We start from the raw sequence: 57,671 nt of genomic DNA, 5'->3' as shown, positions 1-57,671 counted from the left end.
GGTTCACCCCTGGCAGAAATGGTGACCCTGCCGCTGTATATGGATGTGCCCGAAGACACTGAGATCTATACGCCCATGAGTTCACGCATCGTTCATCTGGTCGTGATTGATGTCCTGGCTGTCGGGGTCGCCAAGATGCGTGGTCCGCGCTTGATGGAGCATCTTCAGGCCGTCAAGCGAAGCCTGCAGGGCCTGCGTCTGCCCGACCGTCTGCGTTAATCAGTTTCTTGTCGAACCCTCTGCCGACTCAGCCTGAGCCTGGGCTTCCAGAAGTTCATTGAGTCGGGCTGCCGGTAGTGGGCGACTGATCACATAGCCCTGGGCGTAATCACAATTCAGACGCTTCAGGGCTTCCAGCTGTTCTTCTTCCTCCACCCCTTCGGCTACGACCTGCATGCCCAGGCCATGGCCCAGAGCAATGATCGCACGGGTCAGAGTGCCTTCAGTGGTTTGGGCGCTGTCTGACATCAGGAAACTGCGATCGATTTTAAGTATGTCGAGCGGGAAGTGCTGCAGGTAGCTGAGAGAAGAATAACCGGTGCCAAAATCATCGATAGCCAGGGAAATACCGCGTGCACGCAGGTTTTGCATTTCCAGGGTGGCGGCTTCAGCATCTTCCATTAGCGTACTTTCAGTGAGTTCCAGCTGCAGTAGGCGCGCCGGGAGATCGAATTCTTCCAGTAGGTCACTGACTTCACTGACCAGATGGCCGCTTTCGACCTGCTGGGCAGCAATGTTGACGGCAATCTGGATGGCAAAGCCTTTTTGGTACCATTCCGATGCTTGGCGGCAAGAGGCCCGTAAAACGGCACTTCCCAACTCATTAATCAATCCACTGCGTTCGGCCAGAGGAATGAAAACTCCAGGCGGGATGCGACCCTGTTCGGGGTGTTGCCAGCGAGCCAGGGCTTCAGCACTGGTGATGCGGTTGGTGTGCAGATCCAGCTTGGGCTGAAAGTGTACGCTGATTTCATCGTTTTCCAGAGCCTTGCGTAGGTCCTGTTCCAGCCGCAGTTGTTCCAGACTGCTTTGACGAATGTCTTCATTGTAGACTTGAAGACGGTTGCCGCCGGTACTCTTGGCTCGCAGGCGGGCCTGGTCGGCCTGATTGATCAGAACCTGGAGTTCATGGGTGTGTTCCGGATAGCAGCTGAGACCACCACTGATGGTGATTCGCAATTCCTGGCGGTCAATATAGAAAGGATGGTGGAGGTGCTCCCTCAGCTCTTCACAGACTAACAGGGCCTGGTGTTCATCCGCTTCCAGAAGCAGAGCAAACTCATTACCCCCGGTGCGGGCAAGAATTTCGGCATCGGCTAGAAACTGGGTAATGCGTTCAGCGACCTTGCGCAGGAGTTGATCCCCGGCATGATGGCCCAGAGAGTTGTTATAAGCCTTGAAGCGGTCGATATCGAAAACCAGTAAAGCCAGGCTTTTGCCCTGGATGCGTGCGGAAGCCAGGCTTTGGTGGAGGCGATCATAAAACTGACTGCGATTGGCCAGTCCGGTGAGTTCATCATACTCTGCCAGGTAAGTCAGGCGCGCTTCGACCTCCTTCTTCTGGGTCAGGTCAGAGAAAATACCGATGGTATAAGGCTCCTGTTTGAAGCCACTGACGACGCGGATCACCCTCAGCCATTGTGGATAGCTCTCACCGTTAAGTCGCTGCTGGCTCAGTTCTCCTTCCCAGCGCCCCTCATTTTTTAGGCTGCGGGAAATGCCCTTGTAAAGCTTGTGGTAGTTGGCAAAGCAGGGGAGCTCCCAGAAATTGCCTTCTATGACCTCATGGCGTGAATAGCCGGTGATATCGACAAAGGCCTGGTTAACAAAGATGACCCGGCTTTCCGAATCAACGATGTAAGTGGCTTCACCCGAGGCCTCAAAAGCTTTCCAGGCCAGCTGCAGGTAGTCATCCTTCTCTTGTTCTTCTGTGATATCTCTGCGGGTTCCCAGCATCCGCTGGGCCTTGCCGGTGATTTCATGACGTTCTACTACTTCGCCATGGTCTTCCAGCCATCGCCAACTTCCACTGCGGTGGCGGATGCGGAAGCGGCATTGGTAGTGCTCGGTTTTCCCCTTGAGTGCGGCTACCAGTGTGCGGCGCATCTGTGGGTAATCATCGGGATGAACCAAAGGCTTGAGATGCCCCATGAAGTGAGGGATTTCATTCTCGGCATAACCGAAAATCTCTTCAAAATGGGAGTGATAGATGGAGTCACTGTCCAGATCCCAGTCCCACAGTCCCAGCCGACTGGCTTCTATGGCTTGGCTGATCCGCTTGCGTTGATCTTCCAGTTCCTGGCTGGTTTTCTGGTGCTGGCGCATTTCATCCTCAAGATCCAGGGTGCGGGCTTTAACCTCCTGTTCCAGGTTAGCCTGCTGTCCCTGTAGTTGTTGATTGAGTGATAGGATTTGCTGATGGCCCGCATGCAGATGAGTCAGTAGCTGGCGGTTGCGCCAGGCATTGGCGAGCAGAGCCAAAAGGGGAGCCAGTAGCAAAATAGGGGGTAGTGATTGATGACTGTAGAGGGATACCGCTAAAAGGGTCACCACACCGGGTAGGGCAAAGAGCAGAGCCGCGCTAATAAAATGGACGTAGATACTGGTCGTTAAAATGAGGGTAGCAAACCAGAGGGTGAAGGTCAGACCGATAGCCAGGGGGGCTGCTGGTACCAGGGGGAGTGACCAGCCCAAAAGTACGGCCCACCAGAAACCGATCAGCAGAGCACCCAGCCGCAAGAAGGCCAGATGTCTGGAGGCCTGATTTTTCTGTTCACGGATGGCCAGGTGGCGGGCTTTTCCGCCCGCCAACAGCAGGGCCATGCCGGCCCACCAGGCAGCCAGCCAGTTGCTTCCGGGCAAAACTGGCCATAAAAAGGGGAGGGCTAAGCTGGCTGCCAGCAAGGAAAGTCGGTAAAAAAGATCGGCGTCCTTGTACGAAGAAGCCAGGCGCTCCGCCATAAAATCTTGTTGTTTGTCCATTTTGGCTTGGGTCTGAGCTTTATTGTCAGTTGTAATTATCTTTGACTCCAACCCGATATATAACAGACTGGGAAGAGGCTGGCTATCCAGACTATGTTACTATTTTATTCTTGGTTTCTATCCTTTTTACCTGAGAATTTAGGCCTGACTCATGCCCTCATTGCTTGACTCTCCCCTGCTGCAAGACCTGAATGCTGCCCAGGTCGAGGTGGTCGCAGCGCCTCCCATCGATCTACTGGTTCTGGCCGGAGCCGGTAGTGGCAAGACCCGGGTGCTGGTGCAACGAATCGCCTGGTTGATCCGCAATGAGGGTTTTTCTCCCTATGAGATTCTGGCGGTTACCTTTACCAACAAAGCGGCCAAGGAGATGCGTCTGCGTCTGGAAACCCTGTTGGGCATGAGTCTTCGCTCCATGTGGGTGGGGACTTTTCACGGCCTGTCCCACCGCCTTTTACGAACTCACTGGCGCGAAGCCGGGCTGCCTGAATTTTTCCAGATTCTGGATGCTGATGATCAGTTGCGCCTGATCAAGCGTCTGCAAAAAGATCTGGGTGTGGACAGTGAAAGATACCCACCCAAGCAATTGCAGGCCTTTATCAACAGCCACAAGGAAGAAGGCCTGCGAGCTGCCCATGTGCTGCCGCGGGGTGATTTTGAGCGCAAGATGCAAGAGCTTTACCAGGTTTATGAAGAGCTCTGTCAGCGTCAGGGCCTGGTGGACTTTGCCGAACTCCTGCTGAGGGCCCTGGAAGTCTTGAGGGACACCCCGGCCTTGCTCAAACACTACCGTGATCGCTTTGCTCATCTGCTGGTGGATGAGTTTCAGGATACCAATGGTCTTCAGTATGCCTGGCTCCGGCTTTTGCGGGGCCCGGAAGGTCGTATCATGGCTGTGGGGGATGACGACCAGTCCATCTATGGCTGGCGCGGTGCCAAAATTGAGAACATCCAGAACTTTACCCGTGACTTCCCCGATGCCCAGCTATTGCGCCTGGAGCAGAATTACCGTTCCACTTCGACGATTCTGGAAGCGGCCAACGCCCTGATTAAAAATAATGCCGGTCGCCTGGGTAAATCCTTGTGGACTGATGGCAAGCAGGGGGAACCCATCCGCGTCTATGCGGCCTTCAATGAACAGGATGAGGCGCGTTTTATTGTCGATATTATCCAGCAGCATGTGAAAGATGGCGGAATGCGTAGCGATTGTGCGCTTCTCTACCGTTCGAACGCGCAATCGCGCACGCTGGAAGAAGCTCTTTTGCGCCAGGGCGTACCCTACAAGGTCTATGGTGGCCAGCGCTTCTACGAGCGCCTGGAAATCAAGAATGCCCTGGGTTATTTGCGTTTACTGGTTAACCGCCAGGATGATGCCGCTTTTGAACGCGTTATCAACACGCCCACCCGCGGTATCGGCACCACCACCCTGGAAAAATTGCGAGCCTATGCCCGGGATGAAGGTGTGGGGCTTTGGGATGCTGTCCAGGAGATGCTGGCCAAGTCCCTGATCAAGGGTCGAGGGGCCAGTAACCTCCACCAGTTCCTGGAATTGATTGAAAGCCTGGACGAAGAAACGCTGAGCCTGACTCTCCACGATACCGTGGATACCGTGATTGAAAAATCCGGTCTGCTGGATTTTCATGCGCGTGAAAAAGGTGAAAAGGGCCAGGCTCGCGTGGAAAACCTGAAAGAACTGATTTCTGCCGTTCAGCAATATGAGCCCCTATTACCACTGGAAGACCAGGAGGAGCAGGAAACGGTCAATCTTGAGGGCCGTGAAGCCCTGGCCGTGTTCCTGACTGAAGCCAGTCTGGATGCCGGTGACAATCAGGCGGATGAAAACCAGGATGCCGTTCAGTTGATGACCCTGCATACCGCCAAGGGTTTGGAATTTCCGCTGGTCTTTCTGGCGGGCATGGAAGAAGGACTCTTTCCCCACCAGATGGCCATGGATGAAGGTGAAGATCGTCTGGAAGAAGAGCGGCGGCTTTGCTATGTGGGCATTACTCGCGCCATGCAAACACTTTATATGACTTTTGCCGAAAATCGCCGCATGTACGGCCGTGATCTCTTCTGCCGCCCCTCGCGTTTTCTGACCGAATTGCCCAGAGAACTGCTTGAAGAAGTTCGCTTAAGGGCTGCCGTCAGTCGCCCTATGCAGACACCTTCCAGTCGGCCCCGGCCCCGCGTAGGTGGTGCTTCGGGTAATCCTCTGGAAGCCCCGGTCACCAATGAAGGCGCTGCCTTGAGAATTGGCCAGCGGGTGGCCCACAAGAAATTCGGTGAAGGCGTGATTCTGCATTGTGAAGGTCAGGGGGATAGAGCCCGGCTCCTGATCAACTTTGATAGTGCCGGGGAAAAATGGCTGGTTTTGGGCTTTGCGCCTCTGACCCCACTGGATTAAAGCAGGAGGCAGCGGGCGCTTTGCTGTAAAAACGGCCCGAGATGCCCCAGCTTAATCCTCCAGACGCGCCAATAGCTGTTCAGCCGGTTCAGGTTTGCCATAAAAATACCCCTGATGCAGGTAGCAGCCCAGGGAATAGAGAAAGTCTCTTTGCTCCTGAGTTTCTACCCCTTCAGCCACCACGGATAGCTTGAGGTGATGGGCGACAGCCATCATTGTCTCCACCAGCAGAGCATCGCTGGAATCCTGGGGTAAATCCTGAACAAAAGAACGGTCGATTTTCAGTTCATTGATGGGCAGGCGCTTCAGGTAAGACAAGGAGGAGTAGCCAGTGCCGAAATCATCAATGGAGAAACTGATGCCCAGTTGTTGCAGTTCCAGCATCCGCCGTGACGACTGCTTAAAGTCGGTAATTAACAGGCCTTCTGTGACCTCCAGGGTCAGTTGCCTGGGATCTGCGCCGGTCATTTCCAGTAGTTGGCGCACCCGTTCGACAAAACCCTGGCTGCGGAACTGGCGTGGACTGATATTCACGGCAAAGGATAATTGGGGGTGCTGAGGCATCAGTTGCAGGGTTTGCTTGAGTACCCATTCGCCCAGTGGCAGAATCAGGCCGGTGTCCTCCGCCAGAGGAATAAAGGCATCCGGGGGAATAATACCTTTTTCCGGATGCAGCCAACGCACCAGGGATTCGCTGCCATACACCCGTCCTTCTTGATTGGTTTTAGGCTGCAGGTATAGCTGGAATTGCTCCAGTTCCAATGCCTTGCGCAGCTCACCTTCCAGCTCAAAACGATTTTCAGCTTGGGCCTGCATGCTGGGTTCAAACAGGCGCCAGGTGCTGCGCCCGGCTTCCTTGGCTGCATAGAGGGCAATATCCGCTTCTTTGAGAAGGCGATCAAAGCTGGACTTTTTGGTGCTGAAAAAGGCGGCTCCCAGGCTACTGCTTAACAGGAATTCACCTTGACCGGGTAGGTTCAAGGGTTGGGCCAGGCTGCTCTGGAAGCTATCAAGACGCTCCTGCAGACGCTGCCGTGCTTGTTCCTCGCCATCCTGGCGGTCTTCGGTGAGCAGCAGAACAAATTCATCCCCACCAAAACGAGCCAGGGCTTCAGGCTCTCTGAGCAGTTGTTGAAGGCGTGTCGAAAGCTGAATCAGTAGATCATCACCAACCTGGTGGCCGCGAGCATCATTGATATTCTTGAAATGATCCAGATCGATAATGACCAGGGCGGCAACCGTGTCACCCTGTGCCAGGTGTTCTTGGATCTGGATGAATTTTTCCTGGAAAAGATAGCGGTTAGGCAGATTGGTCAGGGGGTCATAATAAGCCAAGAATTTGATTCGCTGTTCACTTTCATGACGCTCAGTAATGTCGCGACTGACACCCAGCACGCCGATAAATTCTTCCTGGTTGTTGATCAAAGGCGCCTTGAGCTTATCCAGGAGGCGATCCTGACCATCGGGGAAACGAGTCCATTCTTCAGAATGAACGATCTGGTGATTGGCCAGAACCTGGGTATCGGTTTGGTAAAAGGCTTTGGCTTGTTGGCTCGTGAACAGCTGATGGTCAGAGGTGCCGATAATGGCTTCGGGTTTCTTGCCGACAAATTCGGCAAACTGCTTGTTGCATCCCAGATACTGGCCTTCACGGTTCTTGAAGAAGATCATGTCGGGAATGGAATTGAGCAGGCCCTCCAGAATCGTGGTCTTCTCCTGAAGTTTGTGTTCAGCCTTGCGGCGATTGAGGATGTTCCAGATCAGCAGGCCGATGACGGTCAGCTGCGCCACCAGAGCCAACCAAAGCAGTTGAAAGTTACTCGCCTGGGAATCCACCAGGGCCTGGTAGCGTTCTTCGGCCAGTTCTTCCAGGCGGTCCTTGTATTCAAGAATGCTGGATTCGGCAACTTGTTTGCCTGTGATGTCGAGGATGACCGAAAACAGCAGGGTTTCCCCATCGTCGGTTTGCATGGGCCAGGAGTGAACTTCTACAGTTCGTATATCACCACTGGCCAGACGATGGGGGAAAATAAAGTAGTTACGATTTTGCTGGCGGGCCTCGGCACGTTCCTTGGCAACGTCTTCGGCATCCAGGGCATTGATCTCCTGGATGCTCATTCCCGTCAGTTCGGGGATAGCATAGCCGTAAAAATTGGCTGCTGCGGGGTTGGCATGACGAATTCGGCCGGTTTCCGGATCTATAACCAGCATGGGAGTCCCATACTCTTCAAAGAAGCGTTCGGGCAACTGGGCAGCGAGGGATTGACCGATGGCCTGGGTCAGAATAAAGCCTGCCAGTCCCAGGATGGTAATAGCCAGAAATAATTTGAGTTTCACACCTGCTCTCTTGTTGTTGTTCAGCCGCCAGCTAACTTGACTTTAAAACCCTTGTCTTCCAGTAGCTGGCGTAGCAATTGACGCTGGTCGCCCTGAATTTCAATCACCCGGTCTTTGAGGGCTCCCCCGGTACCACAGCGTTTCTTCAGACTGGCGGCCAGTTGTTTTAATTCGTCCTTGGGCAGAGGGACGCCGGTAATGGTTGTCACGCCCTTGCCCTTACGCCCCGAGGTTTCGCGGCGGATGCGAACGATACCATCGAGCTCCTGCAGATGCTCAGTATCGGCCAGCTCGTCACAGCGGCACGCATTTTTTGATTCCTGGCAGGCAGGACAGATATCGCCCTGCTCGGTAGAATAGACCAGACGACGGAGTTGGTCTTGCATTGATGCCATTCAACGACTCCTGAAAAATAACATATATTTGGTAGGTTTAATCTGCTTTCTATCAAATTATTAATGAGAATAACGCCTTGAGGAAGAAGATGCGACATCTGCTGATAGGGATACTGACCTCCAGTCTCCTTTTAATCAACACACTGGCGGGCATGCTGCCCATGCTGCTGTTAGCCCTGCTGAAATTTGTGATTCCGGTCAGAGCGGTTCGTGACCGCCTGTTTGAAGCGGTACGCTGGATTGCCAGCACCTGGGCAACGATTAATGTCTGGATTTTTCGCTACCTGACACCCACCTATTGGGATATTCGCGGTCAGCAGCAACTGAGCCGGGATAAATCCATTCTGGTGATCAGCAACCATCAAACCTGGGTCGATATTCCCGCCTTGATCGCAGCTATTCACGGCAAGGCACCTTTCTTTACCTTCTTTCTCAAGCGCGACCTGATTTATGTGCCTTTCCTGGGGTTAGCCTGGTGGGCGTTGGAATACCCGTTCATGCGGCGCTATACCAAAGAACAGCTGGCCAAGAACCCTCGCTTGCGGGGTAAGGACCTGGAGATTACGCGCAAGGCTTGTGATCGTTTGCAGGGACGAGCCGTTTCCCTGGTTAATTATCTGGAAGGCACACGTTTTACACCTGCTAAGCAGGAGCGTCAAAACTCACCCTATCGTTATCTTCTGAAACCCAAGTCAGGCGGTGTTGCCTTTACGCTCAAGGCCATGGGCAAGCAGCTGGATAGCCTGCTGGATGTCACTCTGGTCTACCCTGGCGATAAGCCGCCAACTTTTTGGGAGCTTCTCAGTGGTCAGGTTGGCCGGGTGATTATCGATCTGGAACAACAGCCACTGCCAGCCAGAATGTGTGAGGGGGATTACCAGGAGGATCGTGAATTTCGTAAGGAATTCCATGCCTGGATTGGTGATATCTGGGCTCACAAAGATGCCAAGATTGCACAATTAAAACAGGAGTTGGAAGCTTCGCAGTCAGATTCATGACAGCAGCGACGATTACTGCTAATTTAATGCCTGATTAACGCAGGGTTTATGGAGAGGTCTATGGATGATAGGAGAAAGGATGACATGCATTATCAGGTTTTAGGTGACCCTCTGCTTGCTGCGCTTGCCAAGAAGATCCGTCACGCCTTGGTAATTACCGATGCAGAAAAGCGCATCATCTATGTGAACCCTGCTTATCAGGCCCTGACCGGGGTAGCGGTGGCCGATGCACTGGGAAGGACGGCCGACCTCAATCATTCCGGTCGCTACAAACCGGACTTTTACCGCAAAATCTGGAAAAGTCTGGAAGAACAGGGCATCTGGGAAGGCGAGGTCTGGGATTACCACCCGGATGGAACGGCCTATCTGCAGCATCTAAGTGTTGAGGCCATCAAGGATGGCGAGGGGCGCATTCAGAATTATTTTGCACTTTTCAGTGACCTTTCCGAACAGCGTCAATCTCTGGCCGACCTGGAGCGCCTGACCCATTACGACCCTCTGACCGATCTGCCCAACCGCATGCTGTTTCGCAACCGTCTGGGTCATGAATTCAATATTTCTACCCGGCACAATTCACGCACGGGCTTGGTTTTGCTCAACCTGGACCGCTTTAAACTGATCAACGATGCCTTTGGCTTTGAGGCAGGTGATCAATTATTGGTGGAAATAGCCCAACGCTTGCAGGGTGGAATTCGCCGGACTGACCTCTTGGCCCGCCAGGAACAACGCCAGGAAAGGGATGCCGATCTGCTTTCACGCATGGGTGGGGATGATTTTTCCTTTGTTTTGAGTGAACTGCGCAGACCCGATGATGCCGGTATCGTTGCAGAGCGGCTGCTTAAAGCACTGGAAGCTCCCTTCTATGTCCAGGGTGAGGAAATTTACATCTCTGCCAGCCTGGGTCTGGCTGTCTACCCGGACAATGCCGATAATGAGGATGCCTTGCTGCAGTGCGCCGAGTCAGCACTTAATAAGGTAAAAAAAGAAGGCAAGGGCGGTTACCGCTTCTTTTCCGATGATCTCAATGTCAGCAGTGCCAAAAGAGTACGCTTGGAAGCCAGGATGAGAAATGCCATCGCCCGGGAGGAATTTGTACTCTACTACCAGCCCAAACAGGAGCTGGATACAGGCCGAATCAGTGGTATGGAGGCCTTGATTCGCTGGCCGACGGATGAAGGCATGATTACCCCGGGCGAGTTTATTCCTCTGGCCGAAGATACCGGGATGATTAATCCGCTGGGCCGTTGGATACTCTTCCAGGCTTTGCGGGATACGGTTACTGCCAGCAAGGCCCTGGGTTATCCGCTGCAGATCGCTGTCAATCTTTCCATGCGCCAGTTTCAACGTCCTGGTCTTAAGGAATTGGTGCAGGAAGCCATCGAGGAAACCGGCATTCTCCCTGAACAGGTGGAACTGGAAATTACCGAGAGCATGGTGGTGGATAAGGCGGATGAAGCTATAGAAACCATGCGAGGCTTGCGAGATCTGGGTGTTCGCCTGGCCATTGATGATTTCGGTACCGGCTATTCATCCATGGCTTATTTGCGTAATTTTCCCGTTAATACCCTGAAAATCGACCAGACTTTTGTCAGTGATCTGGTTTCGGCTGACAGCAATACCAGTATCATCTCTGCAGTGATTGGCCTGGGCCAGGGCTTGGGGATGAAAGTAGTCGCTGAAGGTGTTGAAACACGCCTGCAACGAGATCTTCTGGAAAAAGCCGGCTGTCATCTGGGTCAGGGTTATTACATCAGTTATCCACTGCCACTGAATGAATTAATCGAGTTACTCAATGCTGCCCAATCGACCCAAAAAAATTCGTGATCCTCTCACCGGCCGTTATTTTGGTGAGGAGGATGTTTCCTACCAGGCTGCTGGCGGTGAAGAAGGCATTCGCAAGCTATGTCGGGCCTTTTACCAGGCCATGGAGTCTCTGCCCGAGGCGGCAGGTATTCGTGCAATGCACAAGGAAGATCTGAGTGAGTCAGAAGACAAGCTGAGCTGGTTTTTGTTTGGCTGGCTGGGTGGGCCCAAGCGCTACCAGGATAAGTATGGCTCTATAGTGATTCCCCAGGCTCATGCACACCTGGATATAGGGCCCCAGGAAAGAGATGCCTGGTTGGCTTGCATGCAGCAAGCGCTGGATCAGCAGGACTATACGGAAGAATTCAAAGCCTATGTGATGCAAAGCCTGTGGATGCCAGCCGAGCTTAGTCGCACCCGCGAGTGAGGTTCAGATCATTAACAAAAAGCCCCGGCAAAAAAATTCTGCCGGGGCTTTTTTCAAGGCTTAGTTAATCTGGGGTTCCAGTTCGCCTCTCAGGTAGCGTTCTGCCATGTCATCCAGGCGGATCGCGCGGATCTTGCTGGCATGACCGGCCGTACCAAAGGCTTCATAGCGATTGATACAAACATCAGCCATGGCGTGCTGGGATACCTTCAGGTATTTGCGCGGGTCAAACTCGGCCGGGTTTTCAGCCAGGAAGCGACGGATAGCACCGGTTGAAGCCAGGCGCAGGTCGGTGTCGATATTTACCTTGCGAACACCATGCTTGATGCCTTCCACGATTTCCTCGACAGGTACCCCGTAGGTTTCCGGGATTTCACCGCCGAATTCATTGATGATTTCCAGCCAGTCTTGGGGAACGGATGAAGAGCCGTGCATCACCAGGTGGGTGTGAGGAATACGTGCGTGGATTTCCTTGATTCGACTGATCGCCAGAGTGTCGCCGGTGGGGGGCTTGGTAAACTTGTAGGCCCCGTGGCTGGTGCCGATGGCAATAGCCAGAGCATCCACACCGGTTTGCTTGACGAAATCAGCGGCTTCTTCCGGGTCGGTCAGCATCTGTTCGTGGCTCAGCGTGCCTTCAGCACCTACGCCATCTTCTTCACCAGCTTGGCCGGTTTCCAGGCTGCCCAGACAGCCCAGCTCACCTTCCACGGAAACACCGCAGGCATGAGCCATATCCACTGTCTTGCGAGTGACGTCCACGTTGTAGTCATAGCTGGTGGGTGTTTTGCCATCAGTGCCTAGAGAACCATCCATCATGACCGAGCTGAAACCCAGTTGAATGGAACGCTGGCAGACGCTGGGGCTGGTACCATGATCCTGGTGCATACACACGGGGATATGAGGGAATTCCTCGATAGCAGCCAGAATCAGGTGACGCAAGAAGGGTGCACCTGCGTATTTGCGGGCACCGGCAGAAGCCTGCACGATCACCGGGGAATCGGTACGATTGGCCGCTTCCATGATGGCGCGCATCTGCTCCAGATTGTTGACGTTGAATGCTGGAACGCCATAGCCGTGTTCGGCGGCATGATCCAGCAGTTGGCGCATGGAAATAAGAGCCATGATTATTTACCTTTCAGTTAACGGGTTAAATAGCTTCACGTTTACAGAAAGCTCGGGGTGGGCAAATAACCGCCACTCTAGCCCCGAGCCTGATGATCAAATTTACTGCTTGGCCGCTGCCTCAAGCGCAGCCACCGCAGGCAGGGTTTTGCCTTCAACATATTCCAGGAAAGCACCGCCACCTGTGGAGATGTAGGAAACCTGATCAGCAATGGCAAACTGATCGATGGCGGCGAGGGTATCACCTCCACCGGCAATGGAGAAGCCATTGCTTTCGGCAATCGCCTTGGAGAGCACCTGGGTGCCACTGCTGAATTGCTGGATTTCAAAAACCCCAACCGGGCCGTTCCAGAGAATAGTGCCTGCGTCCTTGAGCAGGACAGACAAGGCTGCTGCAGACTGGGGACCGATATCCAGGATCATGTCATCTTCTTCAACATCATCGGCCGACTTGATCGTTGCTTCGGCATTTTCGGAGAATTCCTTGGCCACGACGACATCAGAAGGCAGGGGTACATCGACTTTGTTGAGCAGGGCTTTGGCTTGATCGACTAGATCGGCTTCATAGAGCGACTTGCCAACAGGCTTGCCCGCCGCGGCCAGGAAGGTATTGGCAATACCGCCACCCACGATCAATTGATCACACTTGTCGGAAAGCGCATTGAGAACTTCCAGCTTGGTGGAAACCTTGGAGCCTCCCACGATCGCCACCAGGGGGCGAGCCGGTTCAGCCAGAGCTTTTTGCAGGGCTTCCAGTTCTGCGGCCAGCAGCAGACCGGCACAAGCAACCGGGGCAAAGCGGGCAACGCCATGAGTCGAAGCCTGAGCACGGTGGGCGGTACCAAAGGCATCCATCACATAAACATCACAGAGAGCGGCATATTTTTTTGACAGGGCTTCGTCATCTTTCTTCTCGCCCTTGTTGAAGCGCACATTTTCCAGCAGGACGACTTCCCCGGCAGTCACCTCCACGCCGTCGAGATAGTCTTTAACCAATTTGACCTCCTGGCCCAGAAGGCCGGAAAGATGCTCTGCTACCGGTGCCAGGGAATTCTTGTCGTCGGCAACCCCTTCTTCGGGGCGGCCCAGGTGGGACATGAGCAGTATAGCTGCTCCAGCATCCTTGGCCGCCTTGATGGTTTGCAGGCTGGCGCGAATGCGGGCATCGGAGGTGACCTTGCCATCTTTGACGGGCACATTCAGGTCTTCGCGGATGAGTACTCGTTTGCCGGCTAAATCCAGATCGGTCATTTTGGTGACTTGCATGGGTCGTCCTCTAATTATTGCTGTTCGTGATTCTTGGAAAGTGTTGAGTTTAACCAATGCTGGGCAACATCCAGCATGCGGTTGGCAAAGCCCCATTCGTTGTCAAACCAGCAGAGAAGTTTTACCAGGCGTTTGCCGGAAACCCGTGTCTGGGTGGCATCGAGAATGCCGGAATGGGGATCGTGATTAAAGTCTACCGAAGCATGAGGTTCTTCAGTGTAGCCGAGAATGCCTTTTAATGGCCCTTGGCTGGCAGTCAGCAGCAGCTGGTTGATTTCATCGACACTGGTGTCTCTTTGCAGGCAGAGAGTCAGATCCATCGCCGAGACATTCAGCGTCGGCACCCGTAGATGCAGGCTTTCAATGCGGCCATCCAGGTGAGGCAGCAGACGGCTGATGCCGCGGGCCAAACCCGTATCAACCGGGATGATCGAGGCCATGGCCGAGCGTGTCAGGCGAAGGTTGTTTTGATGGTAGGCATCACTGACCGGTTGATCGTTCATGGCTGAATGAATGGTCGTGGTGGTGCCATGTTCAATACCCAGATTGGAATCCAGAAGCTGCAACAGGGGCACTACACAATTGGTGGTGCAGGAGCCGGCAGAAACAATCCGGTGCGCTGGCTGGAGACTGGAATGGTTAACACCATAAATAATCGTGGCGTCTACATCTGCCTCTGCGGGCTGGGAGAAGAGGAGTCGCTTAGTGCCAGCCTGCAGGTGGCGCTCGGCGGTTTCCCGGTCACGAAAACTGCCCGAACATTCCAAAAGCAGATCTATATCAAGATCCCGCCAGGGCAGGTCTTCTGGCTGGGCATGCGAAAGGATCTGCAGAGAGCGGCCGTTAATTGCCAAACGATCCCCGTCGATACTGACCCGGCCGGGAAAACGCCCGTGAATGGTGTCATAACGGGTCAGGTAGGCAACGGTTTCCGGATCTGAAAGCTCATTGAGGGCGACCAGTTCCAGATTGCGGGTGTCTTCGCGCTCGGTGAGAGCGCGAAGCAGGCATTGGCCAATACGGCCGTAACCATTGATTGCCAGTCTCGGCATTATCAGTCGTCCAGACCTTCCAGCAGTTCTTCGAGCTGTGCGACTACATTATCCAGCGTGAAACCAAAGGTTTCAAAAAGCTGGTCTGCTGGCGCGGATTCACCAAAGGTGTCCATGCCGATGACACTGCCTTCCAGACCCACATATTTGTACCACCAGTCTTTATGTGAGGCTTCGATGGCCAGACGAGTGCCGACTTCGGCAGGGAGAACAGCCTGGCGGTAGGCCGCATCCTGTTGTTCGAACACATCAGCCGAAGGCAGGCTGACAACACGAATCCTGCGTCCCTTGTCGGCCATGACCTGGGCTGCTTCTACAGCCAGCGCAATTTCAGAACCGCTGGAGATAATAATAGCTTCGGGTTCGCCTTCACAGTCCTTGAGAATGTAGCCGCCGCGGCTAATGGCCGCCAGCTGCTCGCTGTCACGCTCCTGATGAGGCAGGCCCTGGCGTGAGAAAATCAGAGCTGTGGGGCCATCTTTGCGTTCCAGGGCTGCTTTCCAGGCAGCAGCGGTTTCTACTGCATCGGCTGGACGCCAGACGCTCATGTTGGGTGTGCCCCTCAGGCTGGCCAACTGCTCGATGGGCTGGTGAGTAGGTCCATCTTCACCCAGGCCAATGGAATCGTGGGTAAAGACTTCAATGTGCTGTTGCTTCATCAAAGCCGCCATGCGCAGGGCATTGCGGGCGTATTCCATGAAAATCAGGAAGGTGGCACCATAGGGAATAAAGCCGCCATGCAAGGCCAAACCATTGATGATTGCAGCCATGCCAAATTCGCGAACGCCATAATGGATATAGTTGCCGGAGGCATCATCACGGGTGATGGCCTGGGCGCCCTTCCAGAAGGTCAGATTGGAAGGAGCCAGGTCGGCAGAGCCACCTAGAAGTTCGGGCAGTTCAGGGGCCAGTTCGTTGAGCACATTCAGGCTGGCTTTACGGCTGGCAAGCTTTTCACCGCTGGCCTGGAGTTTTTTCACGAGATCATCGGCTTTTTGGGTAAAGCCTTCAGGTAGATCCCCCTTTAAACGCCGCTCAAGTTCAGCTGCCAGTTGAGGGTGAGCCTTGGCATAGGCGTCAAAGGTTTTTTGCCAGCTTTGCTCTGCTTGGGCACCCTTTTCACAGGCATTCCATTCTGCACTTATTGCTTCAGGAATTTCAAAAGGCGCTGAGGTCCAGCCGAGCTGCTCGCGAGTCAAAGCTACTTCATCTTCGCCCAGAGGGGCACCGTGACTATCTTCTTTGCCCTGTTTGTTGGGGGAGCCAAAACCGATGATGGTTTTGCAAATGATCAGGCTGGGGCGCTCGTTATCCTGGCGAGCAGTTTCGATGGCAGCCTTGATCTCGTCAGGCTGGTGGCCATCAACCCGCAGTACCTGCCAGTTATAGGCTTCAAAGCGCTGCGCAGTGTTGTCGGTAAACCAGCCATCCACTTCGCCATCGATGGAAATGCCATTGTCATCGTAGAAGGCAATCAGCTTGCCCAGCCCCAGGGTGCCGGCCAGAGAACAGACTTCATGGGAAATGCCTTCCATCAGACAGCCATCACCCAAAAAAGTATAGGTGTGGTGATTAATCACCTCGTGACCTGGGCGATTGAATTGGGCGGCCAGGGTCTTTTCTGCCAGAGCCATACCCACGGCATTGGCAACACCCTGGCCCAGAGGGCCGGTTGTGGTTTCGACGCCAGGGGTATAGCCATATTCAGGGTGCCCGGGTGTCTTGCTGTGCAACTGACGGAAGTTTTTCAGATCGTCGATGGAAAGATCATAGCCGGACAGGTGCAGCAGCGAGTAAATCAGCATGGAGCCGTGGCCGTTGGAGAGCACAAAACGGTCACGATCCGCCCAGTTGGGGTTCTGGGGGTTGTGCTTTAAATAATCATTCCATAGCACTTCGGCGATGTCAGCCATACCCAGAGGGGCGCCAGGATGGCCGGATTTGGCTTTTTGTACGGCATCCATGGCCAGCGCACGCAGGGCATTGGCACGATCAAAACGTGAAGTCATGGGTGTTGCTCTCCTCACCAGGGGTGTTAGTTCTGTAGATCAATTGAAAGTTGCGCTATTTTCCCGCATCTTCCCTTCAGTAGCAAACTTCAACTGAAGCTGGCTTTTTTTCATGTGCACCTGGCTGTCTTGCTGGGTAGAATAGTCGGATATTTTTGGCCGTCAGGAGCTTTACGCCGTTATGAGTGAGTATTCTTTGTTTACCTCCGAATCCGTTTCCGAAGGTCATCCGGATAAACTGGCCGACCAGATTTCCGATGCCGTACTGGATGCCTTGCTGGCTAAAGACAAGCAGGCTCGGGTAGCTTGCGAGACCTTGGTTAAAACGGGTGTGGCTATCGTGGGGGGGGAGATCACCACCAATGCCTGGGTCGACCTGGAGGATCTGGTTCGCGGTGTGATTCGTGATATTGGTTATACCTCTTCGGAGGTGGGCTATGACGGAGATACCTGTGGGGTGATTAATATCATCGGTAAGCAGTCGGTGGATATTGCCCAGGGTGTGGATCGGCAGAAGCCTGAAGATCAGGGCGCTGGCGATCAGGGGCTGATGTTCGGCTACGCCTCCAATGAAACGGATGTGTTGATGCCGGCCCCCATCACCTATGCTCATCGCTTGGTGGAGCGCCAGGCCGAAGCCCGTAAGAGCGGCTTGTTGAACTGGCTGCGTCCGGATGCCAAGAGTCAGGTCACCTGTCGTTATGAAAATGGCAAGGTAACCGGCATTGATGCGGTTGTCCTGTCGACCCAGCATCATCCTGATGTATCGCAAAAGGATCTGCAGGAAGCGGTCATGGAATTGATCGTCAAAAACACCCTACCCCAGGAATTACTGCACAAGGATACCCGCTTCCATATCAACCCAACTGGCAAGTTTGTGATTGGCGGCCCGGTTGGCGATTGTGGTTTGACCGGACGTAAGATTATTGTCGATACCTATGGCGGCATGGCACGTCATGGCGGTGGAGCCTTTTCTGGTAAGGATCCGTCCAAGGTGGATCGCTCGGCAGCCTACGCGGGCCGCTATGTGGCTAAGAATCTAGTGGCCGCCGGGCTGGCCGATCGTTGTGAAATTCAGGTTTCCTATGCAATCGGTGTGGCTGAGCCGACTTCGGTTTCGGTCAATACGTTTGGAACCGGTAAGGTTAGTGATGAAAAGTTGATCGGCCTGATCAGAGAGCACTTTGATCTGCGCCCCTATGCGATTACCCGCATGCTGGACTTGCTGCATCCCATGTACCGCTTGACGGCTGCCTACGGTCATTTCGGACGTAATCCCTTCGAAATGACGGTTGGAGAGGATCGTTTTATGGCCTTTCCTTGGGAGATGACGGACAAGGCCGAAGCTTTGAAATCAGCGGCTGGCCTGTAATTGCCCCCTACAGGGCTGACTGCCAGGCATCTGGAGTCAGTCCTGTCTAGGCGGCGATTCGGCCTTTTTAGTTGAAGCCGTTTCTAAGCAGATTGGAGAGCTTGGGATTGGGTTTTTTGGCTCGGCGAAAAAAGAGCCCCATTTTACCGATTGTCTGAATCACTTCAGCATCCAGCTCTTCAGCCAATTCAGCAATCATTTCAGCTCTTTCGTCTCTTTCCCCCACGAAACGGATTTTGATCAATTCGTGATCCTTCAGTGCTCTTTCCGCTTCTTTGATAAGGCCTTCGGTCAGGCCTTCTTCACCCACGAGAATAACCGGGCTAAGGGAGTGGCCAATGGCTCGGAGTTCTTTCTTTTGTGCGCCTTTAAGGCTCATGTTAATCTACTCTGTTTAAAATCGAAGTTGAATACGTCGGCTTGGCGGCTATTCTAATCCCTGTATCTGCCTGGGTCATCCCCTGGTAAGCAGCTTTCATTCTAGAGGTATTCGTGGCTCGATCAAAAACCAGTGCAGCCTGGCTGAAAGAACATGTTGATGATCATTGGGTGCAACAGGCTCAAAAAGATGGTTATCGTTCCAGAGCAGCCTACAAGCTGGCAGAAATCGATGATAAAGACCACTTGCTGAAGCCTGGTATGACCGTCATAGATCTGGGCAGTGCGCCTGGTGGCTGGTCACAATTGGCAGCCGATCGTTTGCAGGGGCGTGGTCGTGTTCTGGCATCAGACATCTTGCCCATGGATGCTCTGGCCGGGGTCGAGTTTATTCAAGGGGATTTTACCGAAGATTCTGTGCTGGATGCCTTGCTTGATGCTATGCAAGGTGAGCCAGCCGACCTTGTAATTTCGGATATGGCGCCCAATCTCAGTGGTATGAATGCAATTGATCAGCCCAAAGCCATGTACCTGGTTGAGTTGGCTCTGGATCTGGGGCAACAGGTTTTGCGTCCTGGTGGCGATTTTCTAGCCAAGGTTTTTCAGGGCGAGGGCTATGATGAATACCTGAAGATGTTAAGAGAGAATTTCCAGCGGGTTCTCACGCGCAAGCCCAAAGCATCAAGGGCCAGATCACGTGAAGTTTATTTGTTGGCAAGAGGTTTTAAGGGCTAATAAAAAATAATTGGCCTGATACAAAAGATAAATGGAACGAGACCGACTTTTGTTCGGTCTCACTTAGGAATTCCTGTAGTATAGAAGTAAAAGCTGTACCGCTTTTTTGTTTTCTGTACTCAGCAGGCAAGATCAAACAAGAGGGCATTGCCTTGAACGATATGGCCAAAAATCTCATTCTGTGGCTGATAATTGCCGCAGTCCTACTGACCGTGTTCAATAATTTTAATGTTGAGCAAACCCATAATAGTCTGAACTATTCCCAATTCGTCCAGGAAGTTCAGCAGGGGCAGGTACGTAAAGTCACTATTGATGGCTATGATATTGAAGGGGTGCGTTCTGATGGCAGCCGCTTCCAGACCGTGCGTCCTGCAGCTGAAGATCCCAAGCTGATGGATGACCTCTTGAGTAATAATGTTCAGGTTGAAGGTCGCAAGCCGGAAGGTCAAAGCATCTGGACACGCCTGTTGATTGCCAGTTTCCCGATCCTGCTGATTATGGCTATCTTTATCTTCTTTATGCGCCAGATGCAGGGTGGCGGTGGTGCTGGTGGCCGTGGTGGCCCCATGAGTTTTGGTAAATCCAAAGCGCGCCTGCTGTCTCAGGATCAGATTAAAACCACCTTTACCGATGTGGCTGGTTGTGATGAAGCCAAGGAAGACGTCAAGGAGCTGGTCGATTTTCTGAAAGATCCCAGCAAATTTCAGCGCCTGGGCGGTAAGATTCCACGTGGGGTTCTCATGGTGGGTAGCCCGGGTACGGGTAAAACTCTTTTGGCCAAGGCCGTTGCCGGTGAGGCACAGGTGCCCTTCTTTACTATCTCCGGTTCTGATTTTGTGGAGATGTTCGTCGGTGTAGGTGCTTCGCGTGTTCGGGATATGTTTGAGCAGGCCAAGAAACAATCGCCCTGTATCATCTTTATCGACGAGATCGATGCCGTAGGTCGCCAGCGGGGCGCAGGCATGGGTGGTGGTCATGATGAGCGCGAACAGACGCTGAACCAGTTGCTGGTCGAAATGGATGGTTTCGATCCCAACGATGGTGTAATCGTGATTGCCGCAACCAACCGGCCGGATGTGCTTGACTCGGCACTGTTGCGTCCGGGGCGTTTTGACCGTCAAGTTGTCGTTGGTCTGCCAGATATCCGTGGGCGTGAGCAGATTCTTGATGTGCATATGCGTAAAGTGCCGCTGGCTGACGATGTTAAGGCCAATCTAATTGCTCGCGGCACCCCTGGCTTTTCAGGGGCTGATTTGGCCAACCTGGTCAACGAGGCAGCTCTTTTTGCTGCGCGTAATGATCGTCGCCTTGTCGGTATGGAAGAATTTGAAAAGGCCAAGGACAAGATCATGATGGGGGCTGAGCGTAAGTCCATGGTCATGACCGAAAAAGATAAGATCATGACGGCTTACCACGAAGCAGGTCACGCCATTCTCGGGCGTCTTCTTCCAGCCCATGATCCAGTCTACAAGGTCTCGATTATTCCCCGCGGGCGCGCACTGGGTGTAACCATGTTCCTGCCTGAAGAGGACCGAGTTTCCTACAGCAAGCGCTATTTGTTGAGCCGAATTACCTCTGCTTATGGCGGGCGCATTGCCGAAGAGATGTTTTACGGTGCTGAGTGGGTTTCGACTGGCGCCCAGAATGACATTCAGCAGGCCACTAAAATGGCTCGCAACATGGTGACCAAGTGGGGCCTCTCTGAAAAAGCTGGACCGGTTCTCTACAGTGAAGACGAAGGTGAAATCTTTGTTGGTGGCGGTCAGGGTGGTGCCAAGGCCAATGTCAGTGATGAGACGGCTGAGCTGCTGGATGCTGAAATTCGCAGGATTCTGGATGAATGCTATGCCGAGGCGACTCGACTGCTTGAAGAAAATCGCGACAAGATGGAGTTGATGAAAGACGCCTTGATGGAATATGAAACCATCGACTCCAAGCAGATTGACCAGATTATGGATGGCAAGGTGCCTGAGCCGCCCAAAGACTGGGGTGACGGTGATGGCGGCTTGCCAGTGGAAGCCAAAGAAGAAGATCAGGCAGCTTCTGAAGATGACAAGGAAAAGGAAGCTGAAGAGGACAAGCCGGAGCGTAAGCCGGGCGATCCACTGGGTGGATCTGTTCACTGATCTGATTGCAAAAGCCCCGCTCAGCGGGGTTTTTTAGGTTTGAAGCAAGCAAGGAAACCTCAGTATGCCCTTTTTTGAACTCCTGGCGCCTTCAAGGCGGCTTCTTCTGGATCGTCCCAAAATCATGGGCATTGTGAATGTTACGCCCGATTCGTTTTCCGATGGTGGGCGTTACCATCAGCGCGACCAGGCCTTGCGCCATGCAATTAAACTGCAGCAGGAGGGCGCCAGTCTGCTGGATCTAGGTGGGGAATCCACCCGCCCGGGTGCCCAGGCGGTAGCTTCCCAGGAAGAAATGGATCGAGTCCTGCCTGTTCTGGAAGCCTTGCGCCAGGAAACCGATGCCTGGATCTCCATCGATACCAGTAATCCCGAGCTGATGCGAGAAGCAGCTGCCAGAGGGGCGGATCTGATAAATGATGTCAGAGCCTTGAGTCGTCCTGGTGCACTGGAAGCCGCTGCAGCGACAGGCCTACCGATTTGTTTGATGCATATGAAAGGTGAGCCGGGTAGTATGCAACAGCAAGCCAGTTACCAGAATCTGGTTGCAGAAGTGATAGCTTTTTTAAGATCAAGAATCGAGGCGTGCCAGGCTGCTGGTATTGCAGAAGAGCGATTGCTGCTGGACCCGGGTTTTGGCTTTGCCAAGAACCTGGATCATAATTTAACGCTACTGAATCAATTGGAAGCCTTGCATGAACTGGGGCGCCCGCTTTTAGTGGGGATGTCGCGCAAAAAGATGCTGGGTGAGCTTACCGGAAGGCCAGTGGAAGAAAGAGAGGTGGCCAGTGTGACTGCCCACCTCCTGGCTGCGCAAAAAGGCGCGCAGTTATTGCGTGTCCATGATGTGGCCGGACTAAAAGACGCACTGAGTATTTGGCAAGCTTTGACAGAAAAAGAATGAGCGAATAGCTAGATGACAAGACAATATTTTGGAACAGATGGTATTCGAGGCCGAGTGGGTCAGACACCGATTACACCTGATTTTATTCTCAAGCTGGGCTGGGCCGCAGGCAAGGTTTTCGCTCGTCAGGGAAAAAAGCGCATTCTAATTGGCAAGGATACCCGTCTATCCGGCTATATGCTGGAATCAGCCCTGGAGGCAGGCCTGTCTTCAGCCGGGGTTGATGTGTATCTCTTGGGCCCCATGCCGACCCCGGGAATTGCTTATCTGACGCAAACCTTTCACGCCGATGCCGGTATCGTGATCAGCGCCTCCCACAACCCTTTTGAAGATAATGGCATCAAGTTTTTCTCGGCAACGGGTGAAAAACTGCCTGATGAAACGGAGCTGGAAATCGAGAGCTGGTTGGAGCAACCGCTAGAAACAGCGGCCCCGGCTCAACTGGGCAAGGCCAGACGTATTGCCGATGCGGCAGGGCGCTATATTGAATTCTGCAAGAATACCCTGCCCTTCAGTGCCAGTCTCAAGGGCTTAAAACTGGTCGTCGATTGTGCCCATGGTGCTACCTACCATATCGCCCCGGATGTCTTTGAAGAATTGGGCGCGGAAGTGGATGTAATTGGAGCCAAGCCCGATGGTTTGAATATCAATAAAGGGTTTGGTTCAACCAAGCCCTTGGCTTTGCAGGCGCGCGTGTTGGAAGTTGGTGCTGATTTAGGCGTGGCTTTTGATGGTGATGGCGACCGCCTGGTGATGGTGACTTCAACCGGCCGACTCGTGGATGGTGATGAGCTGCTTTATATCCTGGCTCGGCATATGAAGGAAAAGGGCGAGTTGCAGGGTGGCGTCGTGGGTACGCTTATGACCAATCTTGGAATAGAGCTGGCTTTCCAGGAATTGGATATTCCTTTTGCACGCGCCAAGGTTGGTGACCGTTATGTCATGGCTGAGTTGCAGGAAAGAGGTTGGCTGCTGGGTGGTGAGGGCTCGGGACACCTCATCTGTCGGCATGTGCAGTCAACTGGAGATGGTATTGTCGCTGCCTTGCAGGTATTGCAAGCCCTGAACGAAAGTGGGCGGCGCCTGGAGGGATGGTTGCAGTCCATCAACAAGATGCCGCAGGCATTGGTTAATGTTAAGACCAGTGCGAAAAAAGATGCTCTGCTGAGGCATCCACAAATTCTGGCTAAGGTTGAAGAAGTAGAAGCCCGGCTCGATGGCCGTGGACGCGTTCTCTTGAGGCCCTCGGGGACAGAGCCACTTCTAAGGGTAATGGTCGAAGGTGACAAGGAAGAAGAGGTTCAGGCTCTGGCAGAGGAAATAGCAGCCCTGGTTGCCGAGATTGCAGGTTGAGGTTAGGCGGCTTTTTTAATAGAATTCCCCGCCTTGATTAACCAAAGTGGATGACTCAATGCGACAGAAACTGGTAGCTGGAAACTGGAAGATGAATGCTAGCCGTGAGCTGCTTGAGCGCTTGCTGGATCCAGTTGCCCAGGAAAAGGGTTTGGCTTGTCGTCTCTTGGTGTGTCCACCGCATCCCTACCTGCCGCTGGCTGCAGAAAAACTCAAGAGCACTGATGTGGCTTTGGGCGCACAGGATTGTGCGGCCACGCCAGAAGGAGCCTATACCGGCGAAGTGGCTGCCAGTATGCTGGCAGACTTGGGTGTTGAATATGTTCTTCTCGGCCATTCTGAGCGCCGTCAATATCAAAAGGAGACGGATGCTCTGGTCGTTGAAAAAGCTGGTCAGGCGCTTGCCCAGGGGTTGAAACCAGTTGTTTGTGTCGGTGAAACCCTGGGTGAACGTGAAGCTGGGAAGACGCGCGATGTTGTTCTTGAGCAGGTGAAGGCCATTTTGACCGCCTTTTCCAGTGAGGAGTTGGTTAAGGTGGTTTTTGCCTACGAGCCTGTTTGGGCGATAGGTACCGGTTTGAGTGCTTCGCCAGAAGAAGCGCAAGAAGTACATGCTCTGATACGGAAGGCCATCGCTGAGCAGGATGGGCAGTTAGCAGAGCAGGCACTCCTCCTCTATGGCGGCAGTGTGAAAGCAGAAAATGCGGCATCACTGTTTTCGATGCCGGATATCGATGGCGGGTTGATTGGCGGCGCATCTCTGGATGCCGGTCAGTTTTTAGCAATTGCACACGCAGCAGGTTGATAAGCTATGCAAAGTTTGGTTTTAGGTATACATGTGCTTCTGGCCGCAGGCCTGGTTGTTCTTATTTTGCTGCAGCAGGGTAAAGGTGCTGAAGCAGGTGCCTCCTTTGGTGGCGGTGCTTCCAATACCGTGTTTGGTAGCCTGGGTCCCCTGGGTTTTCTGGGCAAGATGACCGCGATTCTGGCAACTGGTTTTTTTGCGACCAGCCTGCTTTTGGCGGTTATGGCTAACCAGCAGTATGCAGAAGACGCTGGCGTTCCCTCGCAGGAAGTTATTGAAGAGCAGTCCCAGCAGGAGCAGTTGCCCCTTCTGGATGACGAGCAAGAGTAATTTTTTTGGATTAGGGGTTGCCAACGCCGGGTGACCCCACTATCATTTGCCCGCCTTGCAATGAGTTGCCTCCCGGCAACATGAGCAAGGCAAGTCCTACAAGCCGAAGTGGTGGAACTGGTAGACACGCCATCTTGAGGGGGTGGTGGCCACAGGCCGTGCGGGTTCGAGTCCCGCCTTCGGCACCAAGCCTTTAAAGAGTTAGCTTGACCTTGGCTAGCTCTGTCTGTATAGTACTTTCCTCTGATGCGGGGTGGAGCAGCCTGGTAGCTCGTCGGGCTCATAACCCGAAGGTCGTCGGTTCAAATCCGGCCCCCGCTACCAAGATTTATCGAAAGCCCCTTTTTTAAGGGGCTTTTTGTTAGGTCGAAAAAGTCTTCGCGCTGGCGGTGCCTTACAACCATCCTTCGAAGTTTTCCGGCCTGGTGACCATCCACCTCCTGAGGCAGAAAGCTGGAGCTTTTCCGTGGCAAGTAAAGATAAACTACTTGAGCAACTCATAGAGCCGGTCGTGCAATCGCTGGGCTTCGAGTTCTGGGGCCTTGAATTCGGTGGGCGCGGACGTCATACCCTTTTGCGTGTCTATATTGATAGTGATGACGGCATCACGGTGGACCATTGCGCCCAGGTTAGCCGTCAAATCAGTGCATTGATGGACGTTGAAGACCCCATCGCCAGTGAATATACCCTGGAGGTTTCTTCTCCAGGAATGGACCGTTCCTTGTTCAAGCTGGAGCACTATCAGCGCTGTGCAGGCGAACAGGTGCAGATCAAGCTAAGATTGCCCTACGAAGGCCAGCGTAAGTTTTCAGGCCTGCTCAAGGGTATCGAAGAAGATGAAGTGATCATTCAGATTGATGACGAAGAGATTTGTTTTCCCGTAGAAACAATTGATCAGGCAAGAATTAAACCTACCCTGAAGCAAGAAAAGAAAAATCAGGGATAGTTTTTCAAGAGGCCAAGGCATGAGTAAAGAAATACTATTAGTAGTGGATGCCGTCTCCAATGAAAAGGGCGTACCCAAGGACACCATTTTCGAGGCGATAGAAGCAGCACTTGCCAGTGCAACCCGGAAACGCTTTATGGAAGATGGCGTGGACATTCGTGTCAGCATTGACCGCAAGACCGGTGAATACGATACCTTTCGCCGCTGGACAGTGGTCGATGACGAAGATTACACCGATCCCGATTGCGAACTGGCCGCTTCCGATGTCAAAGAACAGGGTCTGGTCGTAGGCGATGTTCGCGAGGAAGAAATCGAATCCATCGAATTTGGCCGGATCGCGGCACAAACGGCCAAACAGGTCATCGTGCAAAAGGTTCGTGAAGCTGAACGGGCAGAAGTGGTTCGCCAGTACATCGAACAGCAAGGCCAACTGGTTTCCGGCCTGGTCAAGAAGACCACTCGCGATGGCGTAATCGTTGATCTGGGCGGCAATGCAGAAGCCTATCTGTCACGCCACGAAATGATTCCCGGTGAGAAGTTCCGGATGAATGATCGTGTCAGAGCTATTCTGCTGGATGTGAACCCGAATAATCGCGGCTCCCAGTTGATTCTTTCACGCACCTGTCCGGAGATGATCATCGAGCTCTTCAAGATCGAGGTGCCGGAAATCTCCGAGCAGTTGATCGAAATTCGTGGTGCTGCCCGCGATCCGGGTTCACGCGCCAAGATAGCGGTCAAAACCAATGATCGCAGAATTGATCCCGTGGGTGCCTGCGTTGGCATGCGCGGTTCACGTGTGCAGGCCGTTTCCACAGAACTGCACAATGAAAGGGTGGATATTGTCCTCTGGGACGATAATCCGGCCCAATTGGTTATCAACGCCATGGCACCAGCGGATGTGGCCTCCATCATTGTTGATGAAGATGCCCATTCCATGGATGTCGCTGTTGCTGAGGACAATCTGGCCCAGGCCATCGGCCGCAATGGTCAGAATGTCAAACTGGCCCGCGAGTTGACTGGTTGGCGATTGAATGTGATGACCGAAGAAGAAGCCAGTGGCAAACAAGAGCAGGAAATGGACAACATGATCCAATTCTTTATCCAGCACCTGGATGTTGATGAAGATCTCGCTCGTCTGCTGGTCGAAGAAGGTTTTACTGGCCTGGAAGAGGTTGCCTATGTGCCGGTAGAAGAATTCCTGGAAATTGACGGTTTGGATGAAGACCTGGTAAACGAGCTGCGTCGGCGTGCCAAGGATGAACTCTTGACCCTGGAAATTGCTTCAGAAGAAGCGCTGGCCGAAGCCCAGCCTGATGAAGCCCTGCTGAACCTGGACGGCATGGACAGAACCCTGGCTTCTGTTCTTGCTAGCAGGCAAATTACCACCCTTGATGATCTCGCCGAGCAATCCATTGACGACCTTATGGATATCGAGGCTATGACCGAAGAGCGAGCGGGTAAATTAATCATGGCTGCCCGTGCTCACTGGTTTGAAGATGAGGCTTGAACGCAGCGGGTCGTAGTTAGAGGAGATGGATAATGGCAGAAACAAGTGTAAAAGATTTTGCAGATGCGATCGGCAAACCTGTCGGACGCCTGCTGGAACAAATGCAAGAAGCCGGCCTGCCTCACAAGAGTGCTGACCAGAAGGTTTCAGAAAAGGATAAGGAAAAGCTGCTGAGCTTTTTAAAGCGTAACTCGGGAAGTGGCGATGAACCCACGCGGATTACCATGACGCGTAAGGTTACTCAGCAGTTAAAGACCGACGGTCGTAAGAGCGTCAATGTTGAAGTGCGTAAAAAACGTACTTTCGTCAAGCGCAGTGAAGTTGAATCCGCTCAAGATAAGAATCAGCAGGCCGAAGAAGAAGCCAAACGCAAGGCTTCTGAAGCGGAAGCGCTCAAGCAGGCAGAGGCGGAAGCAGAAGCCAAGCGTCAAGCTGTTGAGCAGGAACGCAAGGCTGCAGAAGAAGCTGCTCGCAAGCAGCTGGAAGCCGAAGAAGCTGCCCGTCGTGCTGAACAGGAATCCAAGGCCAAACAGCCTGCAGCAGCAGAAGAAAGTGAAGCCCAGAAAGAATCTGAGGCTGACAAAGAACGCCGCAAACAGGAAGAAAAACGTCGTGCAGAAAAGGCACGCAAGGCGAGAGCCAATCCTGTCGTTGTCGGCGCTGATGAAACACCAGGTGAAGAACCGGAGGTGGACTTGCCGAAAAGCGCTAAAGTCAGCGAAGACAAGCCCAAGCATAGTAAACCCGGAAACCGCAAATCAGCGGGTGGCCGTAAAGGTGGCAAGCGTGACGAGGACTTTGAAGATCGTCGCCTGAGCCGTCGTGGCAACAAGGATGACAAACGCAAGGGCGGACGCCGTAATGCCGGTGCTGGCGGACCCAAGAAGCACGGTTTTGAAAAGCCGACTGCGCCCATTAAGCGTGAAGTCTTGATTCCTGAAAGCATCACTGTGGCCGATCTGGCTGATCGCATGGCCATCAAGGGTGCTGAAGTGATCAAGGTGATGTTCAAGATGGGGGCCATGGCCACTATCAACCAGGTCATCGATCAAGACACCGCCGCCATCGTCGTTGAAGAAATGGGCCACACGCCCAAGCTGCAAAAAGAAAATGCTATAGAAGACGAGGTGCTGGAAAACATCAGCTACGAGGGTGAAGCCATCACTCGTGCGCCAGTTGTTACCGTAATGGGTCACGTTGACCATGGTAAAACCTCGCTGCTGGATTATATCCGTACGGCTAAGGTTGCCGATGCTGAGGCGGGTGGTATTACCCAGCATATCGGTGCCTACCATGTGGAAACCAGCGATAACAACATGGTTACCTTCCTGGATACACCTGGCCACGCTGCCTTTACCGCCATGCGTGCTCGCGGTGCCAAGGCAACCGACGTCGTTATCCTGGTTGTTGCCGCTGATGATGGTGTTATGCCTCAGACCATTGAAGCCGTTCAGCACGCCAAAGCAGGCAATGTGCCACTGGTGGTTGCGGTTAACAAGATGGACAAAGAAGGCGCTGATCCAGACCGAATCAAGAATGAGCTGTCCCAGCATGAAGTGATTCCAGAAGACTGGGGTGGTGATACGCCTTTTGTACCTGTCTCTGCCAAAGCAGGGCAGGGTGTTGATGAGCTTCTGGAAGCGGTACTGCTGCAATCCGAAATTCTGGAACTGACAGCCGTACCTGAAGCACCTGGCAAGGGTGTTGTCGTTGAATCACGTCTGGACAAGGGTCGTGGTCCTGTAGCTACAGTTCTGGTTCAGAATGGTACCCTCAAGAAGGGCGACATCGTTCTGGCAGGTCTCAACTATGGCCGTGTTCGCGCCCTGATCGATGAGAACGGCAAGCAAACTGAATCTGCCGGTCCTTCAATCCCAGTCGAGATCCTGGGTCTGGATGGTACACCTGAAGCAGGCGATGAATTTACGGTCGTTCAGGATGAGAAGAAGGCCCGTGAAGTGGCTCTCTTCCGTCAAGGCAAGTATCGTGAAGTCAAGTTGGCTCGTCAGCAGAAAGCCAAGCTGGAAAATGTCTTCAACCAGATGGAACAGGGCGAAACCGCCAGCGTCAACATCATCCTCAAGTCGGATGTTCGCGGTTCTGTCGAAGCCATTATCGGTGCGCTGAAAGACCTGGAGACCGATGAGGTCAAGGTCAACATCGTTTCTTCCGGTGTTGGTGGTATTACTGAAACCGATGCCAACCTGGCACTGGCTTCCGATGCCATCCTGCTCGGCTTTAATGTCCGTGCTGATGCGGCTGCCAAGGCGATCGTCGAGCGCGAAGATATCGATCTGCGCTACTACAGCATCATTTATGAGCTGATCGACCAGGTTAAGCAGGCCATGTCCGGGATGCTGGCCCCCGAGTATCGTGAAGATATTGTCGGTATCGCTGAAGTCCGTGATGTATTCCGTTCACCTAAATTCGGCCAGGTTGCCGGTTGTATGGTTGTGGAAGGTACGGTTTACCGCAACAAGAAAATCCGCGTGCTGCGTGACAACGTGGTCATCTACGAAGGCGAGCTGGAATCCCTGCGTCGTTACAAGGATGATGCCAACGAAGTCCGTAGCGGTATGGAGTGTGGTATCGGCGTCAAGAACTACAATGATGTCAAAGTAGGCGACAAAATTGAGGTCTTTGACAAGGTTAAGGTTGAGCGTAGCCTCTAAGCTGCTGCTTTGCTGTTAATCTCGCAGCCTCCTTCTGAATTTCAGGAGGAGGCTGTTTGTATTTATAGTCCCGATAAAGAAAGAGCAAGAGGCTAGTATGAAAGAATTCAGCCGTACCGACCGCATTGCCGATCAATTGCAAAGAGAGCTGGCTGTTTTGATCCAGCGGGAAGTCAAAGATCCGCGACTGGATGCCATGATTACCGTCAGCGGCGTGCGAGTGAGTAAAGACCTGGGCTATGCCGATGTATATGTAACGGTGCTGGGCAAGGAAGATCGCCAGGAGGTCATCAAGGAGAACCTGGCTATTTTGAAACACGCTGCAGGTTTCTTGCGCGGGCGCATTGCTCAGAGCATCAAACTGCGCGTCGTTCCCCAACTGCGCTTTCACTTTGATGAGAGTGTTCAGCGTGGGCAGAAATTGAGCAGCTTGATTGAACAGGCTGTTGCCGAAGATCGTAGTCGTCATGATTCGGATGAGGACTAGCGTTTGGCATGCAGCAGAGAATAAAAAGACGGCGTGTTGATGGGCTCCTTGTTGTGGATAAGCCCTTGGGTTGGACCAGTAATAAAACCCTGCAAAAAGTGCGCTGGCTACTGAAAGCAAAAAAGGGTGGCCACACGGGTAATCTCGATCCCTTGGCAACCGGGGTGCTGCCCTTGTGCTTTGGCGATGCTACCAAATTTGCTCAATATGGGTTGGACGCTGATAAAACCTATGTTACCCGGATTCAACTGGGTGAAAGGCGCAGCACCGGCGATGCAGAAGGCGAGTGCTTGGCTAGAGCCTCTCTGCCCCAACTGACTGCGAAGAAGCTTGAGCAGTTACTGAATGAATTTACCGGCCACCAAAAACAGGTGCCGCCGATGTATTCGGCGCTTAAACACCAGGGTAAGAAACTGTATGAGCTGGCACGCGCTGGCCAGGAAATCGAGCGGCCTGCTCGCGATATTGAGCTTCACGAACTCAGGCTTCTGGATTGGGGAGAGGATTTCATAGAAATACAGGTGCACTGCTCCAAGGGCACCTATATCCGTGTTCTCGGGGAAGACTTGGCTAAGGCCTTGGGAACTGAAGGCTATCTGGGCTCCTTACGTCGTATCGATTCTGGTGACTTTAACCTGTCAGAGGCCCTGACTCTGGAGGCACTGGAAAAAACCTGGGAAGAACAAGGCGAAGCTGGCGTAGAAGCACTGCTTCAGCCGGTGGACCAACTGCTGCAACATCTTGCCCGTGTTGATCTGAATTCATCGCAAAGTCGCGATCTGACCCATGGTCAGGCAACGGATCTTCTGGACACTGACCTGCAAATCGGTGAGAATGTGCGGCTTTATTCAGATGCGCAGACTTTTATTGGCTTGGGTGAGATCCAACAGGGATCAAATTCAAACTTTGCGCTACGCCCCAAGAAGATGTGTGCCAGCTGACTAAAAATTTCATCCAGGCCTGCTGTAACGTCGCACGGCAGAGCCCGAGTTATTCATGCGACTGTGGAGAAGCAAAATGCTGACAACTGAACAGAAAGCAGAAATCGTAAAAGACTTTGGACGTGGTGAAGGTGACACAGGTTCTCCTGAAGTACAGGTTGCCCTGCTGACTCACGATATCAACCAACTGCAAGGTCACTTCAAGGACAACAAAAAGGATCACCATAGCCGTCGTGGTTTGATCCGCAAGGTAAACCAGCGTCGTAAGCTGCTGGACTACCTGAAAGGCAAAGACATGGGCCGTTATGCTGACCTGATCAAGCGTCTGGGTCTGCGTCGCTAAGATTCAGCGTTCGCTCGTATAAAAGCCCCACCCTGCAACTGCAGGGTGGGGCTTTTTTATTGTTGCGCTACTTTGTTTGTTATCCAAGGCAGCGTATGATAGTCGGGCTAATTAATGGCGACAAAAATTGAAATCAAAGGAAATATCTGTGACTCCTGAAGCTAAGATTAAGACTTTCCAATATGGAAAGCATCAAGTAACTCTGGAAACCGGCCGTATGGCTCGCCAAGCCACCGGTGCTGTATTGATCACTGTGGATAACACCAGTGTTCTCTGTACTGTAGTAGCAAAAAAAGACGTTAATCCTGACCAGGACTTCTTTCCCCTGGCTGTTTTCTATCAGGAAAAGACCTACGCTGTAGGCAAGATTCCCGGAGGCTTTTTCAAACGTGAAGGCCGTCCAACCGAAAAAGAAACCCTGACTTCGCGTCTGATCGACCGTCCTATCCGCCCTCTGTTCCCGAATGGCTTCATGAATGAAGTCCAGATCATCTGTTCAGTGGTCTCTGCTGAACGCGGTGTCGAGGCGGATATCGCTGCCATGCTGGGTGCCTCTGCAGCTCTGGCTGTTTCCGGCGTGCCTTTCAATGGTCCTTTAGCTGCTGCTCGCGTTGGTTACTCGGATGAGTCTGGCTACCTCTTGAACCCGGATTCCAGTGAACTGGAAAACTCGCGTTTGGACATGGTGGTTGCCGGTACCGAAGCGGCAGTATTGATGGTTGAATCTGAAGCTCAGGAATTGACTGAAGACCAGATGCTGGGCGGTGTTCTTTTTGCTCACGAACAGATGCAAACAGCCATCCAGGCGATCAAGGACTTTGCTGCTGAAAATGCCAAGCCTGCCTGGGATTGGGTTGCACCTGTGAAGGATACGGGCACCGAAGACCTGATCAAGCCGCTTGTTGCAGATCAGATCAAGGAAGCCTATCGCATCACTGACAAGATGCAGCGCTACGCACGTCTGGATGAAATCAAAAAAGGGCTGGTTGAAAAGCTGGTGACTGACGCCGATGCCGAGCCAGGTGAAGATGCGATCAAGTCAGCTTTCTCCAAGCTGGAAAAAGAGATAGTTCGCAATAATGTTCTGGATGGCGAGCCACGTATTGATGGCCGTGATCACACCACCGTACGTCCTTTGAGTATTGAAGTTGGTGTTCTGCCCAAGGTTCATGGTTCTGCCCTCTTTACCCGTGGTGAAACCCAGGCTCTGGTTGTAGCTACTCTGGGTACCAGTCGTGATGCCCAGGTCATTGAGAGCCTGGAAGGTGAATACCGCGATAACTTCCTGTTCCACTATAACTTCCCTCCTTTCTCTGTGGGTGAAGCTGGTTTTATGGGTGGCCCCAAGCGTCGTGAAATCGGCCACGGTCGCCTGGCCAAGCGTGGTGTTGCGGCGATGATGCCGGGTGAAGACGACTTCCCTTACACTATTCGTGTGGTTTCCGAGATTACCGAATCCAACGGTTCCAGTTCCATGGCCTCTGTCTGTGGTTCTTCTCTGGCACTGATGGATGCTGGTGTTCCCCTGAAGGCCCCCGTTGCGGGTATTGCCATGGGACTGGTCAAGGATGGTGAACGCTATGCTGTTCTGACTGATATCCTGGGTGACGAGGACCATCTGGGTGATATGGACTTCAAGGTGGCCGGTTCTGATAAGGGCGTTACTGCCCTGCAGATGGACATCAAGATTGAAGGCATCAACGAAGAAATCATGGAGAAGGCACTCCAGCAAGCCCATCAGGCACGTCAGGAAATCCTGAGCCAGATGAATGCTGTTCTGCCTCAGGCGCGTACCGAGGTTTCCGATAACGCCCCCACCATGACCAGCCTGAAGATTGACCCTGAGAAGATCCGTGATGTAATCGGCAAGGGCGGTGCTACGATTCGCAGCATCACCGAGCGTACCGGTGCTTCCATCGATATCGAAGATACCGGTGAAATCAAGGTGTATGCCGATACTCAGGAAGCGGCCAAGGCTGCTATCGATATCATCCTGGGTCTGACGGCTGTAGCCGAGATCGATAAGGTCTACATGGGCAAGGTGGCTCGCTTGGCCGACTTTGGTGCCTTTGTTACCTTCCTGCCTGGTCAGGATGGCCTGGTGCACATTTCTCAGATCGACAACAAGCGTGTTGAATCGGTAAAAGATTATCTGTCTGAAGGCCAGGAAGTGCTGGTCAAGGTGATCGATATTGATAACCGCAACCGCGTTAAGCTTTCGATCAAGGAAGTCAGTGATGAAGACCGCAAGGCCTATGCTGAAGCTAATCCAGAAAGCTGATTAGCTCTAGCAAACAAAAACCCCAGCCTAGGCTGGGTTTTTTTTATGTCTTGGATTCGGCGGAAACCGAATCCAAGTGGAGCAGCGCAGCTCTTAACGCTCAATGGCCAAAGCCACGCCCTGGCCTCCACCGATACATAGTGTTGCCAAGCCTTTTTTAGCATCACGCTTGGTCATCTCGTGGACCAGGCTCACCAGTACACGGCAACCGGAAGCACCGATGGGATGACCCAAGGCTATGGCGCCACCATTGACGTTCACTTTATCCGTATCCCAAGCCAATTGCCGGTTAACACTGATGGCCTGGGCGGCAAAGGCCTCATTGGCTTCAATCAGATCCAATTCGCTGATATCCCAGCCAGCCTTTTTCAGGCACAGCTGAGTGGCAGGGATGGGGCCTGTACCCATGATCTTGGGGTCAACACCGGCAGATGAATAGGCCGAGATCTTGGCCAGAACAGGCAGTCCCAACTCCTCGGCCTTGCTGGCTGAACAAAGGAGTACAGCGGCTGCACCATCATTGATGGAAGAGGCGTTACCGGCAGTCACGGTGCCGTCTTTCTTGAAGGCGGGGCGCATGCTGGCCAGTTTTTCCACGCTGACTTCGCGGGGGCCTTCATCAGTATCGAAAACGATCGGGTCCCCCTTGCGCTGAGGAATGGTGACAGGGAAGATCTCATCCTGAAAACGCCCTTCCTTGACGGCCTTGGAGGCTTTGGCTTGGGAAGCAGCAGCAAAAGCATCCTGATCTTCGCGGCTTATATTGAACTTTTCGACGATGTTCTCTGTGGTAATGCCCATATGGTAATCATTGAAGGCATCCCAGAGGCCATCGACAATCATGGTGTCCTTGGCGGTCCAGTCACCCATGCGCTGACCTTTGCGGGAGTTAGGCAGGATATGGGGGGCCTGGCTCATGTTTTCCTGGCCACCAGCAATTATCATTTCGGCATCGCCACAGCGAATCGCCTGGGTTGCCAGATGCAAGGCTTTTAACCCGGAACCGCAAACCTTGTTGATGGTCATGGCAGGAGTGGTTTCTGGCAATCCAGCATGGATCATGGCCTGGCGAGCGGGGTTCTGGCCACAACCGGCCGTTAGTACCTGACCGAGAATGACTTCATTGATTTGATCGGCAGCTACTCCCGATTTTTCCAAAAGGCCTTTTATGACGGTTGCACCCAGTAGATGAGGGTCAACATCGGCCAGAGAACCACCGAAACTGCCAATGGCTGTACGACCTGCAGCAACAATAACTACGTCTTGCATGATGAAATCTCCTGAATGGACCTTGCTAAAGAAATGAAGAGGTAGGTTCTCAACTAAAAGTGACTAGTATAAGAATACAAGGTAACAGATGTATGTAGAAAAAGAATGCAGAAACAGTGGGAAGTGGGGGGTCGAGAGCTACTACTTTAGACTAAAAAGGCAGCCACTTGGGCTGCCTTGAAAACTGCAGGAGAAACCAGGGTCAGGCAACCTGAACCGGAATAGCATTACTGGTATGGCTGACTTCATTGCCTTCAGCCATATAGATCAGTGAAGGCTTGTGTTTCAGCCTTTCTGCTTCAGTGAAATTGGCGTAAGCACAGATAATGACACGATCACCCACATCAGCCAGGTGAGCGGCTGCGCCGTTTACCGAGATAATGCCGGAGCCGGGTTCACCACGAATGATATAGGTGGTGAAACGCTGACCATTTTCCAGATTATAGATCTGGATCTGTTCGTACTCATGCAGGCCAGCCATATCCAATAGATTGCCATCAATAGCGCAGGATCCTTCATATTCCAGTACTGCGTGGGTAACACGAGCCTGGTGGAGTTTGGCTTTGAGCATAATGGTTTGCATGATTAATGAACCTCTTGTTGCCTGCCGAGGCAAGCTGCAAATTATTAATAAACAGGCAGAGCCGCTTTATACAGGGTTGGAGCGCTTGCGTCCAGTCTGTTATTCACCTTTGCGCACGACCAGATTATCGATCAGACGTGCTTTACCCAGGCGTGCGGCAGCCAGAAGCACCCATTCCTTGGCATCCATCCGAGCAGGGCCCAGATCCAGTGCCCGAATTTCCACATATTCGGGATAAAACCCGAGTTCAGCCAAGCGGGCACGAGCCTGGTGAGTGAGTTCATGAAAGTTATGGTTGCCCGCCGCCAGCTTTTGGCCGGTCGACTTGAGAGTGGCGTAGAGACCGGAAGCCTTCTTTCTTTCCTCATCAGACAGGTAGGCATTGCGTGAAGACAATGCCAGGCCATCGCTATCCCTTTGCGTGGGGACGCCGATTATCCGAATGGGGAAATCAAGATCTTTTACCAGCTTGCGGATAACCGCCAGCTGCTGGTAGTCCTTTTGTCCAAAGCAGGCGACATCCGGTTGTACGAAATTAAATAGCTTGGTAACGACCGTAGCGACGCCATCGAAATGGCCGGGGCGCTTTTGACCACAAAGGCCTTCGCTGACTTGAGGTACCCGGACCTGAGTCTGGTTTTCCTGACCCTCGGGGTAGACATCACCAACACTTGGTGCAAAAAGATAGTCACAACCAGCTAGTGTCAGTTTTTGGGCATCTTCTTCCAGGGTGCGTGGGTAGTTGTCAAAGTCTTCGCCGGGGCCGAATTGCAGGGGATTGACAAAGATACTGGCAATCACCAGATCAGCATGGCGTCTGGCCTCTTCCACCAGACGCAGATGCCCCTGATGCAGGTTACCCATGGTGGGAACCAGGGCCAGGGTTTTGCCCTGGCGGCGCAGCTCCTTGAGGGTGGATCTGAGTTCTTTGATGTCATTCAGGATGTGCATGATCTTCTCACTGAAAGCAGTGTTCCGGGGCAGGGAAGTCGTTGTTTTTGACTGCCTGGTGATAGGCTGCCAGCGCATCAGGGATAGATTGACTGTCCTGCATAAAGTTTTTTACGAATTTTGCTGTTTTACCCGGGGTAATACCGAGGAGGTCATGCAGCACCAGTACCTGGCCGTCAGTGTCGGGGCCGGCACCGATACCGATTACCGGACAATCAACAGCTTCGGTTACAGCGCGGCCGAGTTCAGTCGGCACACATTCCAGCAGGAGCAGGCTGGCACCCGCTGCTTCCAATTCCTGGGCGGATTTGATCAGAGCCTGGCCTGCTTCACCCCGGCCTTGCACCTTGTAGCCGCCGAGTTGGTTGACGGTCTGAGGTGTTAAACCCAAATGGGCACATACAGGGATGCCGCGTCGGGTTAAGTGACTGATTCCCTCGGCCAGCCAGGCATCGCCTTCGATCTTGACCAGATGGGCTCCAGCTCGCATCAGTCTGGCAGAATTCTCCAGCAAAATCGGCAGGCTGGCATCCGACATAAAGGGGAGGTCAGCCATGATCAGGCTACGGCTGTTGCCTGCTTTAACAGCCCGAGTATGGTAGACCATATCATCCAGTGTCACCGGTAGAGTGGAATCGTGACCCTGGAGAACCATGCCCAGGGAATCACCTACGAGCATCACCTCGATTCCGGCTTCATTGATTCGCTGGGAAAAGGCGGCATCGTAGCAGGTAACGACACTGAATTTTTCACCGGCAGCCTTGAGCTCTTTGAGCGTGTTCAGGGTCACAACTTTCATAGTGCTTCCATCATTTAATAGTTATAAGTGGAAAAAGGCGATTGTTACCCCTGGTAACCCAGATGTCAAAGGTTGGACAGAGGATCTGCTTCCTGGGGTAACAACTTGCGGATGGGGGCGATCTGGCGTAACTCTTTCAGTAACAGATCTATCCTGCCATGTTCGGGCAACTCCAGCTCGGAATCAAGTTCCAACAGGGGTTCTAGGACAAAAATCCGTAGGTGCATCTGCGGGTGGGGTACCTGAAGTCGAGGCAGGTTCAATTTTTCCTGGTCGTAGAGCAGGAGATCCAGATCCAGGGTTCTGGGGCCCCAGGTCTGGAGGCGAACTCTTTGATGGGCGGTTTCCAGGGCCTGAAGTTGATCCAGTAGCTCGAGTGGACTCAGCTGCGTCTCGATCAGGGCAGCGGCATTGATGAAATCCGGCTGGTCTTGGGGGCCCAGGGGAGGGCTGACCCAGAGGCTGGAGGTCTTTACACACTGGCTTAGGGGGAGCTGGTTCAACTCCTCAAGAGCCTGGAGTATTTGTTGTTCGGGTTGGGCCAGGTTGCTACCCAGCCCGATCCATGCGCGTGCCATAAAAAGTCATCCCTCAGGTGTTGGAGGGTTTCTTGCTGCGACTGCGACGCCGACGGGGTTTTTTGCCCTTGGGCTTGCCCAGTTTGCTAACCATTTCCTGGCGCGTGGCTTCATCGGCTTCCTGGAAATCGGTCCACCAGGCCGCGAGGCCCTGGGTATTTTCACCGGCTGCTTCGCGTAGTAGCAGGAAGTCGTAGCCCGCTCTGAAACGAGGTTCCTGGATTAGATGCCAGGCCTGTTTGCCATGGCGCTTGGGCAGTTTGAGTTGTAAATCCCAGATTTCCCGCATGGGGAATGCAAAACGCTTGGGAATAGTGATGTGCTGGCTTTGACGTTGCAGCAAGCGGTTTCCAGCTTGTTGCATGGCCGGAAAAGGAGGTGTGCCGCGTTTTTCCAGGTCTTCCCGAATCTGCAAAAGCCCGGGCCAGAGCAGCGCTGCGTAAAGGAATGCAGGGGTTACCGGGCGTTCGTCACCTATGCGTTTGTCGGTATTCTCGAGGGCTCGCTCAACCACCTGCAAAGAAGTAGGGTTGGTTTTAAAAGCCTCGTGACTGGCGGGAAAGAGCATTTCGAACAAATGAAATTCCCTGAGCCAGTGGAAGGTGGTCAAGGCTTGCCCCGAGAGGAAGAGTTTCAAAACTTCATCGAATAATCGCGCTGGAGCCACCTGTAGCAGAAGTTCAGCATGCTCACGAATAGGTGTTGCGGTGGTTTCTTCCAGTTCAAAGTCCAGCTTGGCCATAAAACGGATGGCCCGTAGCATGCGGACAGGATCTTCCCGGTAGCGGGTTTCTGGATCGCCGATTAATCGTAATTGACGATTTTCCAAATCCTTCAGGCCGCCAGCAAAATCATAGATGCTGAAGTCAGCGATATTGTAGTAGAGGGCATTGATGGTGAAGTCACGGCGCAGGGCATCTTCTTCAATGCTACCCCAGACATTGTCTCTTAGCAGCATGCCTTCATCAGACTGCTTGTGGTGTGCCGGATTTTCTGTTTTTGCTTGGCCGCGGAAGGTAGTGACCTCGATGATATCCCGGCCGAAGCGGACATGGACGATGCGAAAACGGCGGCCAATGATCCGAGAATTGCGAAAAAGGTGGCGGACTTCTTCCGGTGTGGCATTGGTGGCCACATCAAAGTCCTTGGGTTTTTTGCCCAGCAGCCGGTCACGGATACAGCCGCCGACCAAATAGGCTTCATAGCCGCTTTTATGCAGTCGATAGAGAACTTTAAGGGCCCCCTCATGAATTTCGCTACGCGAAATGGGATGGTCCGAGCGGGGAAGGATCTGCTGCTGTGGAGCTTCGGTTCCGGCTTTGCGGCTGAGCTTGTCGGAAATGAAACGGGTAAAACCTTTGAGCATGAGTGGATTTCTTCTATCAACAGGCAAAGCAGCAGTTTAACTGACCGCTGGATCGGGGCAAAGGCTGTAACCAATAAAATAAGGGGAAAGCCGTAGCTTTCCCCTTGTTTAGGTTCGATTGACTTGTGGGCATCCTTGCCCTTTTAGGGAGATAGTTCTAAATCGCCCTGAATACGCATCACAGTCATCAAGGTCGGCGCTTTTGTTTTTTTTGTGCCTGGCTTGCGACCATCTCGTATTCAAAACAATATAGCCTCAGCTTGGGCTTTTTCTCAGGGTGGTTATTGTTTTTGTTCACCCTGGGGATGTCTCTTGCCATTGTTTTTGTTTTTCGGCTTGGACATCAGCTTTCGCTGAAGACCGGTGACCCTTGAAAATTATTGTTTTTGTTTTCTTTTAGCCGGCAGCTGCTGTTGTTTTTGTTGTCAGCGACCAGGGGTCGTTCACCTGACTTCCTGTTGTTTTTGTTTTAGGGAAGTCGGTTCGGTCAGGTACAGGGTTGTTTTTGTTTTAGCTGTAACTCTGACGCCGGTGTTCTTGTTATTCTTGCTATTTATTAATGCTTTTTACGTGCCAAAAATAAAAAAATCATTTTATTTCAAGTGCTTGAGATTTTTTTGGCCTTCTGAAGGCAAGTGAAAAGTAAAAGTGTTACCTGTTTTAAGCCTGAGGTGTGGAGAAACTGAGGTCATCGGTAACACCTTCAGTTTGGAAGCCGTGTTAACGGCTGCTGGCTGTTTTTCGACGAGGGATGCCCAGGCGTTGGCGTCTTTCCCAGAGGCACTTGCGCGAGATCCCCAGCTTTTTGGCCAGTTCGGTTTCGCTCATCTGGTCTTCATTTTCACGTACGAAGCGTACGAAGTAGTCCTCCAGAGAGAGGTCGTCTGCGGGCAGATGGGCCGGGTCATGATCGGCTTCGGCAAATTGACTGGTCGAACTGCTTTGGTCTGCAAAATGCTGGGCGGGAAAGCTGACCCGGGTGGGGGGGCTCTCCTTGTCAGGCTGGTGGCTAAGCTGTAAATCTTCTGCATGAAGCAGGTGATCATCGGACAGAATCACTGCTCTTTCCACACGATTTTCCAGTTCACGTACATTCCCCGGCCAGGAATAAGCCAATAAAGCCGTGCGCGCTGATTTTGAAAAACGGGCTTGAGGCTTGTTCAGCCGTTGGCAAGCCTGTTTTAGCAGTTGTTCAGCGAGCAAAAGAATGTCCTCGCCTCTTTCACTAAGTGAGGGTAATTCCAGTTCCACGACATTCAGGCGGTAGTAGAGATCCAGGCGGAACTTGCCCTGATCAACCAGGGTTTTGATGTCGCGGTGAGTCGCGGCCAAAAGGCGCACATCGACTTGGCGTGACTCCACGGAACCCAAACGCCGGATTTCACCTTCTTGAAGGACACGCAGCAAGCGGGCCTGGGCTTCCAGGGGTAGCTCGCCGATTTCATCCAGAAAGAGGCTGCCGCCATCGGCGGCTTCGATCAGACCATTGCGGCTGGCATTGGCACCGGTAAAGGCCCCTTTTTCATGGCCGAAGAGTTCTGACTCGATCAGGGTTTCGGGGATGGCCGCACAATTGACTGAGATGAGAGGAGCGGCCTTTCGGGGACTAAGCTGGTGCAGCGCCCGGGCAACCAACTCCTTACCGGTTCCGGATTCACCCAGAATCAGCACACGGCAATCGTAGGGTGCAACCTTCTCAATTTGCTGGAAGACGGCCTTCATGGGAGGACTTTCTCCCAGCATGCCGGCAACACTGCTGGCGGTTTCTTCCATTTCAGTGTCAACACCGGTAGCTGCCTGATCACTTTGAGTCGAGGTACTACGGCGATGCTGACTGAGGATATGGTTGACAGCTGTCAGCATTTCATCGTGATCAAAGGGTTTGGCAATATAATCCACCGCGCCCTGTTTCATGGCATCCACTGCCGAACGCAGACTGGCATAGCTGGTCATGATCAATACCGGAATCTCCTGGTTGATCAGTTCGGTACCGGCTTCACCGGGTAGACGCAGATCACTGATAATCAGGTCAAAGCTATTTGCGTCCAGTTCGTTTCTGGCTTCGGGAACTGTTCCTGCTTCGGTCACCTGAAAACCATTGCGTTCCAGCAGACGCCTTAAGGCAGAACGGATAATTCCTTCGTCTTCAACGATCAGAATATGACTCATGGTCGTCAGCTATCTCCTGGCTGGATAAAGGTGGCAAGGGAAAACGGCACTGGAAACAACTGCCGCTGTCCAGCAAAGGGCTGGGGCTGAATGCATGAACCTGCCCGGCATGTTCTTCGACAATACTATAAACCAATGCCAGACCCAAGCCAGTGCCTTCGCCTGCTGCCTTGGTGGTATAAAAAGGCTCAAACAGATGTTCCAGTTCTTTTTCGGGGATGCCGCTACCGTCATCATGCACTTCAATCACGACTTCCTGGCCGCGTTGGTAGGCAGTGCAGTGAATCTGTCCCTGATCCTGAGTGGCATCCCGGGCATTGGCAATGAGGTTAACGAAAACCTGGATTAGGCGCTGGGCATCACCCTGGACAACTAGCTGTTCGGGGCAGGCATTGGAGTAGTGGCGATTGCGTCCCCTGGGGCTTAGGGAGATGAGATGGATGGCTTCATCCAGGGCAGCCCTCAGGTCAACGGCTTCAAATTGACGGCTGCCTTTATGGCGACCGGCATGCGAGAAGCTGACCAGTGATTGCACGATTTGAGTGATACGCTGGGTCAGTTGCAGAATTTGCAGGCTGGTTTCGCGAACGGCCTCCGGCTCTTCGGCATCATATTTGAGATTCTGGGCCAGCGAGGAAATACCGGTCACCGGGTTACCGATTTCATGGGCAACCCCGGCAGCCAGGCGACCGATGGAAGCCAGGCGCTCGTTGTGGATTAACTCGTCTTCCAGGCGCTTGAAGTCGCTCTGGTCTTCAACCAGAAGCACGGTTCCCCCCATCAGGGCTGCAGGGTCATCCAGTTTGGCCTTATGCAGGGTTAACCACAGACGGGCCTCTTCCATCTGTAGAGGCTGGCGGTAAAGTTGCTGGCGCTCGTCTGCAAGAAAGTCATCCAGCAAGCGGTTCCAGGGGCTGGGCAGATGGCGGATACGGGAGCCGATGACCTCCTCGCCACTAATACCTGTCAGGTTTTCCATCGCCCGGTTCCACATGAGTACTTCCTGATCGCGTCCCAGAGTACAAATGCCCACGGGCAAATAAAGCAGAGTCTGGCGATGATGACGGCGCAGCTTATCCAGTTCACGGGCCATGCCGGTCAGGCGGCTGCGATAATCCTCGAGGTGGCGCTCAACGAAGTGGATATCATCGTCACTACCGGAATCATTGGCTTTCCAGGGAAGGTAGCGGTCGATCAGCTCCTGGGCAACCGCTGGACCCATCATGCCGGATAGATTGGCCTGTACCTGGTCACGCAGACGGCGCATGGCGTAGGGGCGGGTATCCTGCTCGTGCAGACCCAGCTCGGCCAGAGCACGTTTGATTTCCTGCTGGGCTGTGGCCTGCCCCAGAGGAATACTCAGGAAGCGGATAAAATCCGAGCAATTACGGGCCTTAAGCTGTAGACGCTTGGAATGCAGTAAAGAGTCCTGGGAGCAAGCCTTGGCACCAATCTTTTCTTCTTCACTGGCTTCGGTGGTCAGAGACAGGGAAATAAAGACCAGGATATTGAGGGTGATGGAAGTAAGGGCAACAACATACCAGTCATCGGTACCGCGGAGTGGAATGACACCGCCGAACCAGGTCAACTGGTGAACATCAAACATCAGGGGTAGCCCGAGACCGATAAACCAGGTGCCAAAACCGACCAGCAGCCCGGCCAGAAGCCCCTTGCGGTTGGCTGCAGGCCAGTAGAGCAAAGCCAGAATGCCGGGTAGGAATTGCAGCGTACCGATAAAAGCGGCCAGCCCCAGGCTGGCCAGATCGTGTTTGACACTGAGTACTAGGTAAACCAGGTAGGCAACAAAAATCAGGCTGGCAATGAGCAGGCGCCGCATCCACAACAGCCAGTAGTAGATATCAAAGCGGGCAGGTGGTTGATAGACAGCCAGGACCAGGTGGTTGAGAAGCATGGGTGCCAGGGCCAGTGTCATGACGATAATGGTGCCGCTGGCTGCCGCCAAGCCAGCAATAAAAGATAGCAGCGACCAGTAACCACCCAGGGCAAGGCTGGCGTACTCCACGGGTAGACTGCTTTCCAGGGCCTGATGCGCCCAGAAGATGATAGGGACGGGTAGGGCAAGCAGCAACAGAAACAGTGGAAGCATCCAGGTGGCCTGCATCAGGGCCGCTTCTGAAGGATTCTCGGTGAAAATGATATGAAAAATGTGCGGCATGGAAACTGCTGTAGCAAAAAAGAGCAGTAGCAGGGTGCGCCATTGATTGTCCTCCAGGGGCTGAACCGCTGCCGAGAGGGCATCGCCATTGATTTTCAACCAGCCTTCCAGGCCCTCAAAGCCCCCGAAAACAGTGAAGAGGGTGACGCCACCCAGAGCTAAAAAGGCCAGCAGCTTGACCAGGGATTCCAGCGCGATGGCGACCAGTAGGCTTTCATGCCTTTCACGCAGGGATATATGCCGGGCCCCAAAAAGGATGGCAAAAAGAGTGATCACCGCGCAGAAGACAAAGGCCAGATGGTAAGGCGAAGACTCATTGGTGAGAATATAGATGACATCACCGATGGCCTGGATCTGCAGAGCCAGCAAGGGCATGCTGCCAATTAAAAGGCCCAGGGTGACCAGCATGCCGACCCAGCGGCTGCGGTAGCGGAAGGCAAACAGATCCGGCAAGGAGGTCAGCTGATAAGTGCGGGTCAGACGCAGCAGGGGTAGGAGCAGAACCGGTGCAAGTACAAAAGCACCGGCAATCCCCAGGTAGTAGGTCAGATAGCCATAGCCATAACGATCAGCCAGCCCGAAAGAACCATAGAAGGCCCAGGCACTGGCATACATTCCCAGTGCCAGCACGTAGATCAAGGGGTGACGAACCCAGCGGCTGGGTAGCCAGCCCTTTTCAACGATCCAGGCACAGGCAAACAGGATCGACAGATAGCCAACCCCCATCAGTAAAACCTGGGTCAGGGTAAAACTCATCGTGGCTGTCCTAGATTTGTTCGAGGCGGCGTTTTTGTTCCAGCCAGCTGGTGGCTGCAATCAGGCCAGCCCAGATGATAAAGGGTTTGGGCCAGTCACTGCTGCCCCAGGGAACCAGAAACCAGGGAGAAAAAAGGTAGCCCAGAGAAACTAGGACCAGGACGAGGCGGTAGAAGTACATGGGGGTAGTGATTCCTCGTAGATGTGCGTCTTGCCGGGAATGGCTTCAGCTTGCCAGTGACGAACAGCCAGGTCCAGCAGTTCTTCACAGGGTAGCTGCCTGCATTCAGGCGGCACTGGCTGGTTCAGAGCCACAAGTGCCCGGTAGATGAGCTCACTGCTTTGACGGGTGTCCAGTGCAGGAGCCAGATTCTGTTTGGATAGTTTTTGGCCTTCAGCATTAACGATGACCGGCAGATGCGCATAATCAAAGTCGGCGGCATCCGGAGCCAGGTAACGCAACAGGTTCATCTGCCAGGGCGTGGAATCAAGAAGATCGATACCCCGAACCAGATGGGTAACATCAAATGCCAGATCATCCACGGTGACGGCCAATTGGTAGGCCCAAAGGCCGTCCTTGCGTTTGACAACCACATCACCGGCAGCCTGTAGAGGCCACTGCTGAAAACCCTGAATCCGGTCTGTCCAGGTAGCAGTCAGTTGTGGGTCAACTGCCAGACGCCAGGCTAGAGGTTGGTCGGGATGGCAGGGGCCCTGGCGGCAATAACCAGGGTAGATGCGACTGCCTTGAAGTTCCTTGCGGGTGCAGCTGCAAGGATAGACCTCTCCCTTTTGCTGGAGTTGGTCCAGAGCCTGGGCGTAGGCTTCAGAGCGTTGGCTCTGGTAGATGACGGGACCATCCCAGGTCAATCCCAGGGCTTCCAGAGTGCGCAGGATACGCTCAGACGCACCGGGTTCTTCCCGGGGCGGATCAAGATCCTCTATGCGCAGTAGCCAGCGTCCCTGGTGGTGGCGAGCATCCAGCCAGCTGGCCAGTGCCGTGACCAGCGAGCCGAAATGCAGGGGACCTGAAGGGGTAGGTGCAAAACGGCCCACATACACCATTTAGCTGCCGATCTGTTTTTCCTTGATTTCGGCCAGACTTTTGCAGTCCACACAAAGGGTGGCCGTGGGTCGGGCTTCCAGACGACGAATACCGATTTCTATGCCGCAGGCTTCACAAAAGCCGTAATCGTCCTCATCAATTTTTTCCAGGGTATCGTTGATCTTCTTGATCAGCTTGCGCTCACGATCCCGGGTGCGTAGCTCCAGGCTGAATTCTTCTTCCTGGGTGGCTCGGTCAGCTGGATCGGCAAAGTTGTTGGCTTCTTCCTTAAGGTGCTGAACGGTGCGATCCACCTCCTCCATCAGTTCCTGTTTCCAATTCAGCAGCAACTGGCGGAAATGTGCCAGCTGTGCCGGATTCATGTATTCTTCCCCTTCACTGGGCTGATAGGGAACAAAGTCCTGATTCTTTTCAGGTTGTTGATTGGTTTCTGGCATAACCGCGCCTCGCGACTGAATAAATCATCCTGTGTTCGGCAACCGCCGATCGAAAAGACTAGCTTATTTACTGGAAACGCCAGTAAATTGCAAGGTAAAGCTGCAGCACTTTAGGAGGGGATGGCATTGCAAGACTTGAAAATACACCCAAAATTAAAATTCAGGTTACTGATATTAGTGGTGTTTTTCTTAAGTGCTGACCTTTTGGCCGGTGGCAGAGGGCAAGCCTCCGAGGGTGAGAGCTGGTTAGCACAGGAGCGTCTGGAGCAGCCGCTGGTTGGTCAGCTTTGGGATGTTAGGCGTGGCCAATTGATGTCGATGCAGAGCCTGCTGGAGCAGCTACCTGCTGGAGCCTGGTTGCTAATAGGAGAGCAGCATGACCATCCCGATCATCAGCGTTTGGCTGCTGCCTGGTTAGAGATGCTGGCTACGCAGGAGCGGTTGGGCTATCTGGCGCTGGAAATGCTGTACCAGGATCAACAGCCTCTATTGGATGAGTTTAGCGGGCAAGCGTCGGTGACCGCAGAGGATCTTGATTGGCCAGATCCAGGCTGGCCCTGGGAAGATTATGGTCCCCTGGTTCAGCTGGGGCTGGGCAAAGCTGAAGGTGTTCTGGCCACGGATCTGACGACTGCTGAAAAAAGGCAGGTCTATCGGGAAGGTGCTTCACGCTCGGCACTGACGGTTGAGCAGGCACAGGCCTTGGATGAGTTGATTGATGAAGGCCACTGTGGTCAGCTGCCCCAGGAACAGCTACCCCGGATGCGTCAGGTGCAGTTGGCTCGCGACCAGGCGATGGCAGAGGTGCTGGCAGGAGCTGAAGCTTCTGCAGGGGTTCATATTTTTCTGGCAGGCAGTGTTCATGTGCGTGCCGACCTGGGAGTGCCCCGCTGGTTACCTGAGTCCTTGCCGCGGGTAAGTGTCGGTTTGCAGCAAGTGGGCGAGGCAGAGGAGCCACAAGCCTACCTGCCCTCTCAGAGCGTTGAGGGTATTCCGGCTTATGACTACCTCTTTTTTACCCCGGCCCTTCCAGCCAAGGATTACTGTGCCCGCTTCCGGCAGGACTAGTCGTCCAGGCGCAGGTGATCGCGGATCAGCTTGACCAGAGTCTGGCTAGCGGCTGGGGCATCCGTATCTACGGTAACAGCGCATCCCAGTTCATCTTCGCCCAGAGGCTCCTTGCTGGCGAGCTGTTTTTCCAGTACTTCAAGATCAGCCTCGGCAACCTTTTCACCGGATTGCTGGCGCTTGATCAGCCGCCTTCTCAGGGTTTCTTCATTAGCCTTTAAGGCAATGATCAGCGAAGGCAGGCCAAGGTTTTCAGCCACTTCGCGCAAACGATCCCGTTGGGCTCTTTTCAGGTTGGTCGCATCGAGAGTGACCGGATGACAGGAGCGTAATACCAGGTCAGCCAAATCGGTCAGTTTCTGATAGGTTTTTTCCGTGGCCTCGGGCGTGTAAATCCCCCCTTCAACCTGGGAGTGGCTGGAAGCCTCGGCATCCAGGTTGTAAAGGCGCTTGCGTTCAACGTCAGAGCGAATACGGATACCACCCAGATCGCGCACGACTCTTTCGGTCAGAGTGCTCTTGCCACTGCCTGAGACACCATAGGTGATCATCAGGTAGGGGGGATGAAAATCCGTGTAGCTTTCCGCCAGGTCGGTGTAGCTGCGGTACTGGCGTAAAACAGCGGCCTTTTCTTCATCATCCAGCCCGGGCTGACCCAAACGGAAAAGATTGATCTTGGCGCGTACCAGGGCACGATAGACCTTGTAGAAACAGAGCAACTCCAGGCCCTGGTAGTCACCGGTCTTTTCCAGATAGTGATTGAGGGTGATGTTGGCCAGCTTTTTCAGGCCACGGTCTTCCAGATCCATCAGCAGGAAGGCCAGGTCACTGATGACATCACACCAGCGGAATCCGGGGTTGAACTCGATACAGTCAAAAGCGACCACACGCCCCTGCCAGAGGGTGGCATTGCCCAGATGCAGGTCACCATGGCATTCGCGGACAAAGCCTTGGGCGCGTCGCTGTGCCAAGGTGTCCTGCAAGCGCTCATAGGTATCCACGGACCAGTCTTCCAGACGCTTAAGCTGTTGCAGGGCGGAATCATCATCCAGAAGTTCACGGATCTGGTCGAAGTTTTGCTGAGCAGGTGCCCAGATAGCCTCAGGTGTACCCAGGTCTTCCGGAGGTGTTTGTCCTTGCAGCTGCTGGTGAAAGTCGGCGATTTCGCCCGCAAGTTGAAGCAGATGCTCTTCTTTTAGTTCACCGCGTTGCTGCAGGGCATTGAGCAGTTGGGAGTCATCAAACTGGCGCATCTTCAGGGCATATTCGAAAGGCTCGCTGGCATCACCAATACGAGGCGCTTCGGGTGTTCCTGAAACGGGAAGCACATCCAGATAAAAGTCGGGCGCAAGGCGCTGGTTTAACTGCATTTCCAGTTCCAGAAACTGCTTGCGCTTGGCCAGGGTGGAGTAATCAAGAAAACCGAAGTCGACGGGTTTCTTGATTTTGTAGGCAAATTCCCCGGTCAGCACGACCCAGGAAATGTGGGTTTCCCGGACCTGAATGCTTTCGGTCGGATGTGGAAAGGCTGCTGCCGTTTTCAGAGTCTGGATAAGAGAGCTGCTCATTAATTCTTCCCTTGGCTGATTTTGGCGAAGGCTTTTTCGGCTGCTGCCAGGGTGGCATCGAGTTCATCCTGGCCATGGGCCGCAGAGATAAAGCTGGCTTCATAAGCGGAAGGTGCCAGATAGATGCCTTCGTCCAGCATGCTGTGGAAGAAGCTTTTGAAGTGCTCCAGATTACACTGGGTCGCTTCAGTAAAGTTAGTCACTGCCGGGGCATCAGTAAAGAAGAGCCCGAACATGCCGCCTGCCTGCTGGGTTAACAGGGGGATGCCGGCGGCACGAGCTCTCTCTTCCAGTCCCTGACACAGCTTTTCACCGTATTCCGTCAGCTGTTGGTGAAATCCTGGCTGGCGCAGTTTATTCAGCAGGGCAAGGCCTGCTGCCATGGCCAGAGGGTTGCCGGACAGGGTGCCTGCCTGGTAAACCGGGCCCTGGGGTGAAAGTTGCTGCATGACTTCTTCACGGCCGCCAAACGCACCGACGGGCAGGCCGCCACCAACAATTTTACCTAGCGTGGTGAGATCCGGTTTGATTTTGTAGGCCTCCTGAACACCGCCCAGGGCGACACGAAAGCCTGACATCACCTCATCAAAAATCAGCAGGGCACCAGAGGCATCACAGACCTCTCTCAGGGTTTCCAGAAAGCCGGGCTGGGGGGGAATACAGTTCATGTTGCCAGCAACGGGTTCAACAATGATGCAAGCGACCTGGTCACCCATTTCCTGAAAGAATTTTTTAACGCCATCGCTGTCGTTATAGGTCAGGGTCAGGGTGTGTTTGGCAAAATCTTCGGGCACACCCGGGGAGGTAGGGACACCAAAGGTCAGCGCTCCGGAGCCAGCCTTGACTAGCAGAGAGTCGCTATGGCCATGGTAACAGCCTTCAAATTTTACGATCTTGTCGCGGCCGGTGTAGCCACGAGCCAGGCGAATGGCACTCATGGTGGCTTCGGTGCCGGAGTTGACCATGCGCAGTCTTTCCATGGAGGGGACTAGCTCACAGACCAGTTCGGCCATTTCGGTTTCCAGTCCTGTGGGGGCGCCGTAGGAGAGGCCCAGATCCAGGCGGGAACGCACGGCATTGAGAATATCAGGGTCAGCATGACCGGTAATCATGGGGCCCCAGGAGCCAACATAGTCGAGATAACGACGGTCGTCTTCATCGACCATGTAAGCCCCCTCTGCTTTTTTAATAAACAGGGGGGTGCCACCGACACTCTTGAAAGCTCGTACGGGTGAGTTGACGCCGCCGGCAATGGATTTCTGGGCGCGTTCATAGAGTTCTGCAGAGCGAGTCATAATTAACCTCAGTCGATGGTGTTAAGTCAAAAGTGGATTCAGTTGTCAGTGCTTGGTTATAGCGTTTAACCGCAGTTTCCGGGTCGGCTTGGGCAAAGACTCCGGCCACCGCAGCAATAAGATGGGCACCGGCCTGCTGGGCCTGGACGGCTCTTTCCGGTGTATCTAGCCCACCGATGGCCACTAGCGGCAGACCAAATACTGCTGCCTTGGCAAAAATATCCATAGAGGTGGCTGGCGCTGAAGGTTTGGTTTGGGATCCAAAGCAGCGTCCAAACGCGAGATAGTCCGCACCCTCATGGTAAGCTTCTTCTGCCAGCTTGAGACTGGCGTGGCAGGTGCGCCCGAGGATGACATTTTTACCCAGGTAAGCACGGGCCTCATCAATCCGCCCGTCTGTCTGCCCTAAATGGACGCCATCAGCCTGGCAGGCTTTGGCGAGAAGAACATCGTCATTGATGATTAGAGGAACGGAGAAATCTCGGCATAGCGCTGCCAGCTCCCTGGCCTGACGTAGTGCCTTGCTGGCATCCGCAATTTTGTCCCTGTACTGGATGCAGACTGCACCACCTCTTAAGGCCCCCTCCACACCAGCTAAAAGCTGGGTATCATCTGGTAGCAGATGAGTGTCAGTGATCGCATAGACGCCAGGGGTTGTAATAAGGTTAGACATCCTCTTCCTCTCTTATTCTCAATGGCAGGTGAGGGCCATCACTCAATTGCAGGCCTTGTTTCAGGCTTTCCCAAGTAAAATCCTGAGCTAGATTAGAGGCGGTTTCCAGGGCTTCACCGCGGGCAAGAAGGGCTGCCAGTGCCGATGCCAGGGTGCAGCCAGAGCCGTGGTATTCATGGGGTAGTCGTGGCCAGCGGCTGGTAATGGGTGGCCTGCCTGCCTGGATAAATAGCTGATTACGCACGGCCTTGGAGGCAGCGTGAGTGCCGGTGACGAGAACGGCTTTAGCACCGGATTGCAGCAGTCGCCAAGCTTTTTCTTCAATAGACTGGTGGCCAGGGACCAATTGTTCTAGCTCAGGCAAGTTAGGTGTTATCAGGCTGGCTTTGGGGAGGAGCTCTTCACGCAGGTGTTCGAGTTGCTGCTGGCCAGTCAGGTCACTGCCGGAGGTGCTGGTGATAACCGGATCCAGTACGAAAGGCAGGCGAGGATTGCGCGCGAGCCAAGCTGCCAACGCTTCCTGAATCGCCAGGCTGCCTGTCATGCCCAGCTTGACGGCTGCAGGCGGCAGGTCACTCGTAAGAACTTCAAGCTGCTCGTAAAAGGCATCGGCATTTTGAGGGTCGATACGGGTAACAGCCTGGGAATTCTGGCTGGTCAGTGCCGTAACCAGGGTTATTGGCCAGGTTTTAAAAGCAAACAGTGTTTGCGCATCAGCGAGAATCCCTGCACCACTGGATGGGTCGTGGCCGCCAACGGCGAGAACGCAGGGATACTGCTTTTGAAAATGCTGATTAATACCGGGTTCAAGCATGGATCACCAGGGTTTGAATACAGCCAGAAGGACTATAAATATCAGCAAAAAAACCGGAAGCTCATTAAACACCCGGTACCAGGTTTGCGACTTTTGATTGCGGTCTTCTGCAAAGGCTTTGAGGAGGCGGCCGCACCAGAAGTGATAGCCTAAGAGCAGGATCACCAAGAGCAGCTTGATATGCAGCCAGCCTTGCTGAAAATAGCCGTTCCAGTTAAGACTCAACAAACCGAAGCCCAATAGCAGTACGGCCAACATGGAAGGCATCATAATGCCGCGATAGAGCTTTCTTTCCATGATCTTGAAGCGCTCACTGCCCCGAGTGTCACCCTCGCTCAGTGCCTGGGTATGATATACATAGAGTCGTGGCAAATAGAAAAGTGCAGCGAACCAAGTTACTACTGCCATTAAATGGAAGGCTTTCAGTCCTAGGTAACTCATAGCTAATCCAGATTGAAATTAAGGCGATTAGCATACCTTAACTGGCCCATGATAAGTAAGCAGTAGCAAAGCGTTACTTGTGGCGAATCAAAAAGCTGGCATACTTGTGGCTTGTTTTTGTGTATGATTTGGCACAAAAATTTGATAGTCACAGAGTTAGCTGGGAGGTACAGGTGGTTGATATAGGCATAGTGGGCGGAACCGGCTACACAGGCGTGGAGCTGCTGCGGCTTTTGGTCATGCATCCTGATGCTCAGGTGAAAGTGATTACCTCACGTTCAGATGCAGGTACACCTGTTGCCGATATGTTTCCCAGCCTTAGAGATCATTACCAGGGCCTTTGTTTTAGCGAACCCGAAGTCGATACTCTAGCTTCCTGTGATCTAGTCTTCTTTGCTACGCCTCATGGTGTTGCCCATGCATTGGCTGCAGACCTGCTGGAGGCCGGTACCCGTGTCGTTGATCTGTCCGCAGATTTTCGCCTTCAGGATGCAGATGAATGGGCGCGTTGGTATGGCCAGCCTCATGGTGCTCCCCAGCTTCTTCCTGAAGCTGTTTACGGTTTGCCTGAAGTGGCTCGTGACAAGATTCGTTCATCACGTCTGGTTGCTGTACCTGGCTGTTATCCGACAGCGGTGCAATTGGGGCTGATTCCCCTGCTGGAAAAGTCACTGATCCAAACTTCAGGTATAATCGCCGATTGCAAGTCAGGTGTTTCCGGTGCAGGCCGGGGCGCTAAAGTGGGGTCTTTGTATTGTGAGTCTTCAGAAAGCATGAAGGCTTACTCTGTGGGTAAACATCGTCACCATCCGGAAATTACTCAGGGTCTGACTCAGGCTGCCCAACAGCAGGTGGGTATCACTTTTGTGCCTCATTTGACTCCCATGATTCGTGGTATTCATGCCACGCTTTATGTGCGCCTGAAGCCTGAACATCAACAAATGAGTGATGCCGAACTGCAGCAGCTTTTTGAGCAGCGTTATGCCAAGGAGCCTTGTGTTGATGTAATGCCCTGGGAATCCTGCCCGGAAACCCGCAGCGTGAAAGGTGCGAATGTGTGTCGTTTGGCACTCCATCGTCCGGAAGGGAGCGATCTGCTCATCGTTTTGGCTGTGATTGACAATCTGGTGAAGGGTGCCAGTGGTCAAGCAATACAAAATATGAACATTATGTTGGGTTTGGATGAATCAAGTGGCTTAAAGTTTGCTGGCTTGCTGCCGTGAACCCTTAGGTAATGGATACTGAGAAATGAACACAGGACAAGAAGAACGTCTGGAAATTGTAGCTTATAACCCGGTTCGACGGTTGATTGCTCGGGTTGTTGTCATTGCCTTGATGTTGGCTCTGGCATTTGGGGGCTATTATTACGGCCGCTGGAGTGTGTTGAGTGAGCGCGGAACAGCGATTATTGAGCGGGATGAATTGAAGGATTTGGCACGTGAACAGGAAGAAGAGTTGGCTGAGTTGCGCCGGCGAGTACTGGTTACGGAAAGCAGTAATGCGGTGGATCGTCGTGCCTATGAAGAGGTTCAGCAAACCGTTCTCAATTTAAACGCCCGTATCGCCCAATTAGAAAATGAATTGCATTTCTATCAGCGGGTTATGGCCCCAGAAAAGGTAGACCAAGGGCTGCGTATTGACAGCTTTGACCTGGAACCAATTAACGACTCAGGCGCTTACAATTATCAACTGGTGATCACCCAGGTAACCGATAACAATACCTTTATTGAAGGTCGCGCTCTGGTAAGTATCATTGGTAAGCGAGGTAGAACGCAGAATGTTACCTTGCCGCTCAAGGATGTTTCTTCTGATGTGGATGACTTGAGTATCCGCTTTAGATTCCGTTTCTTCCAGAATGTTGCCGGACAGCTGGAGCTGCCAGAAGATTTCGAACCTGAAAAAGTACAAGTGATACTGCAATCAACCGGAAGAAAAGCAATGCGTATTGAACAAGAATTTGACTGGTCCACCCAGGAGGCTCTCTAAATGTTTGGTAAAAATGCACCTCCAAGCAACCATTTTGACACCTTGGTTTCCAGCAAGGCTGAAATTGTTGGTGACATCCATTTTTCTGGTGGGCTGCACATTGATGGTAAGGTGTTTGGTAATATTATTGCCGAAGATGATTCCAAGGCAGTCCTGCGCATCAGTGACAAGGGTGTCGTTGAAGGCGAGGTATCCGTTCCCCATGTTATCGTCAATGGTGGCGTGGTTGGAGATGTTCACTCTTGCGAACACATTGAGTTGGCTGCCAAGGCCATGGTTAAGGGTAACATCTTCTATAACACCATCGAGATGGTGATGGGCGCTCAGGTGGATGGCCGCATGGCACATCGTTACAAGAGTCAAAAAGGCAACGAGAAGCCTAAAATGCCCAAACAGGTGACCCGTGAAAAGCCTAAGTCGACCCTGACTCCTGGAGCAAAGGCGGAAGCCGCCGAGAAAACCCAGCCCCCAGTAAGCGATAAGAAACCGGCTGCTGCAGCAAGCAGCTCAACTCCTCCCTCCCCAGCGTCTTCTTCAGCTCCTGCAGGAAAAAGCACAACTGACAAGTAGGCTATACTTATAAAAGGCCACCCCTGATGGTGGCCTGCCTATACTTGACTAGAATGCTTGGTTAAGTCAGACTGATCAACCCTATTTATGGAGTTGCTTTTATGACTTCTGCAGTTAGTTTTGTACCTCAGGCTTTGCTGGTCACTCCGGCCGCAGTTGCCAAGGTGAAATCCCTGGTGGCTGAAGAGGCTAATCCAGATTTGGTGCTCAGGGTTTATGTGACCGGCGGGGGCTGTTCGGGCTTTCAATACGGTTTTGATTTTGCCGATACCCTGCAGGACGATGATACCGTTATAGAGCAGGAGGGTGCGCGCTTCGTACTCGATGCTCTAAGCTACCCCTATCTGGTGGGCTCCACTCTGGATTATCAGGAAGGCCTTGAGGGTGCACGCTTTACTCTTACCAACCCCAATGCCAGCACTACCTGTGGCTGCGGTTCTTCTTTTTCTATCTAGCGGGATAGTAGCCTCCCAGGCGTCTTTTCCCGCTGGCTCCAGTCACCTCTGGTAGATTGCCTGCTCCACCGTTCATGAATTCCTTTGCTAGCCAAGCAAATGCCAAGGCTTCAATATCCTGCGGATGGACACCTTTCGCACTGGAAGCCTGGCAAGATCTGGGGGCAAGTTGCTCTGCTAGTCTTTGCATCAGATAGTTGTTGCTGCAACCACCACCGCCAACAAAGATCTCTGCCCTTTGTTCGGGGTCGAGTTTTTCGATTGCCTGTACAAGACTTCGGGTCGTTAGTTCGACCAGAGTGGCTTGGATACAGCCAGGTTCGAGTGATCCTTGGTGCTGGCTGGTTAAGTGTCCATCCAGCCAGTCCAGATTAAATTTCTCTCTTCCAGTACTCTTGGGCGGCAGGCGAGCGAAGTATTCATCCTGGAGAAGCTGCTGGAGAAGCTGCTCATCCGGTTGGTGCTGGCTGGCCCAGTTGCCCCCTGGATCAAAGTTCTGTCCGAGATGGCGTTGAGTCCAGGCATCAAGCAAAAGATTGGCGGGGCCAGTATCAAATCCCAGGCAGGGGCTCTGAGGATCAGCCGGTAGCCAAGTTAGGTTGGCAATGCCGCCCAGGTTGATAAAACAGCTGTCCTGACCAGGCATTGAAAAGAAGGCTTGATGAAAAGCTGGTGCGAGAGGGGCTCCCTGTCCCCCAGCAGCCAGATCGCGACGGCGGAAGTCACAAATGATTGTTTGTCCGGTTAGTTCGGCGAGAAGGGAGGGGTCAAGAAGTTGCAGGCTGTAGCCGGATTCCGGACGGTGTTCGAGGGTTTGGCCATGGCAACCCAGGGCACTAACTTGGACAGCGGGCAGTTGTTCACTTAATAGTGACCAGCAGTCCGCATAGCAGTGAGTTAATTCCTTCTCTGCTCGGGCGAGGTCAGCAAAGCTTACTTGATCGGCATGAGCTAGATGTAAAAGAAGATTTCGCAAGTCTTCTGAGAATGGGCGGCTAGCCTTGGCAATTAGTTCAAGATGCTGGTTGTGACCGAATTGAGCCAGAACACCATCAACGCCATCCAGGCTGGTGCCTGACATCATGCCACCGAAGATACTGCTATTAGCCATTGTCTGCCCAGTTCTCATTCATATTAAAGGTAATGTTATACTTTGCCACATTAATTCGGGGCACTCTAGCGGCCTCTTTTTTATCAGGAATAACGAAGGAAAGATGATGAGCAAAACTCAAGAGGCGCTTGAGCTGATTAAACGTGGTACCCATGAGATTCTGGTTGAAGATGAGTTGGTCGCTAAGTTGGAAAGCGGCAAGCCCCTACGCATTAAGGCAGGTTTTGACCCCACGGCCCCCGATCTTCACTTAGGCCACACAGTACTGATTAACAAGCTGCGTCAATTTCAGGATCTGGGTCATCAGGTTCTTTTTCTGATTGGTGATTTTACTGGCCGCATAGGTGATCCCACGGGTAAGAATGTGACCCGCAAGCCTTTGACCGAGGCTGAAGTTAAAGCCAATGCTGAAACCTACAAGGAACAGGTTTTCAAAATACTGGACCCTGAAAAAACAGAAGTCATGTTCAACTCCCATTGGATGGGTGAAATGAATGCTGCAGGCTTAATCGAACTGGCCGCCCAATCCACTGTGGCGCGTATGCTGGAAAGGGATGACTTTGAAAAGCGTTACAAGGGCAATCAGCCAATCGCCATTCATGAGTTTCTCTATCCGCTGATTCAGGGGTACGACTCGGTAGCTATGAAAGCCGATGTCGAGCTAGGCGGTACCGATCAGAAGTTCAATCTGCTCATGGGACGCGAAATCCAGAAAAGTAAAGATCTGGAGCCTCAGGTAGTTATCACCATGCCATTGCTGGAAGGGCTGGATGGTGTGCAGAAAATGTCCAAGTCTCTGGGTAATTATGTGGGTATCGATGAGGCGCCGGGCGTGATGTTTAATAAGCTAGTGTCTATGCCTGATAGCCTCATGTGGCGTTATTTTGAGCTTCTGTCCTTCAAGAGTCTGGACGAAATTGAACAGCTGAAGAAAGATGTAGAGCAAGGTGCGAACCCTAGAGATATTAAGATGCTGCTGGCCAGAGAGTTGGTAGCCCGCTTTCATAATGAAGAGGCTGCAGCTACAGCGCACAAATCAGCGGGTAATCGGCTGGCTGAGGGTGAGCTGCCTGAAGATCTGCCAGAGGTGGAGCTGGATCTTGAAGATGAAGCGGACCTTCCTATTATTGCAGTGATCAATCGGGCTGGTCTGACACAGAACTCTGCGCAGGCCAAGGATGCGGTTAAGCGCGGTGCAGTTAAAGTTGATCAGAAGGTCGTGGCTGGTGATTGCCGGCTAGAAAAGGGTAGTGAACAGGTTATCCAGGTAGGCAAGAAAAAGTACGCTCGCGTGCATCTGAAATGATCTTGTAATTTTTTTCCACCAACCCCTTGCATCTGAAAAATTAGTGCCTATAATACGCCTCTCTTGTCGGGGAGGCAGCGGTTTCGACCGGTGTTGAGGAGCTGGCAAGAGGTCTGCAAGAAGTTGTTTTTTGGAAGTTTTTTTAAAGATCCTCGAAAAATAAAGCTTGACAGATGCGGCGAAGCTGATAGAATGCTCGCCTCTTGATTCGAAGGACACTTTGGATCGACGCTCTTTAAGAATGAAGCATCAGGTACAT

51 protein-coding genes and 2 tRNA genes (1 of these 53 running past the window's edge) are annotated in these 57,671 nt (G+C 53.0%); 27 read left to right on the top strand and 26 right to left on the bottom strand.

Features of this window, described 5'->3' with window-relative positions:
* Positions 1-219: the 3' portion of a transcriptional regulator HexR gene (gene hexR, locus DFK18_RS02765; protein WP_114416689.1), read on the top strand. 636 nt of this gene lie to the left of the window's left edge; only the last 219 of its 855 coding nucleotides appear in the window; its start codon lies off the left edge, out of view; it ends in the stop codon at positions 217-219.
* Here hexR and DFK18_RS02760 read toward each other — a convergent pair whose 3' ends face one another.
* On the bottom strand, positions 220-2,982 hold the full coding sequence (locus DFK18_RS02760) for a putative bifunctional diguanylate cyclase/phosphodiesterase (protein ID WP_162299666.1): 2,763 nt from the start codon (positions 2,980-2,982) through the stop codon (positions 220-222).
* 151 nt (positions 2,983-3,133) lie between these two features.
* Here DFK18_RS02760 and uvrD point away from each other — a divergent pair, with 151 nt between their 5' ends.
* The gene (gene uvrD / locus DFK18_RS02755) at positions 3,134-5,383 is read left to right on the top strand and encodes a DNA helicase II (protein ID WP_114416687.1); all 2,250 of its coding nucleotides are present in this window, start codon (positions 3,134-3,136) and stop codon (positions 5,381-5,383) included.
* Between the two features lie 51 nt (positions 5,384-5,434).
* On the opposite strand, the gene DFK18_RS02750 is transcribed toward uvrD, so the two are convergent.
* Both DFK18_RS02750 and DFK18_RS02745 read right to left on the bottom strand, forming a co-directional pair.
* Positions 5,435-7,720, bottom strand: coding sequence for a sensor domain-containing protein (locus DFK18_RS02750; RefSeq protein ID WP_114416686.1), 2,286 nt, complete (start codon positions 7,718-7,720; stop codon positions 5,435-5,437).
* 20 nt (positions 7,721-7,740) lie between these two features.
* Complete coding sequence (locus DFK18_RS02745; RefSeq protein ID WP_114416685.1) at positions 7,741-8,115, bottom strand: translation initiation factor Sui1; 375 nt, start codon at positions 8,113-8,115, stop codon at positions 7,741-7,743.
* Positions 8,116-8,204: 89 nt separating this feature from the next.
* Between DFK18_RS02745 and DFK18_RS02740 the strand changes: the two genes are divergently transcribed.
* The 3 genes from DFK18_RS02740 to DFK18_RS02730 are packed head-to-tail and all read left to right on the top strand — an operon-like array spanning position 8,205 to position 11,343.
* Positions 8,205-9,113 carry an acyltransferase gene (locus DFK18_RS02740; RefSeq protein WP_114416684.1) on the top strand — a complete coding sequence of 303 codons (909 nt, stop codon included), beginning with the start codon at positions 8,205-8,207 and terminating at the stop codon, positions 9,111-9,113.
* Positions 9,114-9,173: 60 nt separating this feature from the next.
* Positions 9,174-10,937, top strand: a complete 1,764-nt coding sequence (locus DFK18_RS02735; RefSeq protein WP_162299665.1) for a putative bifunctional diguanylate cyclase/phosphodiesterase — start codon at positions 9,174-9,176, stop codon at positions 10,935-10,937.
* A complete protein-coding gene (locus tag DFK18_RS02730; protein ID WP_114416682.1) occupies positions 10,906-11,343 on the top strand; it encodes a group II truncated hemoglobin in 438 nt (145 codons plus the stop codon). The genes DFK18_RS02735 and DFK18_RS02730 overlap by 32 nt, the downstream gene beginning before the upstream one ends.
* Before the next feature lie 60 nt (positions 11,344-11,403).
* Here DFK18_RS02730 and fba read toward each other — a convergent pair whose 3' ends face one another.
* The 4 genes from fba to tkt form a co-directional block, all read right to left on the bottom strand.
* Positions 11,404-12,468, bottom strand: a complete 1,065-nt coding sequence (gene fba, locus DFK18_RS02725; protein WP_114416681.1) for a class II fructose-bisphosphate aldolase — start codon at positions 12,466-12,468, stop codon at positions 11,404-11,406.
* A gap of 102 nt (positions 12,469-12,570) precedes the next feature.
* Positions 12,571-13,734, bottom strand: coding sequence for a phosphoglycerate kinase (locus DFK18_RS02720; RefSeq protein ID WP_114416680.1), 1,164 nt, complete (start codon positions 13,732-13,734; stop codon positions 12,571-12,573).
* Between the two features lie 14 nt (positions 13,735-13,748).
* Positions 13,749-14,786, bottom strand: coding sequence for a type I glyceraldehyde-3-phosphate dehydrogenase (locus DFK18_RS02715; RefSeq protein ID WP_114416679.1), 1,038 nt, complete (start codon positions 14,784-14,786; stop codon positions 13,749-13,751).
* Between the two features lie 2 nt (positions 14,787-14,788).
* Positions 14,789-16,795, bottom strand: a complete 2,007-nt coding sequence (tkt, locus tag DFK18_RS02710; protein WP_114416678.1) for a transketolase — start codon at positions 16,793-16,795, stop codon at positions 14,789-14,791.
* 181 nt (positions 16,796-16,976) lie between these two features.
* On the opposite strand from tkt, the gene metK reads away from it, so the two are divergent.
* Positions 16,977-18,167 carry a methionine adenosyltransferase gene (metK, locus tag DFK18_RS02705; RefSeq protein ID WP_114416677.1) on the top strand — a complete coding sequence of 397 codons (1,191 nt, stop codon included), beginning with the start codon at positions 16,977-16,979 and terminating at the stop codon, positions 18,165-18,167.
* Between the two features lie 67 nt (positions 18,168-18,234).
* Here metK and DFK18_RS02700 read toward each other — a convergent pair whose 3' ends face one another.
* The gene (locus DFK18_RS02700) at positions 18,235-18,546 is read right to left on the bottom strand and encodes a YhbY family RNA-binding protein (protein ID WP_114416676.1); all 312 of its coding nucleotides are present in this window, start codon (positions 18,544-18,546) and stop codon (positions 18,235-18,237) included.
* Positions 18,547-18,659: 113 nt separating this feature from the next.
* Here DFK18_RS02700 and rlmE point away from each other — a divergent pair, with 113 nt between their 5' ends.
* The 15 genes from rlmE to pnp all read left to right on the top strand — a co-directional run bounded on the left by rlmE (position 18,660) and on the right by pnp (position 33,975).
* Positions 18,660-19,280 carry a 23S rRNA (uridine(2552)-2'-O)-methyltransferase RlmE gene (rlmE, locus tag DFK18_RS02695; protein WP_114416675.1) on the top strand — a complete coding sequence of 207 codons (621 nt, stop codon included), beginning with the start codon at positions 18,660-18,662 and terminating at the stop codon, positions 19,278-19,280.
* 152 nt (positions 19,281-19,432) lie between these two features.
* Positions 19,433-21,406: an ATP-dependent zinc metalloprotease FtsH gene (gene ftsH, locus DFK18_RS02690; RefSeq protein ID WP_114416674.1), complete on the top strand. Its 1,974-nt coding sequence runs from the start codon at positions 19,433-19,435 to the stop codon at positions 21,404-21,406.
* Between the two features lie 64 nt (positions 21,407-21,470).
* Complete coding sequence (gene folP, locus DFK18_RS02685) at positions 21,471-22,310, top strand: dihydropteroate synthase (protein WP_162299664.1); 840 nt, start codon at positions 21,471-21,473, stop codon at positions 22,308-22,310.
* Positions 22,311-22,322: 12 nt separating this feature from the next.
* A complete protein-coding gene (gene glmM / locus DFK18_RS02680; RefSeq protein ID WP_114416673.1) occupies positions 22,323-23,663 on the top strand; it encodes a phosphoglucosamine mutase in 1,341 nt (446 codons plus the stop codon).
* Positions 23,664-23,721: 58 nt separating this feature from the next.
* Positions 23,722-24,468, top strand: coding sequence for a triose-phosphate isomerase (gene tpiA, locus DFK18_RS02675; RefSeq protein ID WP_114416672.1), 747 nt, complete (start codon positions 23,722-23,724; stop codon positions 24,466-24,468).
* Between the two features lie 6 nt (positions 24,469-24,474).
* A complete protein-coding gene (secG, locus tag DFK18_RS02670) occupies positions 24,475-24,798 on the top strand; it encodes a preprotein translocase subunit SecG (protein ID WP_114416671.1) in 324 nt (107 codons plus the stop codon).
* 102 nt (positions 24,799-24,900) lie between these two features.
* Positions 24,901-24,986, top strand: a tRNA-Leu gene (locus DFK18_RS02665).
* 59 nt (positions 24,987-25,045) lie between these two features.
* Positions 25,046-25,122: transfer RNA gene (locus tag DFK18_RS02660), tRNA-Met, on the top strand.
* A 142-nt stretch (positions 25,123-25,264) separates the two neighbouring features.
* Positions 25,265-25,744, top strand: a complete 480-nt coding sequence (gene rimP, locus DFK18_RS02655; RefSeq protein ID WP_114416670.1) for a ribosome maturation factor RimP — start codon at positions 25,265-25,267, stop codon at positions 25,742-25,744.
* Between the two features lie 19 nt (positions 25,745-25,763).
* A complete protein-coding gene (gene nusA, locus DFK18_RS02650) occupies positions 25,764-27,251 on the top strand; it encodes a transcription termination factor NusA (RefSeq protein WP_114416669.1) in 1,488 nt (495 codons plus the stop codon).
* Positions 27,252-27,283: 32 nt separating this feature from the next.
* On the top strand, positions 27,284-29,923 hold the full coding sequence (infB, locus tag DFK18_RS02645; RefSeq protein WP_114416668.1) for a translation initiation factor IF-2: 2,640 nt from the start codon (positions 27,284-27,286) through the stop codon (positions 29,921-29,923).
* Between the two features lie 97 nt (positions 29,924-30,020).
* Positions 30,021-30,410 carry a 30S ribosome-binding factor RbfA gene (gene rbfA, locus DFK18_RS02640; protein WP_114416667.1) on the top strand — a complete coding sequence of 130 codons (390 nt, stop codon included), beginning with the start codon at positions 30,021-30,023 and terminating at the stop codon, positions 30,408-30,410.
* 8 nt (positions 30,411-30,418) lie between these two features.
* Positions 30,419-31,351, top strand: a complete 933-nt coding sequence (truB, locus tag DFK18_RS02635; RefSeq protein WP_114416666.1) for a tRNA pseudouridine(55) synthase TruB — start codon at positions 30,419-30,421, stop codon at positions 31,349-31,351.
* A gap of 76 nt (positions 31,352-31,427) precedes the next feature.
* Positions 31,428-31,694, top strand: coding sequence for a 30S ribosomal protein S15 (gene rpsO, locus DFK18_RS02630; RefSeq protein ID WP_114416665.1), 267 nt, complete (start codon positions 31,428-31,430; stop codon positions 31,692-31,694).
* Between the two features lie 148 nt (positions 31,695-31,842).
* A complete protein-coding gene (pnp, locus tag DFK18_RS02625; protein ID WP_245944318.1) occupies positions 31,843-33,975 on the top strand; it encodes a polyribonucleotide nucleotidyltransferase in 2,133 nt (710 codons plus the stop codon).
* 93 nt (positions 33,976-34,068) lie between these two features.
* On the opposite strand, the gene DFK18_RS02620 is transcribed toward pnp, so the two are convergent.
* The 11 genes from DFK18_RS02620 to dksA all read right to left on the bottom strand — a co-directional run bounded on the left by DFK18_RS02620 (position 34,069) and on the right by dksA (position 46,125).
* Complete coding sequence (locus tag DFK18_RS02620; protein WP_114416663.1) at positions 34,069-35,244, bottom strand: acetyl-CoA C-acetyltransferase; 1,176 nt, start codon at positions 35,242-35,244, stop codon at positions 34,069-34,071.
* Between the two features lie 202 nt (positions 35,245-35,446).
* The gene (panD, locus tag DFK18_RS02615) at positions 35,447-35,827 is read right to left on the bottom strand and encodes an aspartate 1-decarboxylase (RefSeq protein ID WP_114416662.1); all 381 of its coding nucleotides are present in this window, start codon (positions 35,825-35,827) and stop codon (positions 35,447-35,449) included.
* A 99-nt stretch (positions 35,828-35,926) separates the two neighbouring features.
* Positions 35,927-36,778 carry a pantoate--beta-alanine ligase gene (gene panC, locus DFK18_RS02610; protein ID WP_114416661.1) on the bottom strand — a complete coding sequence of 284 codons (852 nt, stop codon included), beginning with the start codon at positions 36,776-36,778 and terminating at the stop codon, positions 35,927-35,929.
* 7 nt (positions 36,779-36,785) lie between these two features.
* The gene (panB, locus tag DFK18_RS02605; RefSeq protein ID WP_114416660.1) at positions 36,786-37,577 is read right to left on the bottom strand and encodes a 3-methyl-2-oxobutanoate hydroxymethyltransferase; all 792 of its coding nucleotides are present in this window, start codon (positions 37,575-37,577) and stop codon (positions 36,786-36,788) included.
* Between the two features lie 65 nt (positions 37,578-37,642).
* Positions 37,643-38,155, bottom strand: coding sequence for a 2-amino-4-hydroxy-6-hydroxymethyldihydropteridine diphosphokinase (gene folK / locus DFK18_RS02600; protein ID WP_114416659.1), 513 nt, complete (start codon positions 38,153-38,155; stop codon positions 37,643-37,645).
* A gap of 13 nt (positions 38,156-38,168) precedes the next feature.
* A complete protein-coding gene (gene pcnB / locus DFK18_RS02595; RefSeq protein ID WP_114416658.1) occupies positions 38,169-39,521 on the bottom strand; it encodes a polynucleotide adenylyltransferase PcnB in 1,353 nt (450 codons plus the stop codon).
* Between the two features lie 720 nt (positions 39,522-40,241).
* Positions 40,242-41,690: a sigma-54-dependent transcriptional regulator gene (locus tag DFK18_RS02590; protein ID WP_114416657.1), complete on the bottom strand. Its 1,449-nt coding sequence runs from the start codon at positions 41,688-41,690 to the stop codon at positions 40,242-40,244.
* Entirely contained in the window at positions 41,668-44,622 is a 2,955-nt protein-coding gene (locus DFK18_RS02585; protein WP_218563888.1) for an ATP-binding protein, read from the bottom strand. Before DFK18_RS02585 ends, DFK18_RS02590 begins: the two co-directional genes overlap by 23 nt.
* A 10-nt stretch (positions 44,623-44,632) precedes the next feature.
* Positions 44,633-44,803 carry a hypothetical protein gene (locus tag DFK18_RS14535; RefSeq protein ID WP_178006169.1) on the bottom strand — a complete coding sequence of 57 codons (171 nt, stop codon included), beginning with the start codon at positions 44,801-44,803 and terminating at the stop codon, positions 44,633-44,635.
* Entirely contained in the window at positions 44,773-45,687 is a 915-nt protein-coding gene (gluQRS, locus tag DFK18_RS02580) for a tRNA glutamyl-Q(34) synthetase GluQRS (protein ID WP_114416656.1), read from the bottom strand. The genes DFK18_RS14535 and gluQRS overlap by 31 nt, the downstream gene beginning before the upstream one ends.
* Positions 45,688-46,125 carry an RNA polymerase-binding protein DksA gene (gene dksA, locus DFK18_RS02575; RefSeq protein WP_114416655.1) on the bottom strand — a complete coding sequence of 146 codons (438 nt, stop codon included), beginning with the start codon at positions 46,123-46,125 and terminating at the stop codon, positions 45,688-45,690. It lies immediately after the preceding gene.
* A gap of 177 nt (positions 46,126-46,302) precedes the next feature.
* Between dksA and DFK18_RS02570 the strand changes: the two genes are divergently transcribed.
* A complete protein-coding gene (locus tag DFK18_RS02570) occupies positions 46,303-47,193 on the top strand; it encodes a ChaN family lipoprotein (protein ID WP_162299663.1) in 891 nt (296 codons plus the stop codon).
* Here the strand turns inward: DFK18_RS02570 and DFK18_RS02565 are convergent.
* Genes DFK18_RS02565 through hemJ form a run of 5 tightly spaced genes read right to left on the bottom strand, consistent with a single transcriptional unit; the run spans position 47,190 to position 51,984 of the window.
* Positions 47,190-48,761, bottom strand: coding sequence for a bifunctional aminoglycoside phosphotransferase/ATP-binding protein (locus tag DFK18_RS02565; protein WP_114416653.1), 1,572 nt, complete (start codon positions 48,759-48,761; stop codon positions 47,190-47,192). The two genes, DFK18_RS02570 and DFK18_RS02565, sit on opposite strands and share 4 nt — an antisense overlap.
* On the bottom strand, positions 48,761-50,056 hold the full coding sequence (hemL, locus tag DFK18_RS02560) for a glutamate-1-semialdehyde 2,1-aminomutase (RefSeq protein ID WP_114416652.1): 1,296 nt from the start codon (positions 50,054-50,056) through the stop codon (positions 48,761-48,763). Before hemL ends, DFK18_RS02565 begins: the two co-directional genes overlap by 1 nt.
* The gene (gene thiE, locus DFK18_RS02555) at positions 50,031-50,729 is read right to left on the bottom strand and encodes a thiamine phosphate synthase (RefSeq protein ID WP_114416651.1); all 699 of its coding nucleotides are present in this window, start codon (positions 50,727-50,729) and stop codon (positions 50,031-50,033) included. The genes hemL and thiE overlap by 26 nt, the downstream gene beginning before the upstream one ends.
* Positions 50,722-51,543, bottom strand: a complete 822-nt coding sequence (thiD, locus tag DFK18_RS02550) for a bifunctional hydroxymethylpyrimidine kinase/phosphomethylpyrimidine kinase (protein ID WP_114416650.1) — start codon at positions 51,541-51,543, stop codon at positions 50,722-50,724. Before thiD ends, thiE begins: the two co-directional genes overlap by 8 nt.
* A gap of 3 nt (positions 51,544-51,546) precedes the next feature.
* Positions 51,547-51,984, bottom strand: coding sequence for a protoporphyrinogen oxidase HemJ (gene hemJ / locus DFK18_RS02545; RefSeq protein ID WP_114416649.1), 438 nt, complete (start codon positions 51,982-51,984; stop codon positions 51,547-51,549).
* Positions 51,985-52,157: 173 nt separating this feature from the next.
* Between hemJ and argC the strand changes: the two genes are divergently transcribed.
* From argC to erpA, 4 genes are all read left to right on the top strand, one after another.
* Positions 52,158-53,207: an N-acetyl-gamma-glutamyl-phosphate reductase gene (gene argC / locus DFK18_RS02540; RefSeq protein WP_114417074.1), complete on the top strand. Its 1,050-nt coding sequence runs from the start codon at positions 52,158-52,160 to the stop codon at positions 53,205-53,207.
* A gap of 25 nt (positions 53,208-53,232) precedes the next feature.
* Positions 53,233-53,970, top strand: coding sequence for a DUF6776 family protein (locus DFK18_RS02535; RefSeq protein WP_114416648.1), 738 nt, complete (start codon positions 53,233-53,235; stop codon positions 53,968-53,970).
* Positions 53,971-54,540 (top strand): bactofilin family protein, encoded by a 570-nt coding sequence (locus DFK18_RS02530; protein WP_114416647.1) that lies wholly within the window; start codon positions 53,971-53,973, stop codon positions 54,538-54,540.
* Between the two features lie 101 nt (positions 54,541-54,641).
* Positions 54,642-54,995 carry an iron-sulfur cluster insertion protein ErpA gene (erpA, locus tag DFK18_RS02525; RefSeq protein ID WP_114416646.1) on the top strand — a complete coding sequence of 118 codons (354 nt, stop codon included), beginning with the start codon at positions 54,642-54,644 and terminating at the stop codon, positions 54,993-54,995.
* On the opposite strand, the gene DFK18_RS02520 is transcribed toward erpA, so the two are convergent.
* A complete protein-coding gene (locus tag DFK18_RS02520; protein ID WP_245944317.1) occupies positions 54,988-56,106 on the bottom strand; it encodes an anhydro-N-acetylmuramic acid kinase in 1,119 nt (372 codons plus the stop codon). The two genes, erpA and DFK18_RS02520, sit on opposite strands and share 8 nt — an antisense overlap.
* 106 nt (positions 56,107-56,212) lie before the next feature.
* On the opposite strand from DFK18_RS02520, the gene tyrS reads away from it, so the two are divergent.
* On the top strand, positions 56,213-57,412 hold the full coding sequence (tyrS, locus tag DFK18_RS02515) for a tyrosine--tRNA ligase (protein ID WP_114416644.1): 1,200 nt from the start codon (positions 56,213-56,215) through the stop codon (positions 57,410-57,412).
* Positions 57,413-57,459: 47 nt separating this feature from the next.
* On the opposite strand, the gene DFK18_RS14545 is transcribed toward tyrS, so the two are convergent.
* Positions 57,460-57,671 (bottom strand): hypothetical protein (locus DFK18_RS14545; RefSeq protein WP_218563887.1); only part of this gene is annotated, 212 nt, incomplete at its 5' end.

Source organism: Marinospirillum perlucidum, from assembly GCF_003336805.1.
GTDB classification, from domain to species: domain Bacteria; phylum Pseudomonadota; class Gammaproteobacteria; order Pseudomonadales; family Halomonadaceae; genus Marinospirillum; species Marinospirillum perlucidum.
Note: the sequence above shows the minus strand (reverse complement) of the source record. Positions and strands in the feature narration are given on the sequence as shown.

Excerpts from the sequence above, each read along its gene's own strand:
- DFK18_RS02760 (WP_162299666.1), bottom strand. The coding sequence starts at position 2,982 with ATGGACAAACAACAAGATTTTATGGCGGAGCGCCTGGCTTCTTCGTAC.
- uvrD (WP_114416687.1), top strand. The coding sequence starts at position 3,134 with ATGCCCTCATTGCTTGACTCTCCCCTGCTGCAAGACCTGAATGCTGCC.
- DFK18_RS02745 (WP_114416685.1), bottom strand. The coding sequence starts at position 8,115 with ATGGCATCAATGCAAGACCAACTCCGTCGTCTGGTCTATTCTACCGAG.
- DFK18_RS02740 (WP_114416684.1), top strand. The coding sequence starts at position 8,205 with ATGCGACATCTGCTGATAGGGATACTGACCTCCAGTCTCCTTTTAATC.
- DFK18_RS02735 (WP_162299665.1), top strand. The coding sequence starts at position 9,174 with ATGGATGATAGGAGAAAGGATGACATGCATTATCAGGTTTTAGGTGAC.
- DFK18_RS02730 (WP_114416682.1), top strand. The coding sequence starts at position 10,906 with ATGCTGCCCAATCGACCCAAAAAAATTCGTGATCCTCTCACCGGCCGT.
- fba (WP_114416681.1), bottom strand. The coding sequence starts at position 12,468 with ATGGCTCTTATTTCCATGCGCCAACTGCTGGATCATGCCGCCGAACAC.
- DFK18_RS02720 (WP_114416680.1), bottom strand. The coding sequence starts at position 13,734 with ATGCAAGTCACCAAAATGACCGATCTGGATTTAGCCGGCAAACGAGTA.
- DFK18_RS02715 (WP_114416679.1), bottom strand. The coding sequence starts at position 14,786 with ATGCCGAGACTGGCAATCAATGGTTACGGCCGTATTGGCCAATGCCTG.
- tkt (WP_114416678.1), bottom strand. The coding sequence starts at position 16,795 with ATGACTTCACGTTTTGATCGTGCCAATGCCCTGCGTGCGCTGGCCATG.
- metK (WP_114416677.1), top strand. The coding sequence starts at position 16,977 with ATGAGTGAGTATTCTTTGTTTACCTCCGAATCCGTTTCCGAAGGTCAT.
- DFK18_RS02700 (WP_114416676.1), bottom strand. The coding sequence starts at position 18,546 with ATGAGCCTTAAAGGCGCACAAAAGAAAGAACTCCGAGCCATTGGCCAC.
- folP (WP_162299664.1), top strand. The coding sequence starts at position 21,471 with ATGCCCTTTTTTGAACTCCTGGCGCCTTCAAGGCGGCTTCTTCTGGAT.
- glmM (WP_114416673.1), top strand. The coding sequence starts at position 22,323 with ATGACAAGACAATATTTTGGAACAGATGGTATTCGAGGCCGAGTGGGT.
- tpiA (WP_114416672.1), top strand. The coding sequence starts at position 23,722 with ATGCGACAGAAACTGGTAGCTGGAAACTGGAAGATGAATGCTAGCCGT.
- secG (WP_114416671.1), top strand. The coding sequence starts at position 24,475 with ATGCAAAGTTTGGTTTTAGGTATACATGTGCTTCTGGCCGCAGGCCTG.
- nusA (WP_114416669.1), top strand. The coding sequence starts at position 25,764 with ATGAGTAAAGAAATACTATTAGTAGTGGATGCCGTCTCCAATGAAAAG.
- infB (WP_114416668.1), top strand. The coding sequence starts at position 27,284 with ATGGCAGAAACAAGTGTAAAAGATTTTGCAGATGCGATCGGCAAACCT.
- rbfA (WP_114416667.1), top strand. The coding sequence starts at position 30,021 with ATGAAAGAATTCAGCCGTACCGACCGCATTGCCGATCAATTGCAAAGA.
- truB (WP_114416666.1), top strand. The coding sequence starts at position 30,419 with ATGCAGCAGAGAATAAAAAGACGGCGTGTTGATGGGCTCCTTGTTGTG.
- rpsO (WP_114416665.1), top strand. The coding sequence starts at position 31,428 with ATGCTGACAACTGAACAGAAAGCAGAAATCGTAAAAGACTTTGGACGT.
- DFK18_RS02620 (WP_114416663.1), bottom strand. The coding sequence starts at position 35,244 with ATGCAAGACGTAGTTATTGTTGCTGCAGGTCGTACAGCCATTGGCAGT.
- panD (WP_114416662.1), bottom strand. The coding sequence starts at position 35,827 with ATGCAAACCATTATGCTCAAAGCCAAACTCCACCAGGCTCGTGTTACC.
- panC (WP_114416661.1), bottom strand. The coding sequence starts at position 36,778 with ATGCACATCCTGAATGACATCAAAGAACTCAGATCCACCCTCAAGGAG.
- panB (WP_114416660.1), bottom strand. The coding sequence starts at position 37,577 with ATGAAAGTTGTGACCCTGAACACGCTCAAAGAGCTCAAGGCTGCCGGT.
- folK (WP_114416659.1), bottom strand. The coding sequence starts at position 38,155 with ATGGCACGCGCATGGATCGGGCTGGGTAGCAACCTGGCCCAACCCGAA.
- pcnB (WP_114416658.1), bottom strand. The coding sequence starts at position 39,521 with ATGCTCAAAGGTTTTACCCGTTTCATTTCCGACAAGCTCAGCCGCAAA.
- DFK18_RS02590 (WP_114416657.1), bottom strand. The coding sequence starts at position 41,690 with ATGAGTCATATTCTGATCGTTGAAGACGAAGGAATTATCCGTTCTGCC.
- DFK18_RS02585 (WP_218563888.1), bottom strand. The coding sequence starts at position 44,622 with ATGAGTTTTACCCTGACCCAGGTTTTACTGATGGGGGTTGGCTATCTG.
- DFK18_RS14535 (WP_178006169.1), bottom strand. The coding sequence starts at position 44,803 with ATGTACTTCTACCGCCTCGTCCTGGTCCTAGTTTCTCTGGGCTACCTT.
- gluQRS (WP_114416656.1), bottom strand. The coding sequence starts at position 45,687 with ATGGTGTATGTGGGCCGTTTTGCACCTACCCCTTCAGGTCCCCTGCAT.
- dksA (WP_114416655.1), bottom strand. The coding sequence starts at position 46,125 with ATGCCAGAAACCAATCAACAACCTGAAAAGAATCAGGACTTTGTTCCC.
- DFK18_RS02565 (WP_114416653.1), bottom strand. The coding sequence starts at position 48,761 with ATGAGCAGCTCTCTTATCCAGACTCTGAAAACGGCAGCAGCCTTTCCA.
- hemL (WP_114416652.1), bottom strand. The coding sequence starts at position 50,056 with ATGACTCGCTCTGCAGAACTCTATGAACGCGCCCAGAAATCCATTGCC.
- thiE (WP_114416651.1), bottom strand. The coding sequence starts at position 50,729 with ATGTCTAACCTTATTACAACCCCTGGCGTCTATGCGATCACTGACACT.
- thiD (WP_114416650.1), bottom strand. The coding sequence starts at position 51,543 with ATGCTTGAACCCGGTATTAATCAGCATTTTCAAAAGCAGTATCCCTGC.
- hemJ (WP_114416649.1), bottom strand. The coding sequence starts at position 51,984 with ATGAGTTACCTAGGACTGAAAGCCTTCCATTTAATGGCAGTAGTAACT.
- DFK18_RS02535 (WP_114416648.1), top strand. The coding sequence starts at position 53,233 with ATGAACACAGGACAAGAAGAACGTCTGGAAATTGTAGCTTATAACCCG.
- DFK18_RS02530 (WP_114416647.1), top strand. The coding sequence starts at position 53,971 with ATGTTTGGTAAAAATGCACCTCCAAGCAACCATTTTGACACCTTGGTT.
- erpA (WP_114416646.1), top strand. The coding sequence starts at position 54,642 with ATGACTTCTGCAGTTAGTTTTGTACCTCAGGCTTTGCTGGTCACTCCG.
- DFK18_RS02520 (WP_245944317.1), bottom strand. The coding sequence starts at position 56,106 with ATGGCTAATAGCAGTATCTTCGGTGGCATGATGTCAGGCACCAGCCTG.
- tyrS (WP_114416644.1), top strand. The coding sequence starts at position 56,213 with ATGAGCAAAACTCAAGAGGCGCTTGAGCTGATTAAACGTGGTACCCAT.